At 34.8% G+C, this 57,671-nt stretch carries 57 protein-coding genes, 2 pseudogenes and 1 riboswitch (2 of these 60 cut by a window edge); of the genes and pseudogenes, 40 read left to right on the forward strand and 19 right to left on the reverse strand.

Annotated features, from left to right (window positions below; translation table 11 throughout):
* Positions 1-391, forward strand: partial view of an outer spore coat protein CotE gene (locus NSQ89_RS07290; protein WP_047940078.1) — the 3' portion only. 161 nt of this gene lie to the left of the window's left edge; 391 of the gene's 552 nt are visible here — the last part of the coding sequence; its start codon lies beyond the left edge, outside the window; the stop codon is at positions 389-391.
* Between the two features lie 100 nt (positions 392-491).
* Here NSQ89_RS07290 and NSQ89_RS07295 read toward each other — a convergent pair whose 3' ends face one another.
* A complete protein-coding gene (locus NSQ89_RS07295) occupies positions 492-716 on the reverse strand; it encodes an excalibur calcium-binding domain-containing protein (protein ID WP_095257593.1) in 225 nt (74 codons plus the stop codon).
* 306 nt (positions 717-1,022) lie between these two features.
* Between NSQ89_RS07295 and mutS the strand changes: the two genes are divergently transcribed.
* The 11 genes from mutS (at position 1,023) to NSQ89_RS07350 (ending at position 11,311) form a co-directional block, all read left to right on the forward strand.
* Positions 1,023-3,641 (forward strand): DNA mismatch repair protein MutS, encoded by a 2,619-nt coding sequence (gene mutS / locus NSQ89_RS07300; protein ID WP_095257530.1) that lies wholly within the window; start codon positions 1,023-1,025, stop codon positions 3,639-3,641.
* A gap of 171 nt (positions 3,642-3,812) precedes the next feature.
* The gene (gene mutL, locus NSQ89_RS07305; protein ID WP_061796635.1) at positions 3,813-5,729 is read left to right on the forward strand and encodes a DNA mismatch repair endonuclease MutL; all 1,917 of its coding nucleotides are present in this window, start codon (positions 3,813-3,815) and stop codon (positions 5,727-5,729) included.
* Between the two features lie 350 nt (positions 5,730-6,079).
* A complete protein-coding gene (locus tag NSQ89_RS07310) occupies positions 6,080-6,568 on the forward strand; it encodes a hypothetical protein (RefSeq protein ID WP_341132406.1) in 489 nt (162 codons plus the stop codon).
* A 229-nt stretch (positions 6,569-6,797) separates the two neighbouring features.
* Positions 6,798-7,232: a hypothetical protein gene (locus NSQ89_RS07315; RefSeq protein ID WP_047940083.1), complete on the forward strand. Its 435-nt coding sequence runs from the start codon at positions 6,798-6,800 to the stop codon at positions 7,230-7,232.
* Positions 7,233-7,243: 11 nt separating this feature from the next.
* Positions 7,244-7,366, forward strand: a complete 123-nt coding sequence (locus tag NSQ89_RS07320) for a hypothetical protein (protein WP_268874790.1) — start codon at positions 7,244-7,246, stop codon at positions 7,364-7,366.
* Positions 7,367-7,464: 98 nt separating this feature from the next.
* Positions 7,465-7,803: a hypothetical protein gene (locus NSQ89_RS07325; RefSeq protein WP_341132407.1), complete on the forward strand. Its 339-nt coding sequence runs from the start codon at positions 7,465-7,467 to the stop codon at positions 7,801-7,803.
* 353 nt (positions 7,804-8,156) lie between these two features.
* The gene (locus tag NSQ89_RS07330; protein WP_061796627.1) at positions 8,157-8,708 is read left to right on the forward strand and encodes a hypothetical protein; all 552 of its coding nucleotides are present in this window, start codon (positions 8,157-8,159) and stop codon (positions 8,706-8,708) included.
* A gap of 20 nt (positions 8,709-8,728) precedes the next feature.
* A complete protein-coding gene (locus NSQ89_RS07335; protein ID WP_082138201.1) occupies positions 8,729-8,899 on the forward strand; it encodes a sporulation protein Cse60 in 171 nt (56 codons plus the stop codon).
* Positions 8,900-9,134: 235 nt separating this feature from the next.
* A complete protein-coding gene (locus tag NSQ89_RS07340; protein WP_341132408.1) occupies positions 9,135-9,296 on the forward strand; it encodes a hypothetical protein in 162 nt (53 codons plus the stop codon).
* 187 nt (positions 9,297-9,483) lie between these two features.
* Positions 9,484-10,014, forward strand: a complete 531-nt coding sequence (locus NSQ89_RS07345) for a hypothetical protein (protein ID WP_061796625.1) — start codon at positions 9,484-9,486, stop codon at positions 10,012-10,014.
* Positions 10,015-10,531: 517 nt separating this feature from the next.
* Positions 10,532-11,311 carry an EcsC family protein gene (locus NSQ89_RS07350; RefSeq protein ID WP_341133147.1) on the forward strand — a complete coding sequence of 260 codons (780 nt, stop codon included), beginning with the start codon at positions 10,532-10,534 and terminating at the stop codon, positions 11,309-11,311.
* Between the two features lie 79 nt (positions 11,312-11,390).
* On the opposite strand, the gene NSQ89_RS07355 is transcribed toward NSQ89_RS07350, so the two are convergent.
* Together NSQ89_RS07355 and NSQ89_RS07360 are read right to left on the reverse strand one after the other, a co-directional pair.
* On the reverse strand, positions 11,391-11,531 hold the full coding sequence (locus NSQ89_RS07355; RefSeq protein ID WP_163186547.1) for a hypothetical protein: 141 nt from the start codon (positions 11,529-11,531) through the stop codon (positions 11,391-11,393).
* Positions 11,532-11,735: 204 nt separating this feature from the next.
* Complete coding sequence (locus NSQ89_RS07360) at positions 11,736-12,335, reverse strand: DedA family protein (protein WP_341133148.1); 600 nt, start codon at positions 12,333-12,335, stop codon at positions 11,736-11,738.
* 450 nt (positions 12,336-12,785) lie between these two features.
* Between NSQ89_RS07360 and psiE the strand changes: the two genes are divergently transcribed.
* Positions 12,786-13,214, forward strand: coding sequence for a phosphate-starvation-inducible protein PsiE (psiE, locus tag NSQ89_RS07365; protein ID WP_047940088.1), 429 nt, complete (start codon positions 12,786-12,788; stop codon positions 13,212-13,214).
* Between the two features lie 247 nt (positions 13,215-13,461).
* On the opposite strand, the gene NSQ89_RS07370 is transcribed toward psiE, so the two are convergent.
* The 3 genes from NSQ89_RS07370 to NSQ89_RS07380 are packed head-to-tail and all read right to left on the reverse strand — an operon-like array spanning position 13,462 to position 18,282.
* The gene (locus NSQ89_RS07370; protein ID WP_341132409.1) at positions 13,462-15,264 is read right to left on the reverse strand and encodes an ABC transporter substrate-binding protein; all 1,803 of its coding nucleotides are present in this window, start codon (positions 15,262-15,264) and stop codon (positions 13,462-13,464) included.
* A gap of 29 nt (positions 15,265-15,293) precedes the next feature.
* Positions 15,294-16,808 (reverse strand): ABC transporter permease, encoded by a 1,515-nt coding sequence (locus NSQ89_RS07375; protein WP_341132410.1) that lies wholly within the window; start codon positions 16,806-16,808, stop codon positions 15,294-15,296.
* Between the two features lie 13 nt (positions 16,809-16,821).
* Positions 16,822-18,282 carry an ABC transporter permease gene (locus NSQ89_RS07380; RefSeq protein ID WP_445668958.1) on the reverse strand — a complete coding sequence of 487 codons (1,461 nt, stop codon included), beginning with the start codon at positions 18,280-18,282 and terminating at the stop codon, positions 16,822-16,824.
* 135 nt (positions 18,283-18,417) lie between these two features.
* Here NSQ89_RS07380 and NSQ89_RS07385 point away from each other — a divergent pair, with 135 nt between their 5' ends.
* Together NSQ89_RS07385 and murI are read left to right on the forward strand one after the other, a co-directional pair.
* Positions 18,418-20,145, forward strand: coding sequence for a dipeptide ABC transporter ATP-binding protein (locus tag NSQ89_RS07385; RefSeq protein ID WP_144579741.1), 1,728 nt, complete (start codon positions 18,418-18,420; stop codon positions 20,143-20,145).
* Between the two features lie 256 nt (positions 20,146-20,401).
* Positions 20,402-21,187 carry a glutamate racemase gene (gene murI / locus NSQ89_RS07390; protein ID WP_095257525.1) on the forward strand — a complete coding sequence of 262 codons (786 nt, stop codon included), beginning with the start codon at positions 20,402-20,404 and terminating at the stop codon, positions 21,185-21,187.
* Positions 21,188-21,287: 100 nt separating this feature from the next.
* Here the strand turns inward: murI and NSQ89_RS07395 are convergent, their stop codons facing one another.
* The 3 genes from NSQ89_RS07395 to thrC all read right to left on the reverse strand — a co-directional run bounded on the left by NSQ89_RS07395 (position 21,288) and on the right by thrC (position 24,967).
* On the reverse strand, positions 21,288-22,532 hold the full coding sequence (locus NSQ89_RS07395) for an MFS transporter (protein ID WP_095321321.1): 1,245 nt from the start codon (positions 22,530-22,532) through the stop codon (positions 21,288-21,290).
* 23 nt (positions 22,533-22,555) lie between these two features.
* Positions 22,556-23,482 (reverse strand): bifunctional helix-turn-helix transcriptional regulator/GNAT family N-acetyltransferase, encoded by a 927-nt coding sequence (locus NSQ89_RS07400; RefSeq protein WP_341132411.1) that lies wholly within the window; start codon positions 23,480-23,482, stop codon positions 22,556-22,558.
* A gap of 210 nt (positions 23,483-23,692) precedes the next feature.
* Complete coding sequence (gene thrC / locus NSQ89_RS07405) at positions 23,693-24,967, reverse strand: threonine synthase (RefSeq protein ID WP_095321332.1); 1,275 nt, start codon at positions 24,965-24,967, stop codon at positions 23,693-23,695.
* A gap of 159 nt (positions 24,968-25,126) precedes the next feature.
* Between thrC and NSQ89_RS07410 the strand changes: the two genes are divergently transcribed.
* From NSQ89_RS07410 to NSQ89_RS07435, 6 genes are all read left to right on the forward strand, one after another.
* A complete protein-coding gene (locus NSQ89_RS07410; RefSeq protein WP_341132412.1) occupies positions 25,127-26,017 on the forward strand; it encodes a LysR family transcriptional regulator in 891 nt (296 codons plus the stop codon).
* Between the two features lie 70 nt (positions 26,018-26,087).
* On the forward strand, positions 26,088-26,429 hold the full coding sequence (locus NSQ89_RS07415) for a cupin domain-containing protein (RefSeq protein ID WP_047940097.1): 342 nt from the start codon (positions 26,088-26,090) through the stop codon (positions 26,427-26,429).
* A 99-nt stretch (positions 26,430-26,528) separates the two neighbouring features.
* Positions 26,529-26,867, forward strand: coding sequence for a helix-turn-helix domain-containing protein (locus tag NSQ89_RS07420; protein WP_341132413.1), 339 nt, complete (start codon positions 26,529-26,531; stop codon positions 26,865-26,867).
* A 194-nt stretch (positions 26,868-27,061) separates the two neighbouring features.
* Positions 27,062-27,418, forward strand: a complete 357-nt coding sequence (locus NSQ89_RS07425) for a YunG family protein (RefSeq protein ID WP_061796612.1) — start codon at positions 27,062-27,064, stop codon at positions 27,416-27,418.
* Between the two features lie 164 nt (positions 27,419-27,582).
* Positions 27,583-28,068: a DinB family protein gene (locus NSQ89_RS07430; protein ID WP_144579736.1), complete on the forward strand. Its 486-nt coding sequence runs from the start codon at positions 27,583-27,585 to the stop codon at positions 28,066-28,068.
* A gap of 577 nt (positions 28,069-28,645) precedes the next feature.
* Positions 28,646-29,521, forward strand: a complete 876-nt coding sequence (locus NSQ89_RS07435) for a helix-turn-helix transcriptional regulator (protein WP_341132414.1) — start codon at positions 28,646-28,648, stop codon at positions 29,519-29,521.
* A gap of 499 nt (positions 29,522-30,020) precedes the next feature.
* Here the strand turns inward: NSQ89_RS07435 and NSQ89_RS07440 are convergent, their stop codons facing one another.
* Both NSQ89_RS07440 and NSQ89_RS07445 read right to left on the reverse strand, forming a co-directional pair.
* On the reverse strand, positions 30,021-30,986 hold the full coding sequence (locus NSQ89_RS07440; protein WP_341132415.1) for an NAD-dependent epimerase/dehydratase family protein: 966 nt from the start codon (positions 30,984-30,986) through the stop codon (positions 30,021-30,023).
* 69 nt (positions 30,987-31,055) lie between these two features.
* Positions 31,056-31,562: a TetR/AcrR family transcriptional regulator gene (locus NSQ89_RS07445; protein WP_061796851.1), complete on the reverse strand. Its 507-nt coding sequence runs from the start codon at positions 31,560-31,562 to the stop codon at positions 31,056-31,058.
* 400 nt (positions 31,563-31,962) lie between these two features.
* Here NSQ89_RS07445 and NSQ89_RS07450 point away from each other — a divergent pair, with 400 nt between their 5' ends.
* The 3 genes from NSQ89_RS07450 to NSQ89_RS07460 all read left to right on the forward strand — a co-directional run bounded on the left by NSQ89_RS07450 (position 31,963) and on the right by NSQ89_RS07460 (position 35,108).
* Positions 31,963-32,553: a DUF421 domain-containing protein gene (locus NSQ89_RS07450; RefSeq protein WP_235844430.1), complete on the forward strand. Its 591-nt coding sequence runs from the start codon at positions 31,963-31,965 to the stop codon at positions 32,551-32,553.
* 198 nt (positions 32,554-32,751) lie between these two features.
* Entirely contained in the window at positions 32,752-33,972 is a 1,221-nt protein-coding gene (hmpA, locus tag NSQ89_RS07455) for an NO-inducible flavohemoprotein (RefSeq protein ID WP_341132416.1), read from the forward strand.
* 572 nt (positions 33,973-34,544) lie between these two features.
* Positions 34,545-35,108, forward strand: coding sequence for an HAD-IIIA family hydrolase (locus NSQ89_RS07460; protein WP_047940105.1), 564 nt, complete (start codon positions 34,545-34,547; stop codon positions 35,106-35,108).
* A 210-nt stretch (positions 35,109-35,318) separates the two neighbouring features.
* Here the strand turns inward: NSQ89_RS07460 and NSQ89_RS07465 are convergent, their stop codons facing one another.
* Entirely contained in the window at positions 35,319-35,924 is a 606-nt protein-coding gene (locus NSQ89_RS07465) for a DJ-1/PfpI family protein (protein WP_061796598.1), read from the reverse strand.
* A gap of 97 nt (positions 35,925-36,021) precedes the next feature.
* Between NSQ89_RS07465 and NSQ89_RS07470 the strand changes: the two genes are divergently transcribed.
* The 10 genes from NSQ89_RS07470 (at position 36,022) to NSQ89_RS07515 (ending at position 44,540) form a co-directional block, all read left to right on the forward strand.
* A complete protein-coding gene (locus NSQ89_RS07470) occupies positions 36,022-36,954 on the forward strand; it encodes a helix-turn-helix transcriptional regulator (RefSeq protein WP_061796597.1) in 933 nt (310 codons plus the stop codon).
* Between the two features lie 284 nt (positions 36,955-37,238).
* Positions 37,239-37,679, forward strand: a complete 441-nt coding sequence (locus tag NSQ89_RS07475) for a cell wall hydrolase (RefSeq protein WP_047940108.1) — start codon at positions 37,239-37,241, stop codon at positions 37,677-37,679.
* A 210-nt stretch (positions 37,680-37,889) separates the two neighbouring features.
* On the forward strand, positions 37,890-38,324 hold the full coding sequence (locus NSQ89_RS07480; protein WP_341132417.1) for a collagen-like protein: 435 nt from the start codon (positions 37,890-37,892) through the stop codon (positions 38,322-38,324).
* A 225-nt stretch (positions 38,325-38,549) separates the two neighbouring features.
* Complete coding sequence (locus tag NSQ89_RS07485; protein WP_095319961.1) at positions 38,550-39,404, forward strand: protein-glutamine gamma-glutamyltransferase; 855 nt, start codon at positions 38,550-38,552, stop codon at positions 39,402-39,404.
* Between the two features lie 121 nt (positions 39,405-39,525).
* Positions 39,526-39,756 (forward strand): YjcZ family sporulation protein, encoded by a 231-nt coding sequence (locus NSQ89_RS07490; RefSeq protein WP_047940111.1) that lies wholly within the window; start codon positions 39,526-39,528, stop codon positions 39,754-39,756.
* A 1,038-nt stretch (positions 39,757-40,794) separates the two neighbouring features.
* Complete coding sequence (locus NSQ89_RS07495; protein WP_144546271.1) at positions 40,795-41,094, forward strand: hypothetical protein; 300 nt, start codon at positions 40,795-40,797, stop codon at positions 41,092-41,094.
* Positions 41,095-41,151: 57 nt separating this feature from the next.
* Entirely contained in the window at positions 41,152-41,688 is a 537-nt protein-coding gene (locus NSQ89_RS07500) for a hypothetical protein (protein WP_144546269.1), read from the forward strand.
* A gap of 63 nt (positions 41,689-41,751) precedes the next feature.
* The gene (locus tag NSQ89_RS07505; protein WP_047940113.1) at positions 41,752-42,144 is read left to right on the forward strand and encodes a hypothetical protein; all 393 of its coding nucleotides are present in this window, start codon (positions 41,752-41,754) and stop codon (positions 42,142-42,144) included.
* A gap of 1,057 nt (positions 42,145-43,201) precedes the next feature.
* Positions 43,202-43,603 carry an aminoacyl-tRNA deacylase gene (locus NSQ89_RS07510; RefSeq protein WP_236691756.1) on the forward strand — a complete coding sequence of 134 codons (402 nt, stop codon included), beginning with the start codon at positions 43,202-43,204 and terminating at the stop codon, positions 43,601-43,603.
* 61 nt (positions 43,604-43,664) lie between these two features.
* Positions 43,665-44,540 (forward strand): MerR family transcriptional regulator, encoded by an 876-nt coding sequence (locus NSQ89_RS07515; RefSeq protein WP_047940114.1) that lies wholly within the window; start codon positions 43,665-43,667, stop codon positions 44,538-44,540.
* 21 nt (positions 44,541-44,561) lie between these two features.
* Here NSQ89_RS07515 and NSQ89_RS07520 read toward each other — a convergent pair whose 3' ends face one another.
* A complete protein-coding gene (locus NSQ89_RS07520) occupies positions 44,562-45,641 on the reverse strand; it encodes an NAD(P)H-dependent flavin oxidoreductase (RefSeq protein ID WP_341132418.1) in 1,080 nt (359 codons plus the stop codon).
* Positions 45,642-45,797: 156 nt separating this feature from the next.
* On the opposite strand from NSQ89_RS07520, the gene NSQ89_RS07525 reads away from it, so the two are divergent.
* Both NSQ89_RS07525 and NSQ89_RS07530 read left to right on the forward strand, forming a co-directional pair.
* A complete protein-coding gene (locus tag NSQ89_RS07525) occupies positions 45,798-46,670 on the forward strand; it encodes a LysR family transcriptional regulator (protein ID WP_061796590.1) in 873 nt (290 codons plus the stop codon).
* A gap of 225 nt (positions 46,671-46,895) precedes the next feature.
* Complete coding sequence (locus NSQ89_RS07530; RefSeq protein WP_235844429.1) at positions 46,896-47,336, forward strand: NUDIX hydrolase; 441 nt, start codon at positions 46,896-46,898, stop codon at positions 47,334-47,336.
* Between the two features lie 258 nt (positions 47,337-47,594).
* Here the strand turns inward: NSQ89_RS07530 and NSQ89_RS07535 are convergent.
* Positions 47,595-49,420, reverse strand: a pseudogene (locus NSQ89_RS07535) (APC family permease).
* A gap of 146 nt (positions 49,421-49,566) precedes the next feature.
* A riboswitch (cyclic di-AMP (ydaO/yuaA leader) is annotated at positions 49,567-49,712 on the reverse strand.
* A gap of 147 nt (positions 49,713-49,859) precedes the next feature.
* Here NSQ89_RS07535 and NSQ89_RS07540 point away from each other — a divergent pair.
* A complete protein-coding gene (locus NSQ89_RS07540; protein ID WP_095257507.1) occupies positions 49,860-49,982 on the forward strand; it encodes a hypothetical protein in 123 nt (40 codons plus the stop codon).
* 205 nt (positions 49,983-50,187) lie between these two features.
* Here NSQ89_RS07540 and NSQ89_RS07545 read toward each other — a convergent pair.
* A pseudogene (locus NSQ89_RS07545) lies at positions 50,188-50,824 on the reverse strand (IS1595 family transposase); the annotation flags it as partial.
* A 242-nt stretch (positions 50,825-51,066) separates the two neighbouring features.
* Entirely contained in the window at positions 51,067-51,963 is an 897-nt protein-coding gene (locus NSQ89_RS07550) for an AraC family transcriptional regulator (RefSeq protein WP_095319967.1), read from the reverse strand.
* Between the two features lie 217 nt (positions 51,964-52,180).
* Between NSQ89_RS07550 and NSQ89_RS07555 the strand changes: the two genes are divergently transcribed.
* Positions 52,181-52,936, forward strand: a complete 756-nt coding sequence (locus NSQ89_RS07555) for an SDR family NAD(P)-dependent oxidoreductase (protein WP_095257505.1) — start codon at positions 52,181-52,183, stop codon at positions 52,934-52,936.
* Positions 52,937-53,724: 788 nt separating this feature from the next.
* On the opposite strand, the gene NSQ89_RS07560 is transcribed toward NSQ89_RS07555, so the two are convergent.
* On the reverse strand, positions 53,725-54,201 hold the full coding sequence (locus NSQ89_RS07560; protein WP_047940120.1) for a DinB family protein: 477 nt from the start codon (positions 54,199-54,201) through the stop codon (positions 53,725-53,727).
* A gap of 91 nt (positions 54,202-54,292) precedes the next feature.
* Here NSQ89_RS07560 and NSQ89_RS07565 point away from each other — a divergent pair, with 91 nt between their 5' ends.
* Positions 54,293-54,976, forward strand: a complete 684-nt coding sequence (locus tag NSQ89_RS07565; RefSeq protein ID WP_144546267.1) for a helix-turn-helix domain-containing protein — start codon at positions 54,293-54,295, stop codon at positions 54,974-54,976.
* A 306-nt stretch (positions 54,977-55,282) separates the two neighbouring features.
* Here NSQ89_RS07565 and NSQ89_RS07570 read toward each other — a convergent pair whose 3' ends face one another.
* Both NSQ89_RS07570 and NSQ89_RS07575 read right to left on the reverse strand, forming a co-directional pair.
* Positions 55,283-55,765: a hypothetical protein gene (locus tag NSQ89_RS07570; protein WP_341132419.1), complete on the reverse strand. Its 483-nt coding sequence runs from the start codon at positions 55,763-55,765 to the stop codon at positions 55,283-55,285.
* Positions 55,766-56,020: 255 nt separating this feature from the next.
* Positions 56,021-56,611 (reverse strand): DUF1349 domain-containing protein, encoded by a 591-nt coding sequence (locus NSQ89_RS07575; RefSeq protein ID WP_095257500.1) that lies wholly within the window; start codon positions 56,609-56,611, stop codon positions 56,021-56,023.
* Positions 56,612-56,842: 231 nt separating this feature from the next.
* Here NSQ89_RS07575 and NSQ89_RS07580 point away from each other — a divergent pair, with 231 nt between their 5' ends.
* Positions 56,843-57,671, forward strand: partial view of a C45 family autoproteolytic acyltransferase/hydolase gene (locus NSQ89_RS07580; protein WP_144579711.1) — the 5' portion only. Its footprint extends 194 nt past the window's final position; 829 of the gene's 1,023 nt are visible here — the first part of the coding sequence; its start codon is at positions 56,843-56,845; its stop codon lies off the right edge, out of view.

Below are 57,671 nucleotides of genomic sequence, written 5' to 3' on the forward strand. Positions count from 1 at the left end.
AGAAATTAGTGGATACTTTGATATTAACGTTTGGTATTCTTATAATGACAATACACAAACGGAAGTAGTAACAGAGCGTGTAAAATATACAGATGTCATTAAATTAAAATATCGTGATCCTGACTGCTTAGAAGACCACGATGTAATTGCACGCGTCTTGCAACAACCAAACTGCATTGAAGCAGTGATTTCGCCAAATGGCAATAAAATAATTGTCCATGTAGAAAAAGAATTTATCGTTGAAGTTATCGGAGAAACAAAAATCTGTGTAGAGGTTTGCACAGACGAATGTGGCAAAGAAGATGACGATGAATGGTTTAAAGATGAAGTAGAAGATGAAGAATTTGAGGAATTAAATCCAGACTTCCTTGTAGGCGGGGAAGAAGAGTAAAGGCTAGGAGCTTTTCCTAGTCTTTTTTTCTATTAATGATTCCTCATAATCAATAATAGAAAAGCCTTTTTCCTATTTGCGTAAGAAAAAGGCAGGAAGATTATCTTTCACAAGCAATTCCGTCTTTATCACGGTCCATTTTTTTGTTTGCGTCATATAAGGCTTTAGATACATAAGGTTTGTATTTTGTTTTTCCACCTTTATTTTTGGTGCTTTTTGATTTAGCAACGCCACCCTTATAATCCTTGTTAAGGGCTGTACAATTTTTGTACTTTTTAACTTTTGTTTTTGCTTCTGCACTTGAATGTGGCATAAAACTTAGCATAAGAACAATCGTTAAAAGAATAGATAGAATACGTTTCAAGATAATTGCTCCTTTTCCTAAAATTAACTTTTATTTCAAGCTAAATTATAAAAGATTTGTTCGCGAATTACTAGTATTATTTTTAAAAATAATACTAGAATGGAGCAAAATGGAATGAACTAGTTAGCACCTTTAACTTCACACAAAAAAAGCAATTATTTTTCAGAGATATTCATGTTCTTTTCCCAACACCCCCCACTGAAATATTCTATTTCTTTATGTTATAATGGGAGAATAATAGATTTGGACAGGATTTTGGAGGAAGTTATGACAACATATACGCCCATGATACAACAATACTTACAAGTGAAGGCAGATTATCAGGATGCCTTTTTATTTTTTCGTTTAGGAGACTTTTATGAAATGTTCTTTGATGATGCCATCAAAGCATCACAGGAGCTTGAAATCACTTTAACAAGCAGAGAAGGAGGGGGAGCAGAGCGAATTCCCATGTGCGGTGTCCCACATCATTCTGCTGCAAATTATATTGAACAGCTAGTCGAACGCGGCTATAAAGTGGCAATTTGTGAACAAACAGAAGACCCGAAACAGGCAAAGGGAGTTGTGAAAAGAGAGGTCGTTCAGCTGATTACCCCTGGAACGATGATGGAAGGGAAAAATCTTTCCGATAAAGAAAATAACTACATTGCCACTATCTCTTTGTTTGCAGATGAGCAATTTGGCTTTGCTTATAGCGATTTATCGACAGGGGAAAGCAAAGCAACTCTTCTTAAGGGAATCGACTCTCTATTAAATGAATTATCCTTATCAGGTGCAAAGGAAGTCGTAATTTCTGACGATTTCTCAAAAGAGTATCAGAAGCGATTACAGGAAAGAGGTACATTGACCCTTTCGATTGAAAATGATCTGGATGAAAAAGATGTGCATGTACCATTATTGCAAGGTATTCAAGAACAACAGTTAAGAAGCACCGTTGTCCGCTTGTTTAATTATCTATATCGCACACAAAAGAGAAGCTTGGATCACTTACAGCCGGTTTCTACTTATGTTATTGATCAATTTATGAAGATTGATTATTTTTCTAAGCGGAATTTAGAATTAACGGAAACAATTCGCTCAAAAGGAAAAAAAGGATCTCTTCTTTGGTTATTAGATGAAACGAAAACCGCGATGGGGGGAAGACTTTTAAAACAGTGGATCGATCGTCCACTATTAAATAAGGAAGAGATTGAATATCGTCAAAATCTAGTCGAGACAATGATTGGACATTACTTTGAACGCCAAGATTTGCGGGAAAAATTAAAGGAAGTATATGATTTAGAACGTTTAGCAGGACGAGTGGCTTTTGGAAATGTTAATGCAAGGGATCTTGTCCAGCTAAAAAAATCGTTACAACAAGTACCAATCATTCAGCAAATTGTTGCATCGTTTGGTTCAAAGGAAGCAATGAGATTGGCTGAAGACCTAGATCCTTGTGAAGATATTACTGATTTACTGGAGCGAGCAATTGTTGAAAACCCGCCGTTATCCATTAAAGAAGGAAATATTATTTTAGACGGCTACCATCCTGAATTAGACAGTTACCGTGATGCAAGCCGAAACGGCAAAACATGGATTGCCCAGCTAGAAAGAGAAGAACGGGAAAAAACAGGCATTAAATCGCTGAAAATCGGCTATAATCGTGTATTTGGCTACTATATAGAAGTAACAAGAGCAAACGTCCATCTATTACAAGAAGGACAGTATGAACGTAAACAAACCCTTGCTAATGCGGAACGTTATATAACGCCAGAATTAAAAGAAAAAGAAAGTTTAATCCTGCAAGCCGAAGAAAAAATGGTGGAATTAGAATATGAGATTTTTACAACCATCCGGGAAACCATTAAAGAATATATTCCACGCTTACAAAATCTTGCAAAAACTGTAAGCACACTAGATGTGCTTCAATGTTTCGCCACAGTAAGTGAGGATCGCCGCTATGTGAAGCCTGTGTTTTCAAGTGATCGTACGCTTTCTATTAAAAACGGCCGTCATCCTGTAGTAGAAAAGGTAATGAATGCACAAAGCTATGTAGCAAATGACTGCACCATGCATAAAGACAGAGAATTGCTGTTAATTACTGGGCCAAATATGTCTGGTAAGAGTACGTATATGCGCCAGATTGCCTTAACAAGCATTTTGGCGCAAATCGGCTGCTTTGTGCCAGCAGATGAAGCAGTGCTGCCGTTATTTGACCAAGTATTTACGAGAATAGGAGCGGCCGATGATCTTATTTCCGGGCAAAGTACGTTTATGGTAGAGATGCTGGAAGCAAGAAACGCACTCCTGCATGCCACTAATAATAGTTTAATTCTATTCGATGAAATTGGTCGAGGCACAAGCACATATGATGGAATGGCATTGGCACAAGCCATCATTGAGTACATTCATCATGAAGTTGGTGCGAAGACTTTATTCTCTACCCACTATCATGAGCTGACTGTGCTTGCAGAAGAGCTTCCATCATTAAGCAATGTTCACGTCAGCGCAATGGAGCAAAACGGAAAAGTTGTTTTCCTTCATAAAATAAAAGAGGGAGCAGCTGACAAGAGTTACGGAATTCACGTTGCACAGCTTGCTGAATTGCCAGAAGCATTGATTGAACGAGCACAAGAACTATTAACAAGCCTTGAGCAAAAGGATCAATTTGCTGGAGAAGCAGCCGTGGCAGTAATCGAAAAACCGGTTATGAAAGCTGAAATAGCTGAAGAAGAGGCACAATTATCATTCTTTGAAACAGAAGAGAAAAAACCGCAAAAAGTGATTTCTACGAAAGAAAAGCAAATTGTTAATAAACTGAAAGACTTAGATATATTAGAAATGACGCCAATGCAGGCATTAAATACATTGTACGAACTTCATAAAAAAGTCCGTAATGATAGATAAAGTGGGTTAGGGTGATTGAGTGTAAAGCCAGTGGTATGAACGCATAGAAATGAAATTGCGTTAGAAAAAGTGGTGTTCATAGGAACGATGAAAGCTGCAAATTCAACTATTTCAGCTGATACACTGCCCTATCCCTGATCGAAAAAAGTAAGAAAGAAAAGAGGAGAAACAATGGCAAAGATTATTCAACTGGATGATGCACTTTCGAATAAAATTGCTGCAGGTGAAGTTGTTGAGCGGCCAGCCTCTGTTGTAAAAGAGTTAGTAGAAAATAGTATCGACGCAAAAAGTACTTCAATTGAAATTTTTATCGAGGAAGCTGGTTTACAAAGCATTCGTATCCTTGATAATGGACAAGGAATTGACGAAGAGGATGTTTTAACTGCTTTTTCCAGACATGCGACAAGTAAAATAAAAGATGAAAATGACTTATTCCGAATCCGCACCCTTGGATTTAGAGGTGAGGCACTGCCAAGTATTGCCTCTGTCTCTCATGTCACTTTAACCACTTCTACTGGAGAAAAAGGGACAACAGTAGAGCTTAACGGCGGACATTTAGTGAAACAGGAAGGCGCGCCGGGAAGAAGGGGAACAGAGATAATCGTCAGCGATTTGTTCTTTAATACGCCAGCAAGATTGAAATATATGAAATCGATTCATACGGAGCTTGGTAATATTACCGATATCGTCAACCGCCTAGCCCTTGCTCACCCTGATATTAGCTTTCGCCTAGTGCATAACGAGCGCAAGCTCCTTCATACAAATGGCAATGGGGATGTAAGACAAGTGCTTGCGGGCATTTATGGCCTAAATATAGCAAAAAAAATGATACCAATTTCAGCAAGTACCCTTGATTTTAAACTAAGTGGCTATATGGCTCTGCCAGAAATTACGCGTGCGTCACGGAACTATATTTCCACCATGATTAATGGCCGCTTTATTAAAAACTATTCTCTTGTACGCAGTATTCAGGAAGGCTATCATACGTTATTGCCTATTGGCAGATATCCCATTGTTCTTTTAAATGTAGAAATGGATCCAATTCTTGTTGATGTAAATGTTCATCCATCAAAAATGGAAGTGCGCTTTAGTAAAGAACAAGAGCTATACGAACTTGTCAGCAATACGATTAAAGCAGCATTTAAGAAAAAAGAGCTTATTCCAGCAGGACTTATCCGCGAGAAAAAGCCTGCTCCAAAAGAAGAGCAAGCGGCCTTCAGCTTTGATACGATTCGCGAATCGGCAATGCCAGTATCAGTTCCAAAAATGGATTCTGTTTTTGCCAATCCAACAACAGAGCAAGTAGAAAAGCCGAGTTGGAGCGAACCTCTTGAAGACACACCAAGCAGTCGGCAATCTGGAGAAAGTGATGAAGAATCAACTATAACAGATGCCACAGCCTTTTTCTTTGGACAGGAAGGGAATAGTACTACCGCGCCTGCAACAGAAGAAGAGATAGAGGAAGCATGGGAAGAGGAAGAAATAGCTGACGTGGAAGAGGGGCCGAGAGTTCCGCCCCTTTATCCAATTGGGCAAATGCATGGAACCTATATTTTTGCACAAAATGAAAGAGGACTTTATATTATCGATCAGCATGCAGCCCAAGAACGAATTAAATACGAATTTTTTCGGGAAAAAGTTGGCGAAGTCCATAAGGAATTACAAGAAATGCTTATCCCATTAACATTAGATTATTCCTTAGATGAATGGATGAAAATAGAAGAAAATAAAGCCGAGCTCGAAAAGGTAGGCGTATTTCTTGAACCATTTGGCCAGCAAAGCTATCTAGTCCGCTCCCATCCACAATGGTTTCCAAAAGGAGAAGAAAAAGAAACAATCGAGGAAATGATTGAACAAGTACTCTCCATGAGAAAAGTAGATATAAAGCTTTTACGAGAAGAAGCTGCCATTATGATGAGCTGCAAGGGATCCATTAAAGCAAATCGCCATTTACGAAACGACGAGATTCAAAGTTTATTGGACGAACTTCGGACAACATCCGATCCATTTACCTGTCCACATGGTAGACCGATTATTGTGCATTATTCTACTTATGAGATGGAGAAAATGTTTAAGCGTGTGATGTAATTATTTAGTAGAAGAAACCCTTTGTTTATAAGGATTTATAGATTGGTTATGATGGATTTGACCACATTTTGACTATTTTTACCAGTATGAGCTAGATTTAAAAGTACTTTTGTTAAATATTCAACTGATATGTCTTGCATATTAGGAGACACAGATCTGTTATAGTAATTATTTTTATAAAATGTTTGCTTACAAATCCTGTTTTCAGAGTAAAGCGATTTAAAACACACCGACAGCAAAAAATAGATTGTATACTGTCCTCTGCTCATTAGAGCAGGGGATTTTTTAGTTTCTATGTGTATAAAATAAATAAATGTAAGTTAAACTATTCAAAAAAAGTGGTGATTGTTTTGAATAAAATTATTGAAAACCTCGACATTCATGCTAAAGGGATATGGGTTCCTATTATTTGGACCGTGATATTATTAATGGTGGTATTATTTATGCCAAAGGAAAAAATGAATGGGCTGCAAATTTATTGTACTTATGGCGTAATTGGTGCTATTACTTGGATTGCAAATAGTATATTTGGAATATATTTAGATTGGGTAGATTTTGGGAGAGCAGAATCTACTGGTATTGGGGAGCTGCTAACATACGCACTCATTCCCTCATCATTAGCGATATGGTTTTTAAATAAATTGCACAGAGATAATCGTATGAAACGAACTCTATTATTTGTGTTATTGTCTTTATTCATTGAGTGGACATGCCATATATCAGGATTTATGGGATACAATGGATGGAGTTTACTTTATAGCATACCTGTATATATAATCATTTATTATTTTTTCTTACCTTTTCACTATAGACTAATAAAAGATATAAAAGTCAGCTAAATATAATCTTTGTTATAAGCCCTATTCTTCGGAGTAGGGTATTTTTAGTTAAACGTAAATTCGTCCCCCTTTTTATATTATCGAGAAATGATCCTCTGTAATATAAATGGAGCTGAAATTTGATTCAGGGTGAGATTTCAAATTCAAATTAGAATAGTATCTCCTATTCCCATTTTTTTGTTTGATACATATATATGTATAGGGGAATCCTCCTAATGGATGTGATTTTATGGAAGAAAATGCAATAAGGGAAATTCAACGAGAGATTGATATTGTTATAGCTTTTTTATTGTTAACAGGACAAATAACTTTAACTAGGGTTTATTTTGGCCCCGGCTATTTTGGGGTAACTGTTGGCGGGCCGTTAACGGGAGCTAATAGGTTGGAAAGTATTAATGATAATCCGCTTGGTAATTTTACATTGGATATAATCGACATTATAATAGCTGTCTTAATCTTAAAAGACGAGATTAATCTTGTAGGTCTTTTTGTGGCTTCTGATGCTCGGTTTTCCTTAAGTATAAGTGGTCCTTTATTCGGAAGAGAAAAGGTGGTTCCAGTTACGAAATTTCTAAAGAAAAATCAGAAAGAGTTTAATGCAATTGTTTCCGATAATTATTTCTTAGATGACGAATTTATAAAAGCTTTAAAAAGGATGAAATAGGGGGAAGAAAAATGGCCTTAACAGATTTACCAACGATAAAAAATGATTCCATGGGCAGTAAGTTCTTAATTGCCTTAGCGATAACAATATTTGTATTTTTCTTTACAAAAGATAAAAAAACGGATGCTATGTAATATGGTTCTAAATATCTATTAAATGGTCAAACTAAAAGTTGAACCTTATTTTCACTTGAGCATACACTACAGTGAATCTATAAGAGGAGGCTAATGCCATGGAAAATAATAGAGATTTAATGGAATCTTCAAGTCATCATTTATCCAGCCATCACCATCATCATCACCATAAAAAGGATCATGATCATTATAAACACAAGTTTCATCCTAAATGTCACAAGCACTTATTTGAATTTATTCAAATAGAAATAAAAGATGGAGAAGTTCACCAAGGTATTCTGCATAGTTACGATGATGAAAATGTATACTTATTGGTAAGTGGTCATCATACAAGCGAGGATAGTCGGTTAATATTCCCATTTAGAAGGTTTGGATTAATTGGATTCCCATTCTTTGGAATAAGAAGATTTGGTCCATTCTTCCCTCTTTGGTGGTAAAAGTTCGTTTTAACAAATAACGATGAATATACAGATAAAAAATGGTTCGTTATAGTGAGTGGCGGGCTGTTCTGTTACTTCCCTCACCTTCGCCCTGCTCAATAAGCAGGGTATTTTTATGCCCAATATTTCAGCTTTTCCAATTCCTAATAGGGTTATTATGTAAGTATGAATCTTCTATTATGGTTCTCTTAATGTGGATATAGGGAGAGAAGTAGACGTGGTTTTAACTATAATTGAATGGCTAGGTCTATTTGAAAAACCAACAAAGTCTGTTTTTTGTATAGATCTTTTATTTTATTTGAAACTTTTTGATTATTCAAACGTATTCCTTTAGAGAGAGGAGGAAGAAAATGAATAAATTTTTTAGTAAATGTGCTTCTATTTTATTAATAGTCATGGTGGCAGCATTAGCGGGCTGTTCGGCTGAAGCGGAATCAAAAGACAAAAACATTAGTACACTTGAAACTGTATTGAATGAAACATTTACAGTGCCTAATAAAGAACTTCGGGACATTTTAGAAGATCCAAATAATTACACGATGATCGGGAATGACGAAAATACAAGCTCATCAAGTGACCTGGATTCTTACTTAAAGAAGAAGTATCAGGAATCTTTTACCGAAGAAATGTATGATAAGTATACAGGAACCTACGCATTAAGCTATATAGCAGCTAGTCCAGAAAAGAGTGAAATGAAGATAAAGGACGTTCAAGTAGCCCAAAAGGAAAAACAGCAAAATATCTATGATTACACGGCTATTATTGATTATAAAAAGGACGATGACTCTCCAATAGAAAAATATGAGGTTAAGGGGCAAGTGAATTTTTCGGAAAGCGGAAAGATTGTTGCGTTTATTATTGATGAGGATAGTAATTTATCTAGGGATATAAGAAATAATTAGGAATAGGAAGGTACTATCTTATGATTCAGACAAAAGTTATTTCGGAGAACGATAAAAATTTCGAGAACCATTTAAATAAAGCGTTAAAGGAATTGGGAAATCATGAAGTAATCGATATTAAGTTCGCTGTGAACAATGAACCAATAACAGAAGAGGGCATTTATACAGCCGTTATTTTATATAAAGCATAAGATTACGAATAATGCATCCTTTCTGGGATGCTTTTCTTGTCATGAAAAGTGGGGAGAAGTTATTTTGCTTTTCTAGCGTCAATAATAATGCCTATCAATTATATTTAATTTTCTTGTAATAATCGAATTTTAAAAAGGGGATGTGAGAAGAGAGCAGCTATACGTTAAGAAATTTAACTAATAGAGATATAGAGTTGGCAGAAAAATACTCCAAGTGAAATGGGCGAAAGCATAGATGGAAATTCTAAAGAACAAGAACGGGGGAGAGCTGCAATACCAGGCATTATCGATATCCCTAAATCGATGGGAAGGTAATGATTATATTTTAATAGAGCATCTATTAGGGATAAAGGAAAAAGAAGGCATAATGGAGACGGATGATTATTTCAGGATATAATTTAAACGAAGAATTTATAGAAAATCTGAAAGATGAATTTAAAAAAAGCGATAATTAAATGTTTAGATCCTGTCTTGAATTAATGGATAATTACACAGATACTAATAAAAAATAATAAGGGAAGAGTTGTGATTGAGCAGCTTTTTTCTTATACAAACCCGAATAAAAGGTCTGGAGCTGTTTAATTATGAAAAAAATCCTTGCAACTTTTTTTATATTGGTTATTTTGGTCGGTTGTTCGAATGAAGGGAAAGAGACTGATGTGAAATCTGCTAATATTGGTTCTCTTGAAGAACAAATCACTACTGTGATGGCAGAACATCATTTAAGGGATAAAGAAGTTATTGATTATGATCTCAAAGATGATTTCATTTATGTTATTTTTAAAAACAAACATGAAAGCGGCAATACGCATCATCCTGATTTAGTCATTTTGAAGAATAAGGAAGGGAAAGTAAAATGGGCAGCGGGACCAGAGGATCGTACAGTATCTGTTGATAGCTCTATGATATTTGAACGCGAGGATGGACCATCTGTTACTCTTACGATGCCAACAGGAAATACAACTGTTAAAGAGGTAAAGGTGCTGGGTGAATCGGCCAAAGCAGTAACCTATCTAGAGCATTTTACTGATGATTTTTCAAGAGAATATACCTATTGGATTACTTATACAACGGAAAAACCTACGCATGAGGATATTGAAGTGATTACGGAATAGGGAATACCAAAGGAGAGGAAAAGGATTTAATTCGAATTGGACGATCGTCTTGCTATAAAGTAATATTGTATGATTTAATCATACAAATAACACTGCATGCCTCTATTGACATTGTGTATGTGAATTTTATGCCAATAGAAAAAAATAAATTTATGATTTATTTTATATTCTGGGTGTTTTTTCGTTGCTAATACAACATTAACTTTCTTTTGGGGATATGTTAACTATAATGAATGGAATCGTTGGTATACTATTTTATATCTATGCCAAATCTCTATATGCGCTAGCGTTATTGATTCATACAGTGAGCAATAGACTCCCTAGTAAGATAGAAGAGTGCATGAGCAGCGAGTAGAATAACGCCCTTTTTAATGAATCTTTTTTATATGAAAACTCGAATAAATGATTATCTTAAAAATCGAGTGGAATCATATCTCGTCATTGCAATTCATTATGCATTTAAAGATAATTCGAAAATTGGGAGAAAAAAATGGAACAGTTAAACAAAAATAAAGAAATGGAAAATCAAAAGCTGCTTAGAAAAAAATTAAAGAATATTGAAAAATGGGAGAAAAACCAAAAAGGTTTGTTCTTTTGGGAAAAAATCGGAAGACTCCCATTTGTGCTGTTGGATAAATTGACTCCAACATACATCCAAGAGAAAATACATATATTATTAGATGAAATTGCCGTATATATTGATAATGGCGGACAGTATCTAGTGGATAATGAGAAAACATTGCATAAAGTTAAAAAAGAATTATCGTTAAAGGAAGATGTGAAATTGGAAGATATAAAACATTTTCCGATTGATTCCATGGAACAGACAGCAGAAGCCTTTATCAAAAATCGTGCGAAAAATGCCCAAATTCAAGGGGCTACAACTGGTTTTGGCGGTATTTTTACACTAGCTATTGATATCCCCCTTATCTTTGGAATTACGTTAAAAACCATCCAAGAAGTAGCAGTAGCATATGGTTACGACCCTTCAGATAAGGAAGAGCGAATATTTATGATTAAATGTATGCAATTTACGTCTTCTGATATAGTTGGAAAAAGGGTCATTTTAAATGAATTGACCAATGCCTCTAAGGAGGAAGGTTTCGCACAGCTGCAAGGGTGGAGAGAGGTGTTTGCTTCTTATCGAGATAATTTCGGATGGAAAAAACTTTTTCAAATGATACCAGTAGCCGGAATGATTTTTGGTGCCTATACGAATAAAGCGGCCATAAAAGAGGTAGGAGAAGTTGCTAATATGCTTTATCAAAAACGGAGAATATTGGAAAGAATAGGCTAAATCGCTGGACAGTTAGAAATATAGGGGAGGAGAGGGCAATAGAAAAGCCCCCTGATGGTACTAGAGGGCAGATTTTGAATTATTTTCTTTTCGATTCTTGGATGGATACATGCTTTGGCCTTTTTGGATAGGAAGCTTTTCCTGAATCATCTGGACCAGTAAGATCATTTCGTTGGTCGAGAACCTTTCCCGTAAACTCAACTGGAATTTCCTTTTTCATCTTTACCACCTCCATTTAATAGGATAGGTAAAAATAAAAATCCAATGACAGGTAAATTTTCCATTTCTGATTTTAGCAGTAATCTCGATAGCGAGGGGAACATAGAGAGGTATTGCTACTATTCACTTAATCTATTATTTCAGAAAAAAAAGAAACTAGCTCCAGTATGTTTTATATACATGCTGGGGCTAGTCCCTTTTACAACTATTGTACCTTCACCTTCATCTTTTTCCTTTTTACAAACAGCCAAATAATAATAATTATTGCGATAGGGATTAATAAATAGTTCGTATATTGACCAAATACTTCGCCCGCTTTTTTCCATTGAGGTCCTAATTTATAGCCCAAATAGACATACATCGCTGTAATGGGAAGCATGGCTAAATAAGTATATATGATAAATTTCCATATATTCATTTTGGCCATCCCACAAGGAATCGAAATACCCGTCCGGACTAACGGAATAAATCGTCCTAAAAAGGCGATACTTCCACCATATTTTTCAAAAAATTGATCCGATTTAGTAATATGCTCATCCTTTAAGAGAAAAAATTTCTTGAACTTCATAATTGCTGCTCTTCCGCCATAACGGCCTAATGCATATAAAGTGAGTGGTCCCAATACACCGCCGATCGAACCTGCAAAAATAGCCCCATATAAATTCATATCTCCTTCATATACCCAATAGCCAGCTAAAGGTAGTACCAGTTCTGCTGGAACAAATTCAAAAGTTAATGCAAGCATAATACCAAAATACGAAAGTCCTTTAAAGGCCTCTATCATTTGTAAAATCAAGTCTTCTATGGAAATCTCCTCCTATTATTTATGATAACGCAGAATTCAGACTATATCTTTATATGTAAGGCGAAAGTAAGTCCTTTACGTTATAGATTAAGTGTTATTGTTTTCATACCAATAAAGGAAAATTATACTATACAATTGTAAACCTGTCGAATGGGATTTAACATAGCAAAGAAGAGTGAGAAACAGTTATCCCAAAATTGCTATTGTTAATGTCAAAAAATAAAGTTTTAACGAAAGGTCCGAAGACAGAGGTATGGTGAGAGGAAAGATTTACAGCAAAATACGTCATTAAGAAAGGGGATTTATATTAGCGATAGCCTGTTTAGGAGCATAGATTTGGAATAAGATGATGTAAATGAGAAGTATTAAAAAGCCTCCTTTTTAATGGTTAATAATAAAAATATGGCTCATATTAAATAGATAACATACCTAATAAAAGGAGCTAGATGGATGCAAAGTGTTAGAGCTAATCTAATCAAGTTTTTTACGCAACTGCCTATATTTTTACAAGCATTATTGAATAGCTGTTTGTTTCTTATAGGGATAACATTGAGTTTTCTTCTTATAAAAGAAACATGGTTTATCTTTTCCTATGTCGCTTTTGTAACAGAGGATGAAAGAGATTATTATTTATTTACTGAGGAACTGCTTACTTTCTTCTTATACTTCGAATTTATAGCTTTAATAATCAAGTATTTTGATTCGCATTTTCATTTTCCATTACGCTATCTCATTTATATTGGTATTACAGCTATAGTAAGATTAATTATTGTGGAGCATGATGCGCCCATTAATGCCTTCTGGTGGGCATTGGCTATTCTTATTTTGATTATTTCATTATTATTAACGAATTTAAGAATTCTCAAGAGAGATTATTAGTAATACTTTTGAAAAAATAAAGGAAGTAATTCTTTAATCAAAAAATGGTGATGGATAATATGCTAAGCTTCTTGATTCACAATACCTTTGCAAAAAAGGTTAGGGGGAGCATTTTTACTCATAAATAGGAGAGAACACCATCTAAAGTTAATTAGAAGAATATCTATAGAAAAAATGGATGAGAATTTGGTTTTTGGTGGGAAACTCTCTCCATCCTAACTAAAAGATAGGATAGAGAGAGGAATAGTTATTTACCTTCGTTGTACTTTTTTAAATACTCTTTTACTTTATCAGCATCGGCGTTTAACTCATTGCCAGTCTCTACTAATGGACTTACGGTTGAAACTGCTTTAATTTTATTGCCTTGATAATAGTTAATAAAATCGTCTTGATTAATAGAATACAATACTGCTTTTCTTAAATCATCACTATTCGCTACTTCTCTATTTTTCGTATTGAATAATAAGTAGGTTACACCGTTACTTTCTTGGCGTTGCAGGGTAAGCTTGCTATCTTCTTCCACTAGATTATATTTCGTTTCAGGTACTCCATTGAAAAGGTGAATTTCCCCATTTCGTAAAGAAGAAAGGGCGCTATCAGCATCTGCTATAAAGCGTACTTGAACAGTAGAAATTTTCGGCTCAAATTCGGTACCTTTTTGGTATGCTGGATTCTTTAAGAATACTGCTTCGTAATCATTTTTATAAGAAAGAATATAGGGACCGCTAGCAAATAATGTATTATTATATTTGTCGCCTTCAGTTACTGTATTTTGATCCCCATAAGGAATGTCTTTATTAATATCAAAGGAAGCTACATCATACGTATTAATACTTTCTACTTGTTTCTTCGAAACGATACCTGCCGATTGATGGGCTAAATAATTTAAAACTTGGGGGAATGGCTCAGTAGTAGTGACTTTAACTACTTGATATTTGCCTTCCTTATTATTTGCATCTTTTTTATCAGAGACTAATTCTGTAATTTCCTTGTCAAGATTTTTTTCTAGTGCTGCTTTTATGGTTGTGCCGCTTCCAGCTTCTTTCGCATTTAATTCTGCTAAATCTGTCACAAGCTCCGTTGTTTTAATATGTTCATGAAGGCTGTATGTACGGTGATCCGGAACAGAATTTTTGTCTTTGGCGCGGTCAAGCGAGAAGATAACATCGTCTGCACCAACTCTTTCTCCAGTGTCAACAGCTTTCTTGTCTTTGATTTGTGCAAAGTTAATATCATCTCTTAGTAAGAAGTAATATTCAGAATTTCCATCAGCGATACTGTAATTATGAGATAGAGATCCTTCCGCAGTGACTTGGTCGTCATCTGTTAAATTAATTAAACGGACATACATATTTGTGTTTAATGTATTAATAGATCCATCATTTCCTTTAATCGGATCAAGAGATGTCAGTGTAGAAATAGCCTGTTGAACAATTAATGGATCCGTATTTCGTTTGGAAGTATCTTTAAAGTCAATTGTTTCCCAAGCGATTGCTCTAGATTTTGCAAGTCGAACAGTTGCTGGATCCAAGACTTCTTTATTTACTCCTTGGGCTTTATAAGAAATGTATAAAGGAGCGATATAAGCTTTATCAAATACTAGTTTTTGTTCTAATTCCTTATATGTTTCTTTATATTCATCCGGTGATTGCGTACTTGCCTTATCAATTAAAGTATCAATGTCTTCATCTGCTAAAATACTATAATCTCCGCCTGTTTTAAAGAGGGAGCGTACTGCATAATCTGGGTTACCTGTTACAGTCGTCCAGCTAGATACCGCAACATCATAATTTCCAGCATCTTGTTGCGCTTTGAAGCTCGCATAGTCTGGTTGAAGATTTAATTTAACATCAAATCCATTTTTTATTAATTGATCTCTTAAAATATTGATGTCAGACTCACTTGTGCTACTGCCCAAGATTTCAATGGTAGGTTTTGCACTTGTTTTCCCATCATTCCCTTTGTCTTCCTCAACACTTGATTTCGTATTGACACATCCTGCCGCGACTAAAACAAAGACAAGCAAGAAGGCTAATAAACTCTTTTTCATGCAAAATTCCCCCTAAATATATTTTTTTATTAATCTAACTTAGGATCCAATGCATCTCGAAGACCGTCTCCCAAAAAATTGAAGGAAAGGACTAAGGCTATGATGCATAATCCAGGATAAATGGCAAGATAGGAATGGGATTCAAGATAGGCACTCCCGATTTTTAGAATATTCCCCCATTCTGGAATATGCGGTTCAACCCCTAATCCAAGATAGCTTAAACTGCTTGTAGCTATCACAGCACTGCCAATAGTAAGGGTTGACTTAACAATCATCGGTGCAAGCGAGTTTGGAACTGCGTGCCTAAACAGGATGGTAAAATTATTTGCTCCCAATGCTCTTGCGGATTCAATATATTCGAGATTCGTAATCATGAGAATATTTGCTCTCATCGTGCGTGCATATGTTGGGATAGATCCAACACTTAAAGCGATAATGAGGGTAATAGTGTTCGAACCGAATGCGGCAATAATGACAATTGCAAGTAAAATACCAGGAATAGCGTACAATACATCCAATAGTCTCATGATTACGTTATCTGCTCGATTACCATAATAACCAGCTAAGGCACCTAAGAACCCACCGACAAATAATGGAATAATAGTAGATAGAAACCCTACAGTTAATGAAATTCTTGCTCCAAAAATAATTCTAGAAAAAAGGTCTCTACCAAAATCATCTGTACCTAAAGGATAGGCAAGACTGGGTGTCTGAAGGATGGCACCGTAATTATTCTCCATTGCCATATCTTTATCGAATGTCAGATAACTGCATATAGATAAAGCAAACAGAAAAATAATAAAGAATAGGCCAAGCATGGCAGAAGCATTATTGGTTATTTTCCTCCACGTTGTATTCCATCCAGCTTTCCCAGATTGTTTTTCTTTTCTTAAATCACGCAAGAAATTTATTCCTAAAAGAAGGGCAAATAAGTTCCCTGATAGTGCAGTAAGGAACAAGATTAAAGAAAGTACGATAACTTTTGTAGCGTTTAAAGTACTTCTGTCTTTTTTGAATAGAAAATAAAAGACGTAAAGATAAAAAAAAGAAATCGCAATGAGAATATACATGCCTAGTAAAAACGTATCTGCAACATATGGTTTAAACAAATTTAAAGCAGAAACAGCAATCACAAAAAACTGTGTTAGTAGCATGTAAACAGCAAATATATAGTCAATTGATTTGTTTTCTTTAATTAGTAATAGTCCGGATGAAGCAGTAAATACATTCCCAACCAGTACACTTAATAACTGAAAATATCCCCATTTTCTTGTTGATTTTTGAATAGAGCCAAACTGCTTCAGGTTTTGTTTAATCTTCCATGTAATCAATACCTGTATGATTGATACGAATAGATAGGCAGCAAATGCACTTAAGAAAAATGGTTTAATCACAGCTGATGAATAATCAAAGCCATTCATTAAGAAAATGATGGTCAGAATAAGAGAAACGATTAAGGAAAAAACTGCTTGTGAATATTCTAAAGGTACTTTCTGTGCTTGTTTTCTTCGGTAATGTGGTGTATCTACCGTAGTATTAGACATCGTAACACCTGCTTTAATATTGTTTCATTTTCGTACGTATACGTGGGTCAAAGAATGCATACAATACGTCAATTAATAAATTTACTAGGGAAATCGTTATGGCAATATAAACCAATCCGCCCAAAATACTCGGAATATCAGGTATGAATTGCTTATCAACAATAAAGCTTCCTATTCCGCTAATATTAAAAACTTTTTCTGTCACAGCTGCTCCACCAAGCATTCCGCCAAACAATAGACCGATGACGGTAATGACGGGAATCATGGCATTAGTGACAGCGTGCCTCCATATTACAGTTGACTTGCTTAATCCCTTTGCCTTTGCGGTGATAATATAATCTTCATTAATAATCTCAAGGGTAGAAGAACGCATCATCCTGGCAATAGAAGCAGTAAGACCAGTTCCAAGAACGACTGCAGGCATGATAATGGAAATCCAATTATCAGGTACGTATGTAGCTGGAAACCATTTTAATTTAATCGAAAAATTAAGAATAAAGATTAACCCTTGCCAAAAATTTGGAATAGATAAACCGATTAAAGCAATAAACATAAAACTATAATCAAAAATAGAGTTAGGTTTAGTTGCTGAAATAATGCCTATAGGAATCGCAATAAGGATTGCCATAATAAGCGAAATAAAAGCAAGTGTAAATGTGATTGGAAACTTTCTTGCAATACTGTTTGCGACTTCCTCATTTCCTGTGTAGGAATTGCCTAAATCAAAGGTGAAAATTCCTTTAAAGGCTTGTATCAATTGATGAAAATAAGACTGATCAAGACCATAGATATGATTAAAGTTGGCAATCTGATCTTTCGTTGCTGTTTCCCCAAGGATATTAACTGCCGGATCAAATGGTGAAAAATATAAAATAGTAAAGACAAGAAGTGTTACGCCAAAAATGACAAAAATGCTCATTATTAATCGCTCTAGGATGAACTTTAGATAGGGATTAATACAGATCAGCAAAAATACATACATCAGTAAACCAGGTAAAAACAAAAGGGAAATTATCTTTTTGTTTGTGATGAAAGCTAGGAAGGTTTCTGAAAAGGATACCTTCTTGTTTCCTAACGCAAGCATTTTTTCCTTGCTTCTTTCCATTATGTCCGTTTGAAATTGCTCATTCGCCCATTTTCTTGCTTCTTTATTTAGTTCAGAGGGTGTATGTGCTTGATTGAAAAATTGTACCTTCTTTTCTAGTTGTAAGCGAAATTTTTTATGTAAGCTTTCCCAATCCCCTTCTTTACGTAATTGTTCTTCTATTTCTTCCATAGATTTTTTTGAAGGATCATTCTGTTTCTTGAACAAATACAGGAACAAGGCGAAGAGTGTGAGAGGCAAGCCCAAAATATAGATTGCACAGCGATAAACAGGTCTTTTTTGAAGCTTTATAAAGCTTTCTTGTACAAGATTACAGAATGCTCTAGTACGATTACTAACGTTGGTGCTTTTTACATGAACAGGTTCCAAAGTATTGTTTCCCCCCTTTTTCTTTAAATTGCATTATTCCGACCTGTATAGTATATTTTATTTGTAGATATCAGAAAAATCAATACATAGTTTGAAAGAAAACGAGAAATAAGAAAAAAGATAGTGGGGGAGATTATGGAAGTAGTATTAAAGGTTGATAATCTGAGAGTCTCATTTACTTCAAATGAACAAGAGCTTGAAGCGGTAAAGGGAGTTAGTTTTGATATTAAAAAGGGAGAGACATTAGGTATAGTTGGGGAGTCCGGTAGTGGAAAGAGCGTAACAGCTCGTTCTATTATGCGACTACTACCATCCCCGCCATCTCACTTGAAAAGTGGCGATATAACATTTTTGGGAGAAAATCTAGCAGAAAAAACGGAAAAAGAAATGGAAGGGATTCGCGGGAAGGATATTGGAATGATATTTCAAGATCCAATGACTTCTTTAAATCCTACGATTAAAGTTGGGAAGCAAATTGCAGAAGGGATTTCTAAGCATCAACGTCTGTCAAAATCACAAGCGAAAAATCAGGCAATGGAATTACTGCGGCTTGTTGGTATAAGGAATCCCGAAGAAAGATTTAATCAGTATCCACATGAATTTTCAGGCGGGATGAGGCAGAGAGTAGTAATCGCAATGGCATTGGCTTGCCGGCCAACTCTTCTAATTGCAGATGAGCCAACTACGGCATTAGATGTTACCATTCAGGCTCAGATTCTTGCTTTGATGAAGGAGATGCAGCAGCGATTCGGCACTTCTATCATTCTAATTACACACGATCTCGGAGTAGTGGCAGGAATGTGTGATCGTGTTGTAGTGATGAAAGAAGGAGAAATAGTAGAGACTGGCACAACAGAGGACATATTTGAGCAGCCCAAGCATGCCTATACAAAAAAGCTGCTAAATGCTTTACCAAGACTTGATGAGAAGAAGGTGAAACGAAAAGTCAGTATAACTTCAGAAGCGCGTCTTCACCCAATCCTTGAGGTTAATTCATTAAACAAGCATTTTGATCTTGGCAAGGGGAAAATATTAAAAGCAGTAGATGACATTAGTTTTCATATCCATGCTGGTGAAACATTAGGGCTTGTGGGAGAATCAGGATCTGGTAAATCAACGACAGGAAGATCGATTTTACGCTTGCATGAGCCAACTAGTGGCGAAACCCTATTTCAGGGAATTCCTGTTAATCGACTAAATAAGAAAGAGTTGAAAATGCTTCGACGTCATATGCAAATTATTTTTCAAGATCCTTATGCAAGTCTTAATCCAAGGTTCAAAGTTCTTGATATTATTGGCCAGGCGCTAGATATTCATCAGCTATATAAAGATCCCCATCACCGTTTAAAAAGGGTAGAAGCGTTATTAGAAATGGTAGGGTTGGAAGCTAGTCACGCTTACCGTTATCCACATGAATTTTCAGGCGGGCAAAGGCAAAGAATCGGCATTGCAAGAGCACTGGCAGTAGAGCCATCTTTCATCGTTTGTGACGAACCGTTATCTGCGTTGGATGTGTCCATTCAAGCACAGATTGTAAAGCTCCTAGAAGAATTGCAACAAAAACTGGGTCTTACGTATTTGTTTATTGCTCATGACTTAGCTATGGTGAAACATATTTGTGACAGAGTTGCTGTCATGTATGCAGGGAAAATAGTAGAAATTGCCGAAAGCGAAGAGCTTTATTCCAATCCTTTACACGATTATACGAAGGCATTACTTTCCGCCATCCCAATCCCTGATCCTAAGATAGAAAAAAATAAGAAAAAAATGGATCCAATAGATAATCGACAAGTTAAATATGAGGTGGAGAATACACTCCTTAAAGAGGTTTCAGCCGGACATTGGGTAGCAATGCCTGTTTAGCATTGCTGCTCTGATAGGAAAATTCATAATATTATACACTTGAGGGACTCCTAATTCATTAGATAGCTTTCATAATTTCGATTTAAAAAATATAATCCATAAAGGTAGTAGACGTTTTTTGTTACATTATAGTTCCGCAAACTCTTCTAACTATAAAGGACAGTTTACCTAAACAAAAGTTAGAACTTAAAAATGTTTAGAAAAAATGGTATTCTTAATAAGTGATATAAATACATAAGAAGAAGGTTGAAAAGTAGTGAGAATAGGATTTTTTGATTCTGGGATTGGTGGAATGAGTGTTCTTCACCAAGCAGTGCGGTTGCTTCCAAATGAGGATTACTTATTTTATGCAGATACCTTACATGTTCCGTATGGTGAAAAATCGAAAGAAGAAGTAAGAGATTATATTTTTAGTGCAGCAGACTTCTTAGCTGATCAAGGCATTAAAGCATTAGTGATTGCCTGTAATACGGCAACGAGTATCGCCGTAGACGATCTTCGCCATAAATATGATTTTCCTATTTTGGGAATTGAACCTGCCGTAAAACCAGCAATTCAAAGTTGTGAAGGAAAACAAAAAAAGGTATTAGTATTGGCAACTAATTTAACTCTTCAAGAAGAAAAATTTCATAATCTTGTCAGAAGTTTGGACCAACATGATATTGTTGACAGTTTAGCTCTTCCTGGTCTTGTCCTATTTGCTGAGAACTTTGAATTCAGGAAAGAGAAAGTAATTCCTTATTTAAAAGAACAATTGGCTTCGTTCGATATCACGCAATATGGAACAATTGTGCTTGGATGTACCCATTTCCCATATTTTGAAAACAGCATAAGAGCAATTTTCCCTGATAATACGAATATAATTTCTGGAAGTATGGGAACAGCAAAGAATTTAAAAAGAATTCTTGAAGAAAAGAATCTAATAAATAAAGAGGGAACTGGCGACGTTACATTTTTCCAATCAGGTATTAAGATAGAAGATCAAGAAACTTTATCAAAGTATAAAAGATTATTAGGAAAATTGGATAAAGTAATATCTTGATTAATTTCGAATAAATTTAGTCAACATAACAGGGTAAATTAATAGAAAGGTAAGCCAGTTTATTAGGCTTACCTTTAATCTTGTAGCTATTTTTGAACGGCTATTTTTCTTTTTGTGTAATCTTATGAGGTTCAGGAAGGAATATGTTTAAGATGGCTGCTCCTACTAAGATTATTATGGAAAAATAAAAAGAAATAGTATAACTACCTGTTTCGTTATAAAAGAAGCCTGGTAAATAGGCGCCCAATGCCGATCCTATTTGATGACTAAGAAATAGCCACCCTAAAATGAATCCAATGGAATATTCCTCAAAATACTGCGTTGCCAGCAATTGAGTTGGAGCAACAGTAGCAAAGTCGACCAATCCAAAGATTACTGCAAATATAAGTAATAATGCAGGATTGTGACTAGACAAGAGAATCCCAATAGATATTGCCCTCATTCCATATAATAGAAATAGCATTTTGCGGCTGCTCCAGCGGTCAGCTATTATACCAGATAGTAAGATACCAATAATATTAAACCCAGCAAGTATACTTACGGCAGCGCTAGTAACACTTGTTGAAAAACCATGATCATGCGAAAATGGTATAAGATGTGTATCCATTAATCCTGTGGTAGTAAAACCACAGATTGCAAAAGGTAAAATTAAAAACCAAAATTGTCTTTTTAGAAAGACATTACCTATGGAAGCGTTTGTGTCTAGAGTCTTTTTTGGAACTGTATCGTCTTCGGCAATTTCGCCGCCAATAGGAACTACCCCTTTTTCTCTAGGATGATTTCGCAAAAATAAAAGAACGATAGGAAAGACAAAAAGCACTAAAAAGACGCCTAAGATAACTACGGTCATTTTCCAATTTAGTAAATGGATCAGCAAAAGAGATCCAGGGACGAGAAGCATTTGTCCTGCACCAAAGCCAGCCTCCATAATTCCAAACGCAAGTCCACGTTTTTCGTTAAACCAATTGGTTATAACTACTGTGGCAGCTACATTGGATGCTCCTCCCACACCGAGAGAAACCATAATTCCATAGAGAAAGAATAACTGCCAGGGATGTGTTACGAAAGCTGTAAGAAAAATACTTATTCCTACTAGGAAAGTACTAAAGGATAAAATGAGACGAGCCCCCCATTTATCTACTAGTCTCCCAATAAGTGGTTGAGACAGCCCATAGATGACAAAACTCAAAGTGGAGATAAGAGAAATGGTTCCTCTATCCATGGAAAAATCTGTTTCCCATGGCTCAACAAAAGCTCCAAATGAAAGGCGAACACCTTGAACGGCTAAAAAAGTCAAAAATGTAACAAAAACAATAATCCATGCGTAATGAAATGTTCTTTGCATATTTACCCCTCAAATAATAGTGATTAGCTTTTTTTAAGATCTAAATCCCAGCGTTCTTCTATTAAATTGGCTCCCCACAAAGACTTTTTCTCTTGTATTTCCATTATTTCAAATCCGAATTTTTTATATAGTGGTCTAGCTGTCACCATATCACTAACGGTCCAAAGAAAAATTCGTTCATAATCATGATCTTTACAGTATTGGATAAGAGCGTTAATAAGTTGGGTGCCGATTCCTTTTTTGTGAAAGGATGGATTTACTAAAAACCATCTTAACTGTCCTACTTTATTGCCATCATTTACTAAGCCAATACAGCCTGCAAATTCACGATTTATTTCTGCAATCCAGATTCTTTCGATATCAGCATGAAATGTCTCCTCAAGATAGGCTAAAAAACTATAATCCCATTTATGGACTTGATTATAAAATAACCATTGTTGTTTAATCATGTTGTTAATATCTTCTAAAGTATAATAACTTCTAATAGAAACGGCTTCCTCGTTTTTTTCGTTAAATGAGGCAGAAAGAATTTCTTGGATTGTACACATGGAGGCTATCAGCTCTTGCTGCTGTTCAGGGCTCAAAGCTTCACGTATGTATTCTACTTGCTGATTAGCTTTTTTCTCCAACTCTTTGTAAATCAATTCCCCATGACTGGTAACATATAAAAGATGATTACGGCCATCATCTTTACATTTTTGCTTATAAACCATTTTCTCTTTTTCGAATTTTTTGATAATTCTACTTACATAACCGCCATCTAAATCTAATCTTTCTTGAATATTTTTGGCTGTACAATTTTCTGTATTATAAATTTCAAAGAGAATACGAGTTTCTGTTAATGAAAAAGGGCTATTATAGATATGTTCATTTAGGAACCCTAAAACATCTGTGTAAAATCTATTGAATTTTCTGAATTCAAACCCAAACTTACTCTGCACATCTATCATTTTTAACACCTCATTTAATAGTATAATGTCATTATTTTCTTATTCTAGTCAAAATACTTGCTTGAGTCAACTATTTATCGAGCGTTATTTAAAAAAATTAAATAAGATATACAAATGTAGTAATAAAAACGTTCCTGTAGAGGTAGGAACGTTTTTGTTAAAGTAGATTAATAAAATGAATTTCAATCAGCCGTCAAGTTCTTTTGACTTTCATTTTTCACCGTTCATGCTATTAGTTATGCTGTTTCGTGATAGATTGGTATGATGGATGGTATTTTTATAGGTGGCATTGGTATTTTCTTCATGATGGTAGTATTTTAAAACATCCGTGTCCTTGAGAATATTTCCAGTCAGAATACATAATGCGGATTCTTCTTTATCAATTACCTGCTTAGAAACTAAATTGCGCAGTCCGGCAAGTGTTGCCGCTGAAGCAGGCTCACAGCCAATCCCACTTTTATCAATCATAGCTTTAGCATCAAGTATTTCCTCATCCGTTACAGATATAGTAACTCCCTGTGTTTGCAATAGAGTTTGCAGCGCTTTTTTCCAGCTTGGTGGATTACCGATATTCAACGCAGAAGCACGAGTGTAAGGAACAGGCTCAGGAATAAGTTCCTTTTGTTGTTGAGACACCATTTTATGAAATGGGCTAGCACCTTCTGCTTGTACAACTGCCACTCGCGGCATTTTCTTTATTAATCCCAGCGTATATAAATCAGATAATCCTTTTCCTAATGCTGTTGCATTGCTTAAAGCACCACCAGGAACGATTATCCATTCAGGTAGTTCCCAGTTTAAATACTGTGCGATTTCATAAATAATACTTTTTTGTCCTTCTATTCTAAATGGATTGATAGAATTACAAACATATAATTCAAGCTCGCTGCTATATTTTTCTAAAAAATGAATGCCGTCATCATAAGTCCCCGGAAAACTAAACACTTTTGCACCATAAGAAACTGTCTGCAGAACCTTATTTAAAGAGATATCTTTATCTGGAACGAACACATAAGAATCTGCGCTAGCAATGGATGCGTACATCGCTAAAGAAGAAGAAGTATTCCCGGTTGACGTACAAGTGAACTTCTTATATCCTAAGGAGTTGCCATGAGAAACAGCAACAGTCATGCCGTTATCTTTAAATGAACCACTAGGGTTCTCACTTTGTGCCTTGATATAAACTTGTTTAAGCCCTGTATAAGTTTGTAGTAATTCTGACGCATATAATCCTGTATTCCCTTCATATTTTGTGACAATAAAGTTATCAGGCAACTCAGGAAAGATTAACTCTTTGTATCTCCATACACCACTTGCATAAGGTGTCATCCGCTCAGAAAGACGTTCTTTAAATAAATGCTTTAATAAGTCAGCATCATAATGTTGAAAGTCATGCACAATATCAAGCAGACCGCCGCATGAACAATGATATACAAACTCGTTTGAAGTAGATTCTTTCTTACAGTCAATACATACAAATTTCATCATTATTTGGGTATCTTGTAGATCCCATTCACCTCTTTAAAAGAAAATTTTTATTGCGAATTAGTTTTTGTAATTTTAGAATAAAAGAAAATAATAAATAAATCTAATATATATTTATTTGTCATTGATAACTTTTATCTATGAATCTAGAGGTGTAATATGAATCTTCACGCTTTGAAGCTATTTCACATTGTTGCTGAAAAAGGAAATGTTACTCGTGCTGCAGAGGAGCTGAATATAAGTCAACCTGCTGTAACAGCACAAATAAAAAAGTTAGAACAAGAGATAGGGATGACTTTATTAGCTCCAAAAGGGAGGGGGATTTTATTAACGGAAGCAGGGATTGAACTTGCCAAACACGCTAAAAGAGTGTTTTCTCTTGAAGGAGAAATGGAAGTATATCTTGAACAATATAAAAATGGGTCGATCGGAAAGCTGCGCATTGTTGCAACCTATCTTCCAGCAAATTTCCTGCTGCCTAAATGGCTTGCAAAATATAAGCGAAGATATCCTGAGGTTGAAGTAGAATTAACTACTACTAATTCGCTTAAAGCGATGGATCAATTAATTAATTATCAGGCAGAAATAGCTTTCATCGGTGGGAAAAGAGAATTCCATCCATTTCTAACCAGAAGAGAATTATTTGAAGATGAAATGTGGTTTGTAGTGCACAAACACCATAAGTTTGCTTTAAAAAAGGTTACATTAGATCAAATTATGTGCGAGCCATTTGTATTTAGAGAAAAGGGCAGTTCTGCACGTCAAAAGTTGGTTTCGCTATGTACAATAAACAGCATTAATCAACCAACCGTCGGCTTACAAATTAATGGATTAAATGAAGCGATTAGGGTTGTCATGGAAGGTTATGGGGTTACTTTTGCCTCGTCTCTAGAAGTTAAAGAATATATTGCTCGTGGAGATTTAGCAAAAGTGAATGTAGAAGGGATTGAGTTAAAAAACCCTATCTCCATCTGCAGGAGAAGAGAAGATGAACTTTCAATGCCTGCCCAACATTTCATCCAAATGGTTATGAATGACGAGAATAATTAACTCGCAGTTAAAGAGGAAGAAGGATGGATGGAGTTATGTTATTAATAATATAAGGGGGGAGAGAAAAAGAGTGAAAAAAAATAAAAGCAATGCGGAACATTACCTATGGGGAGATAATTGTGATGGATGGCATTTAGTGAAGAATCAAGATTTGAGTATAATTCATGAACGTATGCCTGCTCATACATCAGAAGTAAGACATTATCATCAACACGCGCGCCAGTTTTTCTATGTTTTATCAGGAGTAGCAACGATTGAAGTTGACGGCAAAGAAATAACGTTAAAACCGCACGAGGGATTAGAGGTTCCACCTTTAGTGCCACACCAGATGTTTAATAAATCAAATAATGAAGTAGAGTTTTTGGTGACTTCTCAACCGACAAGTAAAGGAGATAGGATTTTAGTGGATTAAAAGATTTATAATGAGCCTTCTCTAGTAGAGTATGGAGTAGAGAGAAATGGTTGATATACATTATTTAATAAGGAAAATTACGTTATGGAGGGTTGAAGCTTGAAACAGAAAACCTATATAGTTGGTGTATTAATATTGGGAATAGCAATAGTATTAGCTGCATTTATTTTAAGTGATAATTTTAAAAATTTAGAGAATAAAACCACTAATAAGCAAGCTATCCCTGTTTTAATGACAATCTCTCAACTTTCCGAATATCTTCAGATAAGTGAGGAAGCGATAGGAAAAATCATAAAGGAAGATGATTTGGAAAGGGCTAAATTAAGTAGTTATGATACATATCAATTTATTCCCTACTTAAAAATCGATAATCAAAAAAGATTTATGAAATCGGAAATTGATGAATGGTTAAAGTATAAGAATGATCAACATGAATAGACATTCTATTTCAATATTGTTAAAATCTGCGAATTTGTTATTCATTAATCTAAGGAGGTTTCCCATCATTTTCTTTTTGCAAAATTCTTTTGAAAGTAACAGGCAAGATTGCTTTGAAAACAATAGATGGATTGATTAATGGAATAATGCCAATAAGGAAAAATACGCTCTTGTAAAAGGGGGAACTGAATTATATGGAGAATAACTCATTAAAAATAAAACAGATAGAAGAAGCTCTGCATAAATCTTGGTCTTTAGAATCAAGTTCAAAATGGAGTGAGGACAATCCAGCAAAGGGACATTGTGGTGTAACCACATTAGTGGTAAATGATATATTAGGTGGAGAAATTAAAAAAACTAAACTTCCTGATGGATGGCATTTTTATAATGTTTTGAATGGAAAACGATACGATTTTACAGCATCTCAATTTAGAGAAGCTATCGTATACTTAGATAGTCCTTCAAACAGAGAAGAAGCATATATGGATACAAATGAGAAACAGTATAATTATTTAAAACAAAGGGTTTTAAAAAACTTAGATATTATTTGAACTAATGATGCTTTCCTTAGAGTGTTTGGAAGATAGTTTCTTATGGTGTACAACGGAGTATGTCAGTTCCATAGGAAAAATTTAACAGGAAATACAATTATGGATTATATTGGTATATAAAGAGGAGAATGAGGTTGATATTAGATTTAAAGGGAGATTCGCAAATGGATCCTATCGTGGGTATGCTATATTCCATGGTAGAAAATAATTATCAAAGACTCAAATCAATTGTGGCTGGTATGGATCAAGAGGAGCTAGAATATAAAGGTCCAAGTCAAAATGACAATAGTACGGCTCAATTGCTGAGACATTTAATGTATGTTGACTTAAATTGGGTCTATCGAATAAGAGGAAAGGTAATTCCCATAGAACTTGAAGATAGATATGGACCAATGTTAGATAAAAATAATCAATTACCGCAAGTTACAGATATTTCATTAGAAGTACTTCTAAACGAATATGATTATGTTTTATCTTTGCTTAAATCTGTATGCCGCCAGCTAACGGATAAAGATTTACTTCAAACAGTGGAATATGAAGATGGAAACGATGCAACCATTCAATGGGGGATTTGGCATCTGGCGGACCATAACAGATATCATCAAGCACATATTAATCAATTGCGAAAATGGTTCAATACATACAATTAAAAGATTTATGTTCCATAAAGAGATAATAATAGTGGATTTCAATAGAAGAGGGTGGAAATAAAATAGATAATGGGTAAAGAGAACAAGCGCTAATTTAGTAGTGAAACCAATTCGTTTCATTAGTTCCATATTTTTTCAACCCTTAAACATTGTTAGTAGGAAAAATGGAGCAGGCAGAATACACATGGATTCCTTGGAAGCTGTTTTAGAGCCTGCAGGTGAAGAAAGACCGTGTCTTAAAACTTTAAAACCTATAAAAGCGAAGTGTATCCAATCTGCAGGGATTACCACCAGTTTTCTTTCTTAAAATAAATTACCCCGAACAGTTATACGAAAATACTTCGTATAATTGTTCGTTTTTTTATTTGGTTGGAATATTATTCCCAAGAACCTTACAGTTACTTGTTCCCTTTTTCATATTCGCCTTTAAATCGGTATAATAGGAACGATTGTTCTAATTGTAAACCAACCTATCCACAAGAGAAAATCTCTACCGATTAAAAACATAATAAAGCTAGCAAATAATATCAAAAAATATAATCGGTTATCCTCTAATATTATAAGTGAGGTGAGTAAAGTGTATCGCAAAGTAGCTCAAGATGTAATTTGTTTTCTAGAAGACTATTTGTTAGAAGATTGGCATTTAGAGGATTATGCATCAAAAATCGGTTATTCAAAATTTCACTTATCACGAATCTTTAAAGAGGAAACTGGATTGACGATAAGTGAATATATTCGAAAACGAAGACTGGCAACAGCAGCAATGCAATTATTATCTTCAGATGAATCGCTAATTGACATTGCGTTTAAATTACATTTTCAGTCACAAGAAGCTTTCACACGTTCTTTTAAAGAGCTATATACTATGCCGCCAGGAAAATACCGCAGAGTAATGCGAATACTTCAAGGAATGGAGGAAAAAGTGATGAGTGATCATACAATAATTAAAGGATGGAATTTAAGCGGTTCAAACCCAGCATTATATGAAATGAGAACAGATGAACAAGTATTTCATACAGGTACGAAATCAGGCTTGCTGACTTCAAAAGCAGATATAGGAGAAGGACAATTTGGAACAATGATGCAAAGTTTTTCTGCAGATAATTGGAAAGGAAAACGTATTAAAATGTCTTGCTTTATAAAGACAGAAGAAGTTAGAAAGTGTGGAGTCTGGTGTCGAGTAGACAATGCTTTAGGCGATGTAATCCAATTTGATAATATGGACGATCGGCCGATAGAAGGTACAACAGATTGGAACTTTTATACGATAGTTTTAGATGTTCCGAAAGAAAGTAAATCGATCCACTTCGGAGTCCTGCTAACAGGAACAGGCAAAGTATGGGCTGATGGTTTTAAATTTGAAGAAGTAAATCTTTCTGTGCCATCGACTAATATGCTGATACGAGATACTTTACCACTAGAGCCAATTAATTTAGATTTTAATGGAGGCTGATGGATTTTTGTATTCGTTATTGATTTACTGCTACTTTCTACGTTACGGCTGATCGGCCTATTATTACTGGAAAGATTGTATTAGCACATCTTAATGAGTTCCATGATTACTACAAATAAAGGCACTGGAAGAGGAAGCTAAAGCTTATTGAAATAAAGGATAAAGCTGGGGCTTATATTGCAGTAAGAAATAGCCAAATTGTGAAGATGAATAATCGTTCATAAAATTAATTAGTTCCAAAAAATAAAGCAGCTTGAAGACAAGATAATTCCTATTGGTATCAGGGCAACAGCGTGAACTACACGAGGGTTTAGCATTGATTTAGTAGTAAGATACGTGTATTCACGCTGTTGGTATTAGAAATAAACCTTCATGAAACTGTAGCCTTAAAAAATGAGAATGAATATAAGAATCTTTCTTTAGTATTTCTGTTTAATTATTGGAATTTATTTAGAAGCTAGAATAATTATATCCTAAATTCGCTCAATATCTGAATATATTATTTGGCTGACTGAGTGTCTTTTTGAATGGAGCGAATTGTTTCGGCTATACCTACTTCAAATGAAGTTTGGATTAAGGAACCAATTGTCTTTTTATACTTGCTGCCATCTAAGTAAACAGGAGTTTTTGTTAAATAAGACATTTCAACCAGCTCTTTCATGACAGGGCTGAATATTCCAATCAGCTTTAACATGTATCTTGTTAAGGGGATTACCGGAGCAGATTTTCCTGCTGTAGATTGTGCTATCTGGATAAGTCTCTTGCCGGTTATAGTGTTTCCTGGGATATTCCAGTTTTGTCCGTATGCATCATTATTCATAGCAAGTTCTATTATCATTTTTGCCGCATCTGGTAGATATACATACTCTCTTGGAATAGAAAGAGAACCAATATAAGAAGATATTTTTCCTTTCGCTATATTTACTAACGTCATCCCTAAATAGGAGTTGAAATTTGCTGTAGGGCCATAATAATCTGGAAGTCTTATAATCATTGTTTCGGCCTTTATCCACTCATTACTGAAAATTAGTTTTTCTAATTCAAGTTTAACTTTTCCCTTCTTTGTATGGGGGTTTTTAGGATGTTCCTCATCGACTAATGGGGTTCTGGCTTTTCCATAGGGATATATTCCATCAATAAATACGATTTTTTTGCTAAGTTTATCTGCAGCAGTCATGACAGCCTTTCCTAAAGGAATTTGAGAATGATGCATTTCCACATATGGAACAGCTGCACATTGAAAAATTACATCAGCATCTTTAGCAGCATCATAAATACTGTTATAGTCAAAGGCATTTCCTGATTCCAATGTCAATAAATGGCTATTACCCAATTTTTCTTTTAAGCTATGAAGTTTTTCCATAGATCTACCAAAAGCTATCGTTTTAATTCCTCTATTTAGTAATTCCTCTGTAATGGCAGCTCCAGTACCGCCGGTTGCACCTAATACAATAACATTTTTCATAATAAGTTCAGCCTTTCTATTTTATTTAGTGATTGATCAATAACTATTTTTTAATAAAATAGACGATAGTTAGTCGTCTATTTCCATTAATTTTGGCAAATTTAAAGCTAGGGATATGTTACACAGCATTCCACGGGCTAAAAATAATAAAGTTTTTTCAGAGGGGTTAGAGACACCAGCTGTTTGAAAGGCTGTATATACGATGGATTGTATCTTTAAAAACTCCTCTTGCATAAGCGTAACGATATTAGTTTCTCTTATTGTTTGAGCCTGCATTTGCAGCAAGATTTCATTTTCATAATTCCTCATAATTTCTTCATAAGCCTGAATAAGTTCTATTTCTAGATTTTCTACAGAAGCAGATTGGATAACTTGTGAAAAAGCAGCTTGAATTCTAGACCACGATAATTTTAAGGCTTCTTCTAGTAATAGTTCTTTTGAAGAAAAAAAACGGAATATATAGGGCTGAGAAATCTCTGCTTTATTTGCAACCTTCATTGTTGTTGCCCGGTAATATCCTTCTTGCGCAAACACTTCAATGGCAGCAGATAAAATTTCATCTCGGCGATTACTCATATTTTGCTTTTCTTTCAAAAAACTCCCACCTTTTAGTTAGTGATTAATCAATTACTAACTAAAATATAATAGATAATTTTTAAAAAATCAAGCGTAAAAGAATAAAATTTTGTTTTTTGCACCTAGGGAGTGAATTCTAAAAAAGTGGACTTAGCTTAATTTAAGTTGAATAAAAAACATTCATACATAGAGAACTAGATTTATTAAGAAAAGTGAATAGCTTATTAATTTCTCTACAAACTACTTAAAGAATAATAAATTTAAGGATGGTAATGCATAAATGGGAGATATTTTTTTTATTACTATACTGAAGAGTATTGTAATATATATTTTAGCATTATTTCTCAGTCGAAAAATCGGTACCAGATTTATATCACAGATGAATTTTGTTGATTTTGTTATGGCAGTTTCAATGGGGTCATTAATTGCAAATGATTTTATTAATGAAGATTTTCCTACACTATCAGCCACCACTGCTTTTATAATGTTTGCTATCTTAACAGTATTATCTAGTTATTTAGGCTTGAAAAGTTGGAAGTTAAGGAAATTAATCAATTCTGAATCAGTTACATTGGTTAAAAACGGGATAATTGTGTATGAGAATATGAAGCAAATGAAGTTAACGATAAATGAATTAATGATGAAATTAAGGTCGAAAGATGTTTTTCATATTGCCGATGTAGAATTTGCCATACTGGAAACTGACGGTAGTTTATCTGTATTGCTCAATTCAAATAAGCGACCACTTACGCCTTTTGATATACACATTCAAACAACAAGTTCAATTATCAAAAAAGATATTATCATTGATGGAGAATTATTGGAGGAAAACTTAACAACTGCTGGTTTAGATAAGGAATGGTTGACAGCTGAATTTAGGAAGCAAAAAATTAAGAGTTGTTCAGAGATTTTCTATGCGGGAGTAGATAATACTAATAATTTGTATATATCTAAGAAGAATATTTCTAGTAAAGAAGCACATGGAAAATAGAGCAATTTGATCTCAGCAGATTGGGTACTGTCACCAAAAGGCTAGGGTAAAAGACCGACTTTTGGGAGAAACTAGCGTGAAGCTCTTTTTTATTTAGACGTCTGCCTATTCTATTATAAAAGGAAGAGATAGTTTGATTTTTAGCTAAACTATTTAGCTGCTGCAAGAATAATGAACTTATCTAAAGAGGTGTATAGCATGTTAGAAGAAAAAACGATATTAATTGTTCAATCAACTGCTCCCATACTAAAGGAGCACAGCAAGGAAATTGGTTTAAGATTCTATAAACTACTCTTTGAAAAAGCACCTGACTTGTATAATATCTTCAACCAGACAAATCAAAAAAGAGGAATTCAACAAGAGGCATTAGGTTACACTGTTTATGCTGCTGGAGAGTATATTACAAATTTGGATGCTATTAAACCTGTTATCGAGAGAATATCTCAAAAGCACCGTGCTATCGGAATTAAAGCAGAACAGTATCCGGTAGTGGGAGAAACATTATTGCAAGCAGTTAAGGATGTACTGGGTGACGCTGCTACAGATGAAATTATTAATGCTTGGGAAAAGGCATATGGCTACATTTCCGATGCTTTTATAAGTTTGGAAGAAAAATTATATGAAGAAACAAAAAAACAAGCTGGCGGGTGGGAAGGATATAAAGATTTTTATATTGAAAAAAAAATAAAGGAAAGTGAAGATGTAACCTCTTTTTATTTAAAGCCTAAAGATGGCAAGGAAATGGCGATTTACAAACCAGGTCAATATTTAACACTTAAAGCTACAATACCTGGTGAGAAATACACACACATTCGGCATTACAGCATATCGGAAGCACCTGGTAAGGATTATTACCGAATCAGCGTTAAAAGAGAGGATGATGATCGAAGCACTCCTGAGGGAATTGTTTCGAACTATTTACATAATGAAATAAAGGAAGGAGATATTTTACTATTTTCCGCCCCTGCGGGTGATTTTGTTTTAGATACCAAAGATACTTCATTAGTTTTAGTTAGTGGGGGAATTGGAATTACTCCTATTTTGAGTATGTTAAACTCAGTTGTTTTAGAACAACCTAATCGTGAAGTTACATTAATATATGCTACCAAAAACGGTAAGTATCATCCTTTTAAAGAGCATATAAAGCAGTTAGAAAAACGTCATACCAACTTAAAAACGCTAGTTTGTTATGATTCGCCAACTACAGAAGACAAACAAGGGCTTGACTTTTATCTAAAAGGCTATGTGAATCAGGATTTACTTAATTCAGTTATAAAGAATAAAGATACAGAAGTTTATTTATGCGGATCTGTTCCTTTCATGCAAGCTATCGTCTCAATCTTAGACAAAATTGGAGTACCCAGAAGTTACATTCACTTTGAATCCTTCAGCCCTTTAGCTATCTTGGGTGAGGAATAATTAATAATAAGCCAAAGTACTATAGAAGAATAAGTTTGAAAAATTCGGGCGCCTCCATCAAACCAAGGATAGGAGGTGTCTGTATTATGTATGGATACTTAATTAGAATATATTTGTGATTACTTTAACATTTCATTGCATACATAACTTAGCTGATGTTGATAAATTAGCATACCAAGTTATGCATTTATTTTTCATTTAAATAATTTTAATGTAAGGGATTATTTTCTACTAAAAATTCGGGTGTTAATCCAAAAGGATTAATGCTTTTTCATAGTTGCGAAGGATAACACTTACATAAACAGGTGCTTTTAAAGAAAAGGGAAGTTTTTGATATTTCTAAAGGGATTTTTAATCGAATGTTTGGTAAAATAACAAATATTTGATTGCTGCGAAACGTACGTTTTGCTATAGTGATAATAAAAAACCAGGAGTAGTATAAAAGTATTGTCTAACAGACATTCTTGAAGATTTCTACATTGGAAAATGAACTTATGTATCTACCCAAACTTTAAGGGAAGTAGTTTAAAATAATTATTTACTTAATATCGGGGGTAAGGAGATTGTTTTACATGAATCATAATCGTAAAATAGAGGCAGTATTTTTAGATAGAGATGGAACAATTGGTGGAGATGACACTGTACACTATCCTGGTACATTTACCTTGTTTTCTGATTCTCAGCAACAAATAAGTAAATTGAAGGAAGATGGAATAAAAGTACTCTCCTTTACAAATCAACCAGGAATATCAGAGGGAAAAGCAACTTCACAAGAATTTATGGAGGAACTTACTAAATTTGGCTTTGATGATATATTTATTTGTCCACATAGTCAGAGCGAAGGGTGCAATTGCAGAAAACCCAATACAGGTATGCTTATCAATGGTGCTGAAAAATACAAATTAAACTTAAAAAATTGTGTGGTTATAGGTGATAGATGGAGTGATATGTTAGCTGCTTCTAAAACGAATAGTATCAAGATACTGGTAAAAACAGGTGCAGGTCATTCAGCATTAAACGAACACTACGAAAAAATAAAAGACATAGAAATTGAATATATCGCTGAGGATATTAAGGATGCAATAGATTGGCTGTATAGCCAATTCGATCTGAAAGGTTTATCTTTTTCTTCTTGAACAAACGAGTACATTGGTCTAAGAAGGATAAAACAGCTTGCGTTGAAGCTATTAAGTTAACGCAGCGGGGGAAAAGGAAGATGAAAATTTAAAGGAGCATCAGATTTCCATGATTTTCTTATACAAAGAAGTTGGAAAGTAAAGGTTGCCAAAACGCAATGTCCATAATTTTCCATCTTGATAATTATAATCATTGTGAATAGTTGATATTTACAAACTAATCTTTTTTGCCTCGTAATAACCTAATTTATGAAATTGATAAAGTTGATTAATATAATCCTTAGGATATGCTTCTAATAATTCAAGAATTTCTCTTGCAAATTCTAATGAAGCTGTTCCATTTGCTGTCACAATTTTTCTGTCAGTAACTGCTTGTTCTAATAGATAATTCTTCTCATTGGTGTAGTTGTCTTGTGCATAAGTTTTCAAATCATGAAGTTCATTGCTTGTATGCTTTACTTCATTTAACCAACCATTGACTCCCATAAAAACTGTCGCATCACATATTGCCCCTACTGGAATATCCATTGTAAGTGCCTTTTCTATTATGGGAATGACTTTATTGCTTACTGGTTTACGCCAAGAGTTTCCTCCAATTAGTATTAAACCGTAAAAATCTTCGGGTGCACTTTCTAAGGTGTAATCTGGAAGAACGTTTAATCCGCCGATTGATGTTATAACACCCTCACTTACACTAACAATCTTAGAGATATACTTATCTGTATTATTTAAGAAAGATGCTACATAAGATATTTCCCAATCAGCAAATTCGTTCAAAATAACAATTAAAATCTCTTTTTTTTCGGTTTGGTTCATGCTTAATTCCTCCTAAAAATTCAATTATGATACTTTCTTCAGTATATAATGTAATAGTGACAAATGATGACACAATTAGCAAAAGAGGTGAAAAATTTTGAGCAAGGCAATTAGGTTAAATGAATTAAGATTGTATATTAATCGAGTCAAAAAGTTTAAGGTAGACGATTTAGCAAAGGAATTTAATGTTTCAAGAAGAACGATTCTAAGGGATTTAGAAGAATTAAGTATTTTAGGGGTACCATTAATTTCAGAGGTAGGGGCTAACGGAGGATATCGAGTTTTAGAAGAGAGAAATTTACTTGCTGTCTCTTTTACAAAAGAGGAAACTCTCTCTATTTTTTTTGCTCTTTTGTCTTTAAAACATTTTATCAGCCTACCTTTTGAATCAGAATATCAGTCAATCATAAGAAAGTTTTATCTGAATTTAAACGGAAAGATGAAAGAGGAAATAGATTTAATCAAAAATAAGATTGATTTTAAAATAGATAATCAGAGTAAAGAAAGTCCTTTATTAAAAGAGCTATTTATGGCAGCAATCGAAAATGAGTCGCTCTGGATTTCTTACTTGGGTGTTAAAAGAGAGATTCAACCAGTTGGGTTATTTTCTCAATATGGAAGATGGTATTGTCCTTCGTATTGTTATCTTAGGAAAGATTTTAGACTTTTTCGGTGTGATCGTATTTCGGAAGTTGAATTAAGTGACAGAAGGGATAATTTAAATCTAAAAGAAACCAGCTTACATGAGATGATTACAATGTTACAAACAAAGAAAAAGTATGACCTTAAGGTGGAATTAACACCGATAGGAGTAGAAAAATATAAATCGAATGTTTCGCTTTATTATAAACTTACAATTGACAGTAAAGGGTATGGAGTCATGAATGGTTCAATAAGTGAAACAGAAATAGACTTTTTATCTGACTATTTCATACAAATGGGGAACCATGCAAAAGTCGTTGAACCCGTAGAACTAAAGGCTGAAATAAAAAGGAAAATTTTAATATTGAGTGATTTATATAGTGAATAGATGTTGGGAAACAATATAGCGTCATCCACCTATACATAATTCCGAAAGCCTTATTCACTTATGATGAAAATAAACTTCGATATCTTCGAAAAAAGATAATAAATAAAATGTTAAAAAATCAACGATAAAGTGACAATATATGATAGGCAAGAAAAAGAAATAGAAAAATGTAAATTATAACTATGACTTACAGCATCCTGTGCCAGTTAAAAGGGGGAATCAATATTTCCTGCTTAAGGTCTATAAGATATTTTTTTCTCATAAAATATTTTGGAGGTGAAAAAATGGCAAGAATAGCATACAGGGATGCTGATATTGATTTAATGGCAAGAATGATGAGAGCGGAAGCGGAAGGTGAAGGAAACCAAGGAATGCTCTATGTCGGAAATGTAATTGTAAACCGTGTTGTTGGAGATTGTTTAGATTTTAAAGATTTACGTACCGTTGAACAAGTTATTTTTCATGTTCAAGGGGGAAATTACTCTTTTGAAGCTGTTCAAAAAGGAAATGTCTTTTATCAAAGAGCAAGAGAATCGGAAAGACGGTTAGCGCTTCAAAATGTGAAATACTGGAGAGATCATCCCGCAAAATTTGCTTTGTGGTACTTTAATCCATATGGTCCTTGTCCATCCACATGGTATGATCAGCCTTTTACTGGTCAATTTAAACAACATTGTTTTTATGAACCAAAGGCCGGAACTTGTGAAAGTGTTTATAGAGGATGAACATTTATAAATAAGCTGAAAATATGCATGTTATTTGCATATTTTTGGCTTTTTTTAGAGGGGAAGATTTAAATATACCCCATATTTTAAGCTGCCAAACTAGTTATGGAAGAAAATAGGCATGCATTTATACAACGGATAAGCTACCTAAAAATAAAGAAAACATACAATACTTTAGACATTGATAAAAAATAAGGTGGTTATGTTTGTATGTATAATCAAGAAGTATATCCTGCTGTGAATGCCTATCAACAATCACAGAGACTGAATTTTCTATTCCCATCAGCGCCAGGACCTATAGGAACTCCAGGTATCCCAGGTCCTGGAGTTGGAGGCCCTGGAGGTATACCTGGATTCGGAGGACCATCAGGTATACCTGGATTACAACCTTCACAAGCTCCAACAGCACCTCCTCCACCGTTTATTCCGCAGCAAGCAGCGGCTTCACCATTTGCGATTGATCCAGGTGCCATTAGCTTGTGCATGTTTCGAAATACTTATATATGGCTAAGTAATGGAGATAGCTTTTGGTTTTTTCCTGTTTTCATAGGACCAAGATCTGTAGCTGGTTTTAGATGGAACGGCAGGTTTTGGATGATTTTTGGTATTGATACAAGAAGAATTGTTTCGTTTACATGTTTTTAAATGATTTTTTAGGGTGATGCTTCCAAGCATTGCTCTTTGTTTTGTTTAAGTATACATGCTATTTATACTTTTACAATGCCAATAGCAAAAAAGATTGGGCGAGAAATATCGGTGACAGACTATTTGCTTCTTAATAGCCAATGAGAATTAAGTACATTTTTGAGCGGGAAGGAGAATATCTTAAATTATACCCAGCAAGAAAAAGAGTGTTGAATGGAGGAGCAAATGTTACAAATAGCAGGAACAACTTTTCAGCTTCCAGAAAATTGGCCATTGGATCAAATCGAAAGAAGTATTTTGCAGTACATGCAAGATGATCATAACATGTATTCTTATCCTTCATTAGAGGAATTGCAGTTCGAATTGACAATGCGCAAAAATATCATTAATAGTGCAAGAGCAATGAATGAAACAGAGGCACAGTTTACTGTTTTCGAGCAATCTCGGTGCAACCCTGCTTACTGGCAACTAACCTCGGCCGGGGGGTTCTCGCTGAGCCCGGATGTGCAGCCTTCTGATGCCATTATGGATATTTATTCGAACAGTTCGCTTTATGCATTTGAATGTGCAACTGCTGCTGTTATTATCATTTATCATGCTACACTACAGACGATCGGGAAACGTGCATTCGATACTCATTTTCGCAATCTTTATCTATACAGCTGGCATGTTGACACAGACCTCGGCCTTGTTACGTTTAATTCCAATAGTTTTTTGCCTGGTGACATTATCTACTTTGAAAATCCCGATTTTGACTTAGCAGCCCCATGGTTTAGAGGGCTAAATGCCATACTTCTGGATGATGGGAGGTTTTTCGGACATGGCTTTTCCATAAGAACTGATCAGGAAATTATTCAAAATCTTAATGAGATAAGAATACCAGCTAGTAATCGATCCGCATTTCTGTCAAGCTTGGTAACGAGACCATCATTTACCCATTTATCAAGATTGACACGGCAGCAGACAAGAAGCACGACGTTCAAACGACAACTACCTGTTGTACATCATAACCGCAGTTCTATATCAACTTTAAGGTATCAGAACTATCTAGTGCAGCTTGGATATATGTACAAAGGGTAATTTGTTTTTATTCTGCCTGGTGGCTGCTGGGTACATACCCATTTTTCAATAGACGGGCTCCATTTTCATTTTTGAGAGTATGATGTAGGGATAGCCTTACTAGAAGAAAGGATGAATGAAAATGTATGCTAACGTAAATGCACCTCCAACTTTTGGTGCGAATGCTGCTCCTCAGCCGAATGTATCACCTGAATTTTTTCCAAGTGCGCCATCTTTTCCTACCTATACAGCACCAGCTTATACAGCACCAGCTTACGGTTATTGCGCACCAGCCTGTCCAAGAAATGACTTTGTTTTAATTGTTGTATTGTTTATCCTATTGATTATTGTAGGAGCATTTATTTGCTTCTAATTATGATGTAGCTTTTTCTTTAAGATATAATAAAGTTTTCCCCTAAAAAGGATGGTAGTGACACCTAGTTGATAGACGGTTCTGATGAATGGTAACATCGTCTTTGTTCCTTGCCATCAAGGAGAAGAACTACTAAATCGAGAGAGACAGGGGAAAGGAGCAATTGGCCTGACCTAAAAAACAGAACATATATATGAAGTGGTATGCATTCCTTCCAACAAATAAGGAGTGCTTTTTTCTATTAAGGAGACAGCTTTCAGCACATTAAAGCCAATGATTTCTTATACTAAACTTGTCCGTGAGGGAAACCAAGTATCGGGGAATGGAGCATGTTTGGAAAGTTATAAGTTATCGAACCATCACGTTACGACTGAATAGCGAAGTGAGAAGATATAAATGAGATAAAAGCTAAACTGCTTCAATGACAGAGGATGATTATATCCGACATTACATCGTGCTCGTTCTTATATGGATTAAATAGTGATTACTTAAGTCAGAAAGATTAACCATAATCTAAGATAATTTGTATCTGAATATCTGATAGGGTAACGGAGTTCCCGTAGTAGTCCGAGCTAGGGAAAGCCTAGTACGTGGCGAAGCGGAACAGCTTATCTTGTCTAACTTAAAATTGGTAAGGAATGTGAGGTTCTATAAGAAGTCCGAACATTGTGTTAGACAATTTAACCAAACAATCAAAACGTGAAGATTACAAATTTGAAAGAATTTATCGCCATCCACTTATACTCGATTAATTTATACTTAGACCTGATGAAAATACAATATTGGTCGCGGTAACGTTGCAAATACTACAAATTTGATTGTAATAAAGTGGGGGATAGGGAGTAGATGGTAATAATAATGGAAAGGCAGATTCTTTTACTAAAAAAATGTTATTTTCACATCACTATTGCTGCTCTTGATAAGAATAATATTATAGCCTACAACATTGTTTCTGGTTCGCAATCGACTTGAATTATCAGAAAAACCATTTATTTTAATTGTTTAAGAATGTTTGGATATTTGAAGTAATCCATGTACTTGGAATTATTTCAGGTAGCCCTGTTAAACTTAATACAACCACTGATTCAAATTCAGCAAAAATTAAAGTTTCTTATAGCAATACGGATAGTGGTACATACGCCACAGCTTATAAAGGGAATAGTAACATTTTTTTATAAACCATTTAACACTTTAAGTACTACTAGAAAAAAAGAGACTGCTGTTCATGAGTTTGGTCATATCATCGGATTAGATCATACTCAAAAATCTAATGAGTCTAAATCTGTAAGGAGAGCAAAAGATTTTATTGATAAAGCTGGTTTAAATTATATTTACTAAATAATGGAGGATGTTAATATAAAAAAGAAGTAATTGTATTTATCTGGTATATTAACCTTGGTGGTAGTTTTATTTATATTACCATTAAATCAATCTAAATCTGAAAATAGTAATTCCAAGAAAATAAAACCTACTACATATAATAATAGATTTGGTGAAATAAAACCTATTATTTCAGAAGCGCACGCAAAAACAGACTCATATGAAAATCTAGCTCTACTAATAGAAGATTCCCCACTTATAGTTAGAGGTATTAAAGTTTTTGAGGAAGAGCCATCACTCATTAGAGATGAAGAGGGTTATTTAATGAATGAGTTTACAATTTCAAGTTTTAAAATTACTAAAATCTATAAAAACACTACAAATAAAGAGTTAAACCAAAATAATACAATTAAGATTTCTGAGTTCTCTACTTTAGATAAAGAGAATAATATACTTTATCAAATAAATGAATATGAACTTATGGAGAAAAACGAACAATACATCCTCTTCTTAAGACCTTCAACAGATGTAAATGCAGATCACTACTTTACCAAAGGTATTACTTTTGGAAAAGTAGGTGTTAAAAATGAGGATAAAAAGTTAGATTCATAAGGAAGCAAGAGTAAAATTCAACAAATAGGATGGATTTTTATTAAAGCTTAAAGGGGGAAAACAATGCTCAAGATTAAGTGGGTTTATAGCATGTTATTTTTGATTCTTTTTATGAGTGGTTGCTCTAATAATGAAGAACTAAAAATAGTTGTTGAAAAATTAGCTGATAATGGGGAGTATAAACAAACTGAAATTGCGGATCAAAATCAAGTTTTAAAGATAAAAGATCTGTTAAATGAGTATGATTGGAAAAATGAAAAGATAGAACATAATAGGAAAGCAGATTATATATTTAATTTTTCCTATACGAATCCAAGTGTTGAGGAGAAACCAATTACCTATTATGTTTGGCTAATAGATAATGATACAATTCAAATTTCTAGAGAAAAAACTGAATATGTCTTTTTAAATAAAAATGAAAGTCAAGAATTATTAGAAGTTTTAATAAAAAACTAAATTTGTTTTAGAAATATATACGAGTATTACAACGGATTAAGTAGGATAGTTTGTTTTCATTGTTAGCGGGAAATGCCCACTTCTAAATGAATTTGTCAGAGTTAAGTCATTATTCTATATCTAAATAGATTTTTGTCAATATTAATTTCTATAAGTGTTTAATGAAGATTCCTATTAGTGTAAAAAAGTCGTCTTTTTATGTGCTTTTTTACGAATATTTCTTCTGAGATCTCTGGAGGAATTATCTCTATTATTTCCAAAATTACACTTAAAGTAAATAGGATGGTTATATATTATTCATACAACATGAATGACCACACTAAAGCCTTTCTGATTAACAGAAGGGCCTTCTCTTGGTTATGGACATTTTAACAGTAACGTTTTATCTGTCTGTGAATCTTCATCTTCTTAGAGATAGCAGTTAATAAAAAGGTTGTTAAACTAAAAAATAATTGAAATTAAAGGGGCGGCATTTAATAAGTGAACCCCTTGCTAATGGTAGAAAAAAAAGGGGGGGTAGCGGAAAAAGGATTTTATAGAATAAGAGAAAAGAAATAATTCGGATGTAAATCCTAATGAAAGTTGTACCGTTCTTAGATGACAAATATGGCGGTTAATTCAATAAGTAAGTGATGAAACACAAGGTGATGTATCGGTAATTCGTGATAAAAAGAGTTTTTATTGGTCTGATTTAGATAATAACTTTTTAATGTCCTTATATGCTGGATAAGGATATATTGGTCATAAGATAGAGCAAATGAATTAATGTTAAAGATAAGCAATTCTTTGATGAAGACTCCCTTGTATAGTTGCTTTTCTTTTTTAGAATTCATCTATAACAAACGGGGGTATTAATAGCAACAGTATCTGGAACAGGCACATTCGTTCTTTAAGCTTGCTTCAGTATTTGTATATTGAATACTTCAAAAAATAAGTGAGATTCCATATCCTAAGAGAAATCTTTCAACCTCAGCCGAATAATGATATAGTAAAGCCGTAGTTGGAGGTGCTCTTGTGAATGAATTAGAAGGGATTTTAGAAAGATCTAAATATAGGTATGAAATCATTCATCCTCAAAATTCTTTCTAGAGAAGATGGCATTAAGTATTTTGGGATTGAGGCAGGACAGACTGCTCCCACGTTCATTTTGAAAACAGATAAGGGATACTTTGTTTTCATTGTATCAGGTAACCGTGACAAACTTGATTTGAAAAAAATAGCAATTCTATTAGACTGTAGCAAAGTAAAATTAGCATCTCCAAAGGAAGTTCCAAAGGTGACAGGATTTGAGGTTGGTAGTATTCCGATGATCGGCTTAGATTTGCCTTGTGTCCTTGACAAGCAGCTTTTTAAATATGATTTTGTCTATGGAGGTACAGAAAAAACTACATGCACATTAAAAATCGAACCCCATGCCTTGCAGGAATTAAATCATGTAGTGGCAATATTAGAATCATGAAAAATAAATGATTGACTATCACCTTAGGGGGTAGCTTAAGCTTTAGTTGAGAGGTGATAGCATGTTAATTAGTGAAGCAAGTCAGACAACAAATTTAACGAAAAAAGCGATTGAGTATTACATCGAACAAAAATTACTCATTCCGAATACGTTAGAAAATGGCTATCGTGATTTTAGTGAAAAGGATATTGAATGTTTAAAGAAAATTTATGTACTTCGGAAACTGGGACTGAGTACAGAAGAAATTAGGTCCGTGCTTGTTGATAGAACAAGCAACACACTGCAAAGGATATCCACCCAGAAAGAATTGACGTTACAGAGGGAGCAAGAGAAAAAATCCTTACTGAACGAACTGGGCATTAGTAAAGATTATGCTGAAATAAGTAAGAAGCTGAGAATGATAGAACAGCATGAAACTGTAACGGAAAAAATATTAGAAGCTTTTCCAGATTACTATGGTCGTTTTATTTGCCTGCATTTTGCACGATTTTTAAAAGAGCCTATTACTACTCCCGTGCAGGACTCGGCATATGAAGAGATCATTGCGTTTTTAGATAATGTTCCGCCACTTCAATTAGCGGAGGACTTACAATTATTCTTAATAGAAAGTACAAACAATATGAACACAGAAAGTATGCAGGACATGCTGGCGAATATAAAGCAGTCTATTGAAGATCCTGATCAGTTTTTAACTGTAAGTAAGGATTTTATAGAGCGATACTTGGAGTACATAAAATCTGAGGAATACAAAAATTCTCCCATTAATAAAATCCAACAAATTTTCAAAGAGTTTAATAATACAAGTGGCTATTATGATGTATTTATTCCTGCTATGAAAAAGCTGAGTGCTTCTTATGCAGCATATTGTCAGCAACTGGAATCAGCAAATGAAAAATTATTGTTACAGTATCCAGCATTAGATAGCTTGAAAGACTAGAAGGAGCAATTCTGCTCCTTATCACATAGTTGATTTTATTTTTTCTGCTTCTGCCATTATGCTCTGGATTAATATTTTTGCAGTTTGTTGTTTAGCTAATCTTGGGCTTTGACCACACCAAAGTGACATAAATTCTTTGTTATTTTTAGAGACTGCGTTTTTTCTAATATCCTGGGTTAATGTGTTTTGAATCGGGAAGTCTGGTAAATTCCATTCTTTGTTCTTCATACACGTAATAAACGTATTTTTTATTCCTCTTGCCCATTTACCTGAAAATGATCGGGTTAGTACTGTATCTTCCTCTGTACTATTAGAAATAATATCTTTATGAATTGGCTGTGCCCCGCTCTCTATACAGGTCAAGAAAGCTGTGCCCATTTGGATACCTTTTGCCCCTAAGCAGATAGAAGCTAATAACCCGCGGCCATCCATTATGCCTCCAGCAGCTATTACTGGAATACGAACATTGTCCGCTGCCTGTGGAATTAATGACATGGAACCCACTAAGCTTCTGTTCTTATCATCAATAAAGTTCCCGCGGTGTCCCCCCGCTTCACTGCCTTGGATAACGACCATATCCATTCCTGCTTTTTCATTTTCGACTGCTTCTCTCACAGTAGTTGCAGTTCCTATTAGAATAGTATTCGCGGTTTTTAACTCAGAAACCACTTTTGCAGGTGGGATGCCAAATGTAAAAGAACAGACTGGGACATTTTCCTCCATTGCTACCTTTATTTGTTCGATAAACGTTTCATAGACATGGTGGAAATCAGGAATATCAATGCTGTCTTTTGGGGGTAAATTCAACTGTTCTCGAAAAGGATTTAGCAATTGATTAGCTGATTGAATAGTATCTTGTCTAATCGCAAACTTATTAGGTACAAATAGATTTATGCCAAAATGATTGGATGTTAGGGTCTTTACCTTTCTTATTTGGTCTCTCATTTGAAGAGGAGTCATATATCCTGCTCCAATCATACCTAAACCCCCACTGTTTGAAACCGCAGATACTAATTCAGAAGTTGTGATTCCACCTGCCATGGGAGCTTGTATAATTGGATATTTAATTTTTAATATTTTTGTCATTTCATTATTTAACATGTATCTTCCTCCCTTATTATGTAAGATCTCTGCTTTAAATAGCTGCCGCTAAATTGATTATATTTCCATCATAACGCTTATCTGCTATATTGAATAATACATAATACTGATATTTGTCATCAGTTATTTAGATAACAAAAAAGAGGGGGGATTTTGATGGATTTGCAAACATTAAAAGTTTTCCAGACGATTGCGAAGCTAGGTAGTATTTCACAGGCAGCAAGAGAACTGCAATATGCTCAATCTAATATCACGATGAAAATACAACAATTAGAAGCAGAACTGCAAACAACCTTATTTTATCGACATAATCGCGGGACTGCTTTGACAGCTAAAGGAAGGATGCTGTTAACATACGCTGAAAAGATATTTCATCTTATCGAGGAAACGAAAAGTGTGATGAATGATGATCAATCACCAAAAGGTCCATTAATGATCGGCTCCATGGAAACAACGGCAGCAGTGCGGTTGCCAGTCCTATTTTCAAAGTATCTTAAAAATTACCCCGATGTTGATTTAACCTTAAAAACTGGTTCTACGAAAGAAAATATTCTTGGTGTACTTAACTATAAACTAGACGGTGCATTTGTTGCTGGACCAATTGCAAATACGGAACTAATTCAAAAAGATGTCTTTGAGGAGGAATTGATACTTGTAACAAATCCAGTTCACTCTCCCATATTTACAATTGAAGATATACAAGACGAAACATTGCTCGTATTTCGTCCAGGATGTTCTTATCGAGAAAGACTTGAACAATGGTTTCGTACAGAGGGAGCATGTCCGAAAAAGATGATGGAATTTGGAACCCTTGATGGGATTATTGGCTGTGTAACAGCTGGCTTAGGTATTAGTATGCTGCCACAAAGTGTTGTAGCAAAACAAATAACAGAAGGTACGCTTAGACAGCATCAAATTCCAAGTTCATTCAGTAAAGTTAAAACACTATTCATATATAGAGAGGATAAGTATTTGCCTTCCTCCTTAATTAAATTTATAAATATGATGGACGATTTAAGAGAGAGCTAGATACATTTATAGGAAGATTTAAAGAAGGACCGAGTTACAGTAGAATTAATAATTTCTATTTATATGGATGGTTAATCATTTCTTATAAAAGCTTTTTGATATGGAAAGTTCTTAAGAGAATAATGAAGTTCTCTCTAATAGTGTTCGTATTAAAAAATCTTTATATATGCATCAGAGCAGATTACTTGAAGAATAAAATGAATGTTAGAGCGAGGAGGAGAGAAAGTGTATAAGGTTTTTGGAGAAAAAGTTGCTGGTCTTGATTATAAAAAGAGAAAGAGTGTGTATGCTGTTATTTTTACTATTGCGAGGGATAAGGTATTAACTGTGCAGAATTCCAGAGGGCATTATTTTTTACCTGGTGGGGGAATGGAAAATGATGAAAGCTATCAAGCATGTCTAGAAAGAGAAATGCTGGAAGAAACGGGATATAGAATATCCATAGGGACTTTTATCGGTGATGCAAAGAGATATTTTCAATCGACTAAGAATGAACCATTAATAAACGAGGGATATTTTTACTTGGCAAAACTGTTAGAAAAAATACAAGACCCTATCGAAGATGACCACTTTATAAAGTGGATAGATATTGATAGTGTGAAAGGCCAGCTTTTTCATGAACATCATTGTTGGGCAGTGTATCAGGCCTTAAGCAGAGTTGGTTAATCTCTTTCGGTTTATTAAAGCGGTATTTCATTTAATAAGAGGATAAGTTTATACAAATGAGAAAAAGGAACAAGCGTTTTAAGCATTACGGTTATTGTAAAATGATATAGGTAGGAGATGTAAGGTAAATACAAATAATCATGCGCGATCTAACAGGCTCTTTTTTTTCTATTACATTCCATATAATAATAAGAAAGGAGTCTCTTTTATAATGAAAAAGAAACTCCTTTTAGCTTGAATAGGACCAATTTTGCTATTTTATTTTTTAAAATGATAAGGTACGGTTGTTATTACTACATTTCTTCGGTACAATAAAAATGTTCTAATCAATAAACTAGATTGATTATGAAGGATATTGTGCCAGCCTTTCTTCGGTATAAATTGCGGAATCACCACTGTTACCTGATAGTTTCCTTCTTTTGCTTTATGTTCAATTGTATCAACAAATTTTCTAAGCGGGTTAATGATACTTCGATAATACGAATGAAGTGTTACAAGCCTAATTTCGGGCTGCCATTTATTCCATTTCGCTTCGAATACTTTTTCTTCTTCTCTCTCAAAAGAAACATAAACAGCAATAATTTGTTCTGGTTTAAGTGATTTAACGTAATTTAACGTATTTTCCACGACATGTGTCATTCCTGCTATAGGTACAATCATCACATTTCCTTGAATAGTCAATGGCGGTTCAGAAGTAGTAAGTCTAAGCTGATCACCAACTGCTAAATAGTGCTTATTTATTTTATAAAAGATAAACACGATGATAGGCAAGAAAATTAAAATCGACCATATTTGGGAGAATTTTGTTATAAAGAATACCATTGTAACGATGAAACTGATCGTTGCACCAATGGTATTAATAATAAATTTCGGTACCCAGCCTTTTGGTTTTTCTCTAAGCCATTTAACCATCATGCCACTTTGAGACAATGTGAATGGGAGGAAAACACCAACAGCATAGAGTGGAATTAAATGCTCTGTTTTTGCGTTAAATACTAATATTAATAGGATGGAAGCTAGACCAAGAATGATTATCCCATTGGAATAACCTAGACGGTCTCCTCGAATGAGAAACATCCTAGGAACAAATTTATCTTTTGCAAGATTAACTGCAAGTAAAGGAAAAGCAGAATATCCAGTATTAGCAGCAAGAATTAAAATCAAGGCTGTAGTTACTTGAATAAAGAAATACATAAAATTACGCCCAAAGACTCCCTCAGCAATTTGAGAAACAACTGTCACTTCTGCTTTCGGTGTGATTCCGTAAAAATAGGCGAGAGTAACAATCCCTGCAAATAATACCGCTAGTAAAGCTCCCATCATGACTAGTGTTTTAGCAGCATTGTTAGGCGCTGGTTTTTTGAAATTAGGAATCGCATTTGAAATTGCTTTGACTCCTGTTAATGCAGAGCTTCCTGAAGCAAATGCTTTTAATATAATAAATAAGCTGATTCCCGCTACAGGAGTACCGATTGGCGTATGCAATTCAGATGGAACATTTCCGGTCAATATATTATAGATACCAACGCCAATTAAAATAAATAATGCTAAGACAAATAAATAAACGGGATAGGCTAATATAGAAGCAGATTCCGTCACTCCTCTCAAATTTAAAACAGTGAGAAGAAATACAAATGCAATGGCAATCTCTGCATTATAACCATGTAAAGCAGGAAAAGCAGATGTAATGGCATCTGTACCAGCAGAGACACTTACTGCAACCGTTAAGATATAATCTACTAATAAGGAACCTCCAGCAATTAATCCAGGAGTTACCCCTAAATTGCTTTTAGACACCATATAAGCACCGCCGCCATTTGGGTAGGCAAAGATAATTTGTCTATAGGATAAGATAAGGGCGCTTAAAAGAATTAATACTCCTATCGCGATTGGGATGGAATACCAAAACGCAGTCGCACCTATCGTTATTAAAACGATCAAAATTTGTTCAGGACCATAAGCAACCGAAGACAGAGCATCGGAAGATAAAATCGCTAAAGCTTTTGTTTTGTTGAGTTTTTGTTCACCTAGTTCATAGGATTTCAATGGACGTCCATTAATAATCTTTTAATGGAACCTAACATGCGAATTCACCGCCTGATTATATGTGTTATTAATAACTACCTCAAATAATGTTTTTACTCATTTACGTAATTAAATAAAAAAGCCTACAAGCCATTATTAATAGACTTGTAGGCACGTTAATTTTCTTGTGTCACAAGTTCCACCTTCCTTCTCATATTAACGCTTACGAGGTTAGCTGTCGGATTCGGGCCTTGAGTAGCCCTACCTTAAAAAGGATTCACCCCATGGGCATAATAAACGCCCAGCAAAGAATGGTTCCCCCGTACCGTATGGTTTCAGCGATCTAGAAATTTGAAACAACGATATTATCTTACTCTCGTACTTGGGAAATGTAAATAGTTATTTTGTGTAATAATTGTGAAGCTGGAAAAGCTAATAGAAATAGCTATTTTCCTTTTCACTTACATAATAAAAGTTAATTAATAAAGGAGGAATTTTATGAGCAAAGAAAACAAATTTATTATTTCAGATGAATTTTTAGATCAATTAGCAAAAGAAATTAATCAACTAAATGGAGAACCGGAAGAGGAAGAAAGTAAAGATGATGAGTCGGAGGGATAACAGCTTTAAAAAGAAATAAAATTGTTAACGTTATTTTATGGACTTTAATTAGTTTATCGAAAGGCTCTGTTATTTAATTGTTGTTTTAATATATAATCTTGGAAACCTGATTTATTGTGATTTAGGTATAGTAAGAGGGGTTACAACAATAAGGAATATACACGATTTTATGCAAGATAGAGAACACACCCCTCAAGTACAAATACAGTTTTTGAATATGATATAAACCTTTGATAACGTGTTTCCCATCGTTTAATTTAATGAGGTAGTGTTTACCCTTTTTCTTTGACATACTTTTTATAGGCTCTCAAGGCGTCTGTTACAAGTACATTATTAGTTGTTAGTTTAGAGCCTATCATACCGTCAACTTTAGTTTTCACAACACGCCCATACAACTACTTTTAAAACGGTTGCTTTAGTTCGGTCTTTTGCAACTAGAACACAGACTTGTTCCTTGTTAATCCCTCTGTGCTGATTTGCCGCCTCGCTTACGTGGTTTGTTGCGTTCACTAATGCCATGTTTCCCTTTTTGAGAATATAAAAAATAAGTCTCGTTTACTTCAACGATACCATCAAATTGTTCAAAATCTATTTGTTTAATAGCCGATATCAACTTGTGTCTTCTGTAGAATAAATGTTTTTGTAGTATCCGTAAATGTTTTACGCCAAGCCTTGCAGCGATATCGTTGACGACCATTAACTTTATCGAATCGATTAATGTGTTCTAAAGCGCAATGAGGGCATTCAAAACTTCTTAAAACACACTTCTCGCATTTCATCGATTAAGCGACCATCAACAGTTGAGGAAGGTTCAACATAACGTATTACCTATTGATGCTCATGTTTTTTTCTGTATGCGATAATTTATCGATACTAAACGCTTTACTCGTCGTTGAACTCTCCGATAAGAATGTTTGTTCTTATTAAAAACAATTATTTGAAAGGTATCAATTTTCAACATTAATCTTTCACAGAGCCTTTATATAGAATATTTGTTTGAATAGTACCTATCCATAGAGCCTGTCATACCTCCAAAAAGCGCATGAAAAAAGCCTCTTCCGCTGAGGGAAAAGGTGATATGCGGCTAACCAAACCTCGCACTTTCGATTTGTCTTAGTCTCTGGGTATCCCGTGCTGGAGATAAACCGAAAAAGCGGGAGTACTCTCTGTTAAACTGTGAGGGGCTATGATAGCCAACCTGATATGCTGCACTGGCTACTGCATAGCCCTCAAATGCGATAAGGTTTCGAGCCTCCAAAAGCCTTAATTGCTTTTGAAATTGAATCGGACTTAAACCCGTTGCCTGTTTAAACTGACGGTGAAAGGTATTTTTAGCCATACCAGATCTTGATGCCAAATCACCGATCTCAATAGAGTTTGTATAATTGTTACGCAGCCATTCGACAGTTTGAGAAATCTTAGAGAAATTACTTTCTCGCAGTCCAAGTTGCCTCAAATACCATCCTTGTGGTCCCATCAAAACGCGATAAAGAATTTCTCGTTCATATGCTGGTGCTAGAGCTGGAATATCTTTGGGTGTTTTCGTTAATCGCAATAACCGCAGCCATACCTCCATATGTTCAATGTCTATTTCACATGCGGCGAAATCTTCAGAAGTAGTTGGGATTTGATTCTCAGGTAAATCTCTTAATAGTTGTTGAAGAACATCCTGATTCAATTCAAGACCAAGGGACATGTAAGGATGACCATCACAATCTGAATGTACACTCGCCGATGCAGGGACGTGTATCGGCAGCAGGTAATATGAAGGTCCTTCCAGGTTCGTGTTACGCTCCCCAATTGATAGAATCTTTGTTCCTTTAACCGTAAAACCAATTGTCGGCTTGTAGAGTGCTGTGAGTTGATGTGTTGGAATGTCCCCCTTAATCATGCTTAGCCTCGGTACACCGGTTTCAATTGGTCGAGTGCCTGCTCTTTCCATTAAATTGATAATTTCATCTATAACTTTTTTCTTTTCCATAGGCCAATCTTATCACATGAATACCTATTCCTCAACACACTACCGATATCTCAAGGCACTTATAGGCGTTTTTTTTTGATGCGGAAATAAGGGAAACAGGATGATGTGAAATCATCATTGGTGCTTTTAGGCAATTAAAAGGCATCATTAAATCTAGTTTATATTTGTAGGATTAATTAAAATTGAATTCAGATCAAACAAAAAGGAGAGATATTTGATGAAAATTGCAATCGTAACAGGTGGTAGTAACGGCATTGGAAAGAGTACTGCTCTAGAGCTTGGCATGCGCGGAATTAGCGTCATTCTCACATACAATTCCTATAAGGACCGCGCAGAAGCTGTCGTAAAGGAAATTGAGAAGAATGAAGGAGTTCGGGCTATTGCACTGAAGTTGGATCTAACTCAACTATCAACATTCGAAAGGTTTGCACAGGAAGTGAAAACGAACCTTAAAGAAATTTGGAATCGTACGACTTTTGACTACTTAGTCAATAATGGCGGTATTGGTGGGCCAATGATGTTAGCGGAGATGAATGAAGAGTACTTCGACAAAATCCTTAACACGAACTTCAAAGGACCGGTTTTTTTAACTCAACACCTTGTCCGGTTTATGGATGATGCGGGAGCCATCGTAAATACCACGAGTACATCCAAGAACCAATCGTTCCCAGGCTACTCTGTCTACGGCTCGTTAAAAGCTGCATTCTCCTCTTGGACTCGCTATATCGCCAAAGAAGTTGCTCCTCGAAAAATTCGAGTCAACGCTGTTTCACCCGGTCCAACACACAGCAATTTTGGCGATGGAGCATTTGATAAACATCCTGAATTCATCCAGCCCCTGGCAGAGCAAACTGCATTTGGAAGAATCGGCCAACCTGAAGATCTTGCAAAGGTGATTGTGAACTTGTTGTCCGATGATTTCGGCTGGGTTACGGCTCAGGACATTGAAGTGTCTGGTGGACATTTACTTTAAGTAAATTAAAATGATAGGAGAATAGAAAACTGGTGAAACGATGGAAGCTGGACGATTCACGGCTCATATACCACAAGTCGCCCAAGTCTCCTCCAAACAGAAAGTGAAACTGATAGCTAAAACACCTTCAAGCGAATGCAACCATTTTGTAAAATGGACACAACCTTGGAGGTGTATTTTCGCTGTTAACAGATGGGGTAGTAGTGTTTTACCGGGGTTTTGAAAACACAAATCTACAGAGTCGTGATTATTCTGAGTATTGAAATGGCTGGATTCTTTAACAAAGCTCTACTTACCGGAAGAATGTGTTCTAAAAAACTTTTGAAGCAAATGTATTCCAAGTAAAAAAGTTATCCTTTGATTGAAGTGCCTCTCGCATCGTTTTTTGTAGACTTCGTAATTTTGAGCAACTCCATTATTCTGAGGAAATTATGATTGATTTTGTTTTGGATACTGATACCGTTAAAATTTACTCTCCGCCACATTAAATAACGGTAAGTCTATTAGGGAGCCTATTGAAAACTGGTAGGCTCCCTTGATTTTATTAAAGAATCACCTATGTATTTGAAAAAATAAGAAAGAGAATAATAATAAGCGCGCATCAAGCAAAAAATTTACGAACTAAGTCTGGTTCAACACCGTATCCATATCAGTAAATTAGTTGCTTCCTAGCGCGCTTATGTTGGAATGAATAATTTTTTTCTAAACTTACAAACTTGCATTCTCGCTATTTCTATTTTTATCTATTTAACATAGATATCAAATTACAATATAAAAATAATAGAATATTAATCCCAAATTTGCGGTCGTTCAATCCCCATTGTCCTCATATAGCCCAATAACTGACCTGTATGTACTGATTCGTGATAAGCAATACGTAAAAGCATATCCTCAAGTGTTCTAATATAACCAACATCTGAACGGTCAATCATTCCATTTTCAAGGTCATCATTACTAATTGATTTAATATATGTCAAAAATTCCTCACGATATGGTTGAGAGAATTTTAATTCTTCCTCAACGGTTGTAAATTCCTTCTGCTCGAATGGATTGTGAAAAGAATTGGGCTCGATACTGCCTTTGTTAATAAGCATTTGATGATAAAGATATTCTCCTTCAACAACATGTCTAATCATGTCAGCACATGAAAGGGCCTCTTCGTCTGGCTTCCATTTTAGCAGCTGAGGAGGGATTGCTTTCCAAACTTTTATACTTCTACGTCGTACCTCTTTAAAATTTAAGATTAATAAATCTGTTTTACCCATTAGGTGAATCTCCTTTCAAATTGATATTTATAATAGTAGCATATAAAAACTTCGGTTATAATCGAACTATCAATGTAAAGGGAGGATGGTCATGGCTATTAGCCCCGATTTTTCATATGTTGCAAAACTAATGGCTGATTCATCAAGAGCGGCTATGTTGGAGGCTCTTCTCGGACTTGATGGACTTCCAGCGAATGAACTAGCAAGAAAAGCAGACGTTACCCTACAAACAGCAAGCAGCCATCTTTCTAAAATGGTTGAAGGAAAATTGATCCGTGTAGAAAAACATGGCAGACACCGCTATTATAGTCTAGCAAATACCGATGTTGCTAAAGCAATAGAGACATTGATCGTTATTGCCCCACCTGTGCGCATTCGCTCATTAAAAGATTCTTCACGAGCAGAAAAGATTAAAATCGCTCGAACTTGTTATGATCATTTGGCAGGGAGACTTGGTGTAAAGTTAACCGAAGCCTTTATTGTAAAGGGATATATGATTGAGGAAGAGGATAATTTTAACGTAACGGAAGAGGGAGAAACGTTTTTTCGTGATTTTGGAATTGATCTTGACACTTTGAGAAATAAAAGAAGACATTTCGCTAGAAAGTGTCTAGACTGGAGCGAAAGGCGTTATCATCTAGCAGGATCATTAGGTCATGCAGTTTTATTAAAATTATTAGAACTTAATTGGATTGAAAAGCTGCCTGATCGAGCAGTGAAAATTACCATAGAAGGAAAAGAAAAGTTATATAATATCCTAGGTATTGAAATGTAAAGGGTTTGTCTTGCCTTTTTTGGTTAGTGGATAGGTATAATAAGATAGTTTTTATAGATATATTAAAGTTTATTTCTAATCTAAACAATAAGGCGGTAAGAAAGATAAAAGCTATTTTTTTCGGTAAACTAGTAATGGGGAGTAAACGAGTGAGTGTTTAAAAGAAAATGGTAGTATTCCTTTATGCTCATAGAGCTTTGAAGGATCACAATTGATGCTAAGGCTATATAAAAGTCTCTCATTAATGATAATGGGAGACTTTTGCTGTATTTATGAGATAACAGTATGAAGGAAATGGATATAAGTTTACCGTTGGTTGAATAGCCCGAACAGTTTTTTCTTTTCCAAATAAAATTGAAGGAAATATAACAATGGTGCTTTTAAAAAGAAATACATAAAAAATTGGAAATGATTAAATCGAACCAATGAATAATATTTTATTTTCTTTGCGAAAAATGAAAAAGGGAAGGCAAAAAAGGCATGTATTATTGCATTGATTAGTAGATATTTCTTGAAATTTCCATATGCAATTTTTAGGGTCCACAGTGAGATAAAGATAAATGGTCCCATATTAAATGGTAATTCGTTAAACCAGTAAGAATTTGGTTTATTATAGAAAGTCCACCACTTTCGTTTTTTTCCAATTCTTGCTGTTGAAATTTCTATGACACCGATTATGAGTGTCGCTGGAAAAAATCTTTTTATATCACGAACGCCTATAAGAGTTAATGATAACCACGATAGGACAATTATTAAGATATTGTATAACTGTTGTAGTTTTAATGACATCCGAGAATCCTCCCTGTTTTTTATAGGATTCTTATTAAGATTATTTATTATGCATAAAAATTGCCATTTTCTTTCTAATTTAAAGAATATAAAGGTTAAGTACACGCATTTATTAATGTTTCAATTTTGGGGGAGCTAAAATGGAAAATGGCTATTATAATGATGGATTCATCTCTGTAGTGGATATTCAAAGTCGGTGAACGTAAAAAAAACGATTGACTGTTACACCAATCGCAGAAGAAATTTGGAATTATGCTATTTACCCATACGAATATTCTTTACGGTCTTCTTTTCAATACTCAAGTTTTCATAAATTCTCTTTCCGCCATTTCCTAAGGGAGCTTGTGCTAATAGTCCAACTTTTACAATCTCATCAACAGGCAAGCTGAAAAATCTCATCATATAATAATTTTGACCGTCTGTGGAGTAGTGGAATGCAAAAGAATGCCCACTTCTGCAAACTTGTAGCCATACAGCATTATCATCAATATTGCAACCGTTCGCATCATCCGACTCTTCCTTCGTTACAACGCTTACAACTGCATGAGTATCAAAATCAGTTAATTCAAAACAAGCCTTTGCCCAATATGTCATATCCTTCATAACCATTATGGAAGCAGAATCATAAGTGTCCTTAAAATCATGAGAAACCTTTACTTTCATGATAAAATCGCCGGCCACCTCTGTATAATAAAAGGGCGCGTTACACAATGATTGAGGCGTGATACCTTCTGCTCCAACTGCGCCATTGTTACAGAAAAAATCAGTTTCTTTTGGAGCGTATATTTCTATTCTGCCGTCTTCTTCCACGATAGTGCTTTCGTTAATCCAGTTGAAATTTAACATATTTTTCCCTCCTTTAAAGATAAAGCTATTTGCAATACATCCTATTACCTCCTCGCCTAATATTATAAACTAAATGGCGCTGCCAATAAATAACAACATTTTTACTTAGAGGTCCTATTGGATTAAAAAAAGGATATATTTCATAACAGTCTAAAAAGAGCATAAAAAGACAGGAAATTATTTTTCTTTTTAAGTATAGTCAGATTTAGAAACAATAATGGAGGGGATTTCATGAAGAATTTTGAGGTGGATATTATTCAAATTAGGGATCGTTCTTTTCATATTGGTTTAAAAACAGCGGAGAGAATATTGGATCGTTCGATTGTTAAGATGTGGAGTGAGTTTTTCGAACAGGACATTGATTATGAAAATATGCACTCCATCTATTCCGCATATGCTCCACATCTATTAGAGGAATTAGAAGGACTGGCCCAGGGTTTGGGGATTTCGTCTATCAGAGCTGCATCCATGTTCAGCGGTTATCACGTTCCCAAGATAGATGTGATGGGATGCACGGCTATTCTTACAGATGAAATCTATGTTCGGAACTACGATTTTTCTCCCAATCTCTATGATGGTATTTTTAGTTGTATCCAAGCGGAGAATACGCTGGCCACCGCAGGCTATAATTTGCAAATTTTAGGGAGACATGATGGAGTTAATGAGAAAGGGTTAGTGATGGGCTTCCATTTTGTTAGTTATAGTGGATATACAAAGGGTGTTTCCCCATGGGCTGCAATACGGATGGCTTTGGATACTTGTTCTTCGGTTGATGACGCATCTGCTCTGCTAAAAGAAATCCCTCATTCAGCCTGCTATAATTTTTCGGTGGGAGATAAAAAAGGAAACATCGCGGTAATAGAAGCAACTCCAGAAAAAGTGTGCATTAGAAAGGATGAGAAGCTCTTATCATGTGTTAATCATTTTCAAACTTCTGAACTCCAAGACAAAAACAGATCAGCCATTAATGGTTCCGTCAAAAGAAATAATTATTTACAATCATTCCAAGGGAAGAAACGAACACAGCAAGAGATGTTTAGCATATTCGCAAAGAAAAATT

The sequence above is a fragment of the Niallia sp. FSL R7-0648 genome (assembly GCF_038007005.1).
In the GTDB taxonomy this organism is placed as follows: domain Bacteria; phylum Bacillota; class Bacilli; order Bacillales; family Cytobacillaceae; genus Niallia; species Niallia circulans.

Excerpts from the sequence above, each read along its gene's own strand:
- NSQ89_RS07370 (WP_341132409.1), bottom strand. The coding sequence starts at position 15,264 with ATGAAAAAGAGTTTATTAGCCTTCTTGCTTGTCTTTGTTTTAGTCGCG.
- NSQ89_RS07350 (WP_341133147.1), top strand. The coding sequence starts at position 10,532 with ATGGAAAATCAAAAGCTGCTTAGAAAAAAATTAAAGAATATTGAAAAA.
- NSQ89_RS07475 (WP_047940108.1), top strand. The coding sequence starts at position 37,239 with ATGGCAAGAATAGCATACAGGGATGCTGATATTGATTTAATGGCAAGA.
- NSQ89_RS07460 (WP_047940105.1), top strand. The coding sequence starts at position 34,545 with ATGAATCATAATCGTAAAATAGAGGCAGTATTTTTAGATAGAGATGGA.
- NSQ89_RS07330 (WP_061796627.1), top strand. The coding sequence starts at position 8,157 with ATGAATAAATTTTTTAGTAAATGTGCTTCTATTTTATTAATAGTCATG.
- NSQ89_RS07480 (WP_341132417.1), top strand. The coding sequence starts at position 37,890 with ATGTATAATCAAGAAGTATATCCTGCTGTGAATGCCTATCAACAATCA.
- NSQ89_RS07490 (WP_047940111.1), top strand. The coding sequence starts at position 39,526 with ATGTATGCTAACGTAAATGCACCTCCAACTTTTGGTGCGAATGCTGCT.
- NSQ89_RS07320 (WP_268874790.1), top strand. The coding sequence starts at position 7,244 with ATGGCCTTAACAGATTTACCAACGATAAAAAATGATTCCATGGGCAGT.
- NSQ89_RS07555 (WP_095257505.1), top strand. The coding sequence starts at position 52,181 with ATGAAAATTGCAATCGTAACAGGTGGTAGTAACGGCATTGGAAAGAGT.
- NSQ89_RS07520 (WP_341132418.1), bottom strand. The coding sequence starts at position 45,641 with ATGTTAAATAATGAAATGACAAAAATATTAAAAATTAAATATCCAATT.
- NSQ89_RS07335 (WP_082138201.1), top strand. The coding sequence starts at position 8,729 with ATGATTCAGACAAAAGTTATTTCGGAGAACGATAAAAATTTCGAGAAC.
- NSQ89_RS07430 (WP_144579736.1), top strand. The coding sequence starts at position 27,583 with ATGGATCCTATCGTGGGTATGCTATATTCCATGGTAGAAAATAATTAT.
- NSQ89_RS07505 (WP_047940113.1), top strand. The coding sequence starts at position 41,752 with ATGCTCAAGATTAAGTGGGTTTATAGCATGTTATTTTTGATTCTTTTT.
- thrC (WP_095321332.1), bottom strand. The coding sequence starts at position 24,967 with ATGAAATTTGTATGTATTGACTGTAAGAAAGAATCTACTTCAAACGAG.
- NSQ89_RS07315 (WP_047940083.1), top strand. The coding sequence starts at position 6,798 with ATGGAAGAAAATGCAATAAGGGAAATTCAACGAGAGATTGATATTGTT.
- NSQ89_RS07345 (WP_061796625.1), top strand. The coding sequence starts at position 9,484 with ATGAAAAAAATCCTTGCAACTTTTTTTATATTGGTTATTTTGGTCGGT.
- NSQ89_RS07340 (WP_341132408.1), top strand. The coding sequence starts at position 9,135 with ATGGAAATTCTAAAGAACAAGAACGGGGGAGAGCTGCAATACCAGGCA.
- NSQ89_RS07355 (WP_163186547.1), bottom strand. The coding sequence starts at position 11,531 with ATGAAAAAGGAAATTCCAGTTGAGTTTACGGGAAAGGTTCTCGACCAA.
- hmpA (WP_341132416.1), top strand. The coding sequence starts at position 32,752 with ATGTTAGAAGAAAAAACGATATTAATTGTTCAATCAACTGCTCCCATA.
- NSQ89_RS07575 (WP_095257500.1), bottom strand. The coding sequence starts at position 56,611 with ATGTTAAATTTCAACTGGATTAACGAAAGCACTATCGTGGAAGAAGAC.
- NSQ89_RS07440 (WP_341132415.1), bottom strand. The coding sequence starts at position 30,986 with ATGAAAAATGTTATTGTATTAGGTGCAACCGGCGGTACTGGAGCTGCC.
- psiE (WP_047940088.1), top strand. The coding sequence starts at position 12,786 with ATGCAAAGTGTTAGAGCTAATCTAATCAAGTTTTTTACGCAACTGCCT.
- NSQ89_RS07400 (WP_341132411.1), bottom strand. The coding sequence starts at position 23,482 with ATGATAGATGTGCAGAGTAAGTTTGGGTTTGAATTCAGAAAATTCAAT.
- NSQ89_RS07550 (WP_095319967.1), bottom strand. The coding sequence starts at position 51,963 with ATGGAAAAGAAAAAAGTTATAGATGAAATTATCAATTTAATGGAAAGA.
- NSQ89_RS07425 (WP_061796612.1), top strand. The coding sequence starts at position 27,062 with ATGGAGAATAACTCATTAAAAATAAAACAGATAGAAGAAGCTCTGCAT.
- NSQ89_RS07385 (WP_144579741.1), top strand. The coding sequence starts at position 18,418 with ATGGAAGTAGTATTAAAGGTTGATAATCTGAGAGTCTCATTTACTTCA.
- NSQ89_RS07395 (WP_095321321.1), bottom strand. The coding sequence starts at position 22,532 with ATGCAAAGAACATTTCATTACGCATGGATTATTGTTTTTGTTACATTT.
- NSQ89_RS07540 (WP_095257507.1), top strand. The coding sequence starts at position 49,860 with ATGAGCAAAGAAAACAAATTTATTATTTCAGATGAATTTTTAGATCAA.
- NSQ89_RS07485 (WP_095319961.1), top strand. The coding sequence starts at position 38,550 with ATGTTACAAATAGCAGGAACAACTTTTCAGCTTCCAGAAAATTGGCCA.
- NSQ89_RS07295 (WP_095257593.1), bottom strand. The coding sequence starts at position 716 with ATGCTAAGTTTTATGCCACATTCAAGTGCAGAAGCAAAAACAAAAGTT.
- NSQ89_RS07450 (WP_235844430.1), top strand. The coding sequence starts at position 31,963 with ATGGCAGTTTCAATGGGGTCATTAATTGCAAATGATTTTATTAATGAA.
- NSQ89_RS07325 (WP_341132407.1), top strand. The coding sequence starts at position 7,465 with ATGGAAAATAATAGAGATTTAATGGAATCTTCAAGTCATCATTTATCC.
- NSQ89_RS07445 (WP_061796851.1), bottom strand. The coding sequence starts at position 31,562 with ATGAGTAATCGCCGAGATGAAATTTTATCTGCTGCCATTGAAGTGTTT.
- NSQ89_RS07525 (WP_061796590.1), top strand. The coding sequence starts at position 45,798 with ATGGATTTGCAAACATTAAAAGTTTTCCAGACGATTGCGAAGCTAGGT.
- NSQ89_RS07510 (WP_236691756.1), top strand. The coding sequence starts at position 43,202 with ATGAAATCATTCATCCTCAAAATTCTTTCTAGAGAAGATGGCATTAAG.
- NSQ89_RS07570 (WP_341132419.1), bottom strand. The coding sequence starts at position 55,765 with ATGTCATTAAAACTACAACAGTTATACAATATCTTAATAATTGTCCTA.
- NSQ89_RS07560 (WP_047940120.1), bottom strand. The coding sequence starts at position 54,201 with ATGGGTAAAACAGATTTATTAATCTTAAATTTTAAAGAGGTACGACGT.
- mutL (WP_061796635.1), top strand. The coding sequence starts at position 3,813 with ATGGCAAAGATTATTCAACTGGATGATGCACTTTCGAATAAAATTGCT.
- mutS (WP_095257530.1), top strand. The coding sequence starts at position 1,023 with ATGACAACATATACGCCCATGATACAACAATACTTACAAGTGAAGGCA.
- NSQ89_RS07410 (WP_341132412.1), top strand. The coding sequence starts at position 25,127 with ATGAATCTTCACGCTTTGAAGCTATTTCACATTGTTGCTGAAAAAGGA.
- NSQ89_RS07565 (WP_144546267.1), top strand. The coding sequence starts at position 54,293 with ATGGCTATTAGCCCCGATTTTTCATATGTTGCAAAACTAATGGCTGAT.
- NSQ89_RS07465 (WP_061796598.1), bottom strand. The coding sequence starts at position 35,924 with ATGAACCAAACCGAAAAAAAAGAGATTTTAATTGTTATTTTGAACGAA.
- NSQ89_RS07515 (WP_047940114.1), top strand. The coding sequence starts at position 43,665 with ATGTTAATTAGTGAAGCAAGTCAGACAACAAATTTAACGAAAAAAGCG.
- NSQ89_RS07375 (WP_341132410.1), bottom strand. The coding sequence starts at position 16,808 with ATGTCTAATACTACGGTAGATACACCACATTACCGAAGAAAACAAGCA.